Source organism: Paenibacillus endoradicis (assembly GCF_024721975.1).
In genome coordinates, this window is record NZ_JANQBB010000001.1 from 692056 (window position 1) to 749726 (window position 57671).

Here is a 57671-nt window from a genome sequence, read left to right on the forward strand (position 1 = left end):
GAAAGCCCATGCCGCAGCTTATGTTATTTCGGCAGTACGTACTGCATATTTCAAGATTTACTACCCTGTTGAATTTTATGCAACGTACTTCACAGTTCGTGCTGATGATTTTGATCTTGAGTTGTTATGTCAAGGTTATGATGCCATTTACAAGAAGATTGAAGAGATTGAAGGTAAAGGTTTCAGTGCAACGCCGAAAGAGAAGAGTATGCTTTCGCAACTAGAGATGTCTCTTGAAATGACTTCACGTGGTTTTACGTACAAGCCGATTGATATTTATCGTTCGGACGCTGAAAAATTCCAAATTGAAGGTAATTCACTAATTCCGCCTTTTGCGGCAGTTGGTGGAATTGGTATTAATGCTGCTCGTAATATTGCAGCGGCAAAAGCTGATGGTGAGTACCTATCTATAGAAGATTTCCAGATGAGAACAAAAGCTTCCAAAACGATCATCGAATTATTAACTACGATGGGTTGTTTTAGGGGGTTGCCAGAATCAAACCAACTTTCACTCTTCTAATTTTTAGAGGAAGTTCAAAAAGCGGACTTTGATAACGATGAATGGCTTCGAAGTATATTCGACATCGAAGATGAAGCGAACTTGGGAAGTCCGGTACGCATGTACCAAACACGTACATTTGCGTTTCCTCCTTCGCAAGTAGTGCTTCATCTTCTTGATTCTGAAAGCCCACTTTTTGAACCTTCATTTTATTAGGAAGTTCAAAAAGCGGACTTTGATAACGATGAATGGCTTCGAAGTATATTCGACATCGAATATGAAGCGAACTGGGGAAGTCCGGTACGCATGTACCAAACACGTACATTTGCGTTTCCTCCTTCGCAAGTAGCGCTTCATCTTCTTGATTCTGAAAGTCCGCTTTTTGAACCTTCATTTTATTAGGAAGTTCAAAAAGCGGACTTTGATAACGATGAATGGCTTCGAAGTATATTCGACATCGAAGATGAAGCGAACTGGGGAAGTCCAGTACGCATGTACCAAACACGTACATTTGCGTTTCCTCCTTCCGCAAGTAGCGCTTCATCTTCTTGATTCTGAAAGCCCACTTTTTGAACCTTTATTTTATTAGGAAGTTCAAAAAGTGGGCTTTGATAACGATGTGATTCACGCAAGTTATTCTTCATCGAGTAGAAAAGGACTTGAGAAGTTAAGGACTTTCGAGCTATACTACGTATACTAGAGTGTTCTAGTTAGATATGTAGTGTTCATCTACTAGGCTTTTGGAAGCCCACTTTTGCACTTGCACTGTAAGCAACTAGAAATCATTTCTTGTCACTAGTATACGATTATGATATAATTTTTGTGGCAATGATGTTGATAAGACATTTGTGATCAAAGAGTGGGGAAACCCACTCTTTATGTGTTGTTTAACCCAAAAAATCATTTATTCGAGTAATTGTGGTATAACTCCCAACATCATTTTGATGCAGGAAGTAATATTAGATTATAGATGAATAGTTTTAGATTTCACATTAGATATGAAAAGTTAAGTAATAACTTAGGAAGTACTTTTCATTGCAAAGATGCATTTAACATTAGATATGAGAAGTTTTAGGAGGAACAATATTTGAATACATCAGCGATCAACACCGCAATTGAGGCTATGGTATCACCTTTTCTCAATGAAAATGGATTTGAATTGGTCGATATTGAATACATAAAGGAAGGTAGCAATTGGTTTCTACGCATATTTGTAGATAAAGAAGGCGGCATCGACATCGATGAGTGCGTTCGTATTAGCGAATATGTGAGTGAGCAACTTGATACTCATGAACCAATAGCAGGCGCTTATTTCCTTGAAGTTTCCTCACCTGGTGTGGAGAGACCACTTAAAAAACCAAAAGATGTTCAAAAATCTATAGGTAAAAATGTCTTCGTCACCACTTATGAACCAGTAGATGGTATGAAGGAATTTGAAGGTCAACTTATTGCATTTGATGGTGAAGAGCTTACAGTTCGTGTAGGCAAGAAAGAGCATACAGTACCTTATGCGAAAGTTGCGAGCGCTCGCCTTGCAATTATTTTCTAAAGGTTTATTAGATGAAAGGGGGAACAAGGTTCCAATGAGTATGGATTTTATTGAGGCGCTACAAGAGATTGCGAAAGACAAAGGGATCTCCCAAGATGTGCTTTTAGATGCGATTGAAGCAGCACTTATTTCAAGTTATAAGCGAAACTTCAATACAGCACAGAACGTTAGAGTAGAGATTAACCGTCATAACGGAATCATTAAAGTATATGCGCGTAAAAATGTAGTAGAGGATGTACTTGATTCCAGATTAGAAATTGCAGTAGATGCAGCGCGTGAAGTTAATCCGCATTATCAATTAGATGATATTGCTGAAATAGAGGTTACACCTCGTGACTTTGGTCGTATTGCTGCACAAACAGCTAAACAAGTCGTTACACAACGTATACGTGAAGCTGAGCGTGGACTAATCTATAATGCGTTTATCGATAAAGAGGAAGACATCGTAACTGGCCTTGTACAGAGACAAGATACACGTAATTTATTTGTTGATTTAGGTAAAGTTGAGGCAGTATTGCCGCTGACAGAGTTAATGCCGACAGATAAATTCAAGCATCTTGATCGTGTGAAGGCTTTTATTACGAAGGTGGAAAATACGACTAAGGGTCCTCAAATTATTCTTTCTCGTACACATCCAGGTCTTTTGAAACGTTTATTCGAACTTGAAGTGCCTGAAATTTATGATGGCGTCGTTGAAATTCGTTCTGTTGCTCGTGAAGCAGGCTTCAGATCTAAAATTGCTGTATTCTCGCGTAACAGCGAAGTAGATCCAGTAGGATCTTGTGTAGGTCCCAAAGGTCTTCGTGTTCAAACGATCGTTAACGAGCTGAAAGGCGAGAAAATCGATATCGTACGTTGGTCAGATGATGTTGCGGAATATGTTGCTAATGCACTTAGTCCTTCAAAAGTCATTGAAGTGAACGTATTTGAACAAGAAAAAATGGCGCGTGTCATCGTTCCTGATTATCAATTGTCATTGGCAATCGGAATTAAAGGTCAAAACGCTCGTCTTGCTGCAAAACTTACTGGTTGGAAAATTGACATTAAGTCAGAGACTCAAGCAGAGCAAGAATATGGACGTCCAAAAACGACTCAAGATGTTATGCATCAAGATTCCATTTCTATCGACTAATTGAATCAGAATGAATGGAGGGTGTGCGATGAGACCAAGAAAAGTACCGCTTCGCAAATGCGTTGCTTGTCAAGAAATGATGTCGAAGAAGGAACTGATTCGGGTCGTACGGACACCGAATGATGAAGTTCTGATTGACCTAAGCGGAAAAAAATCTGGCAGAGGTGCTTATCTATGCGGAAAAGTAACTTGCTTCAAGTTAGCTAAAAAAAGTAAAGCGCTTGACCGTGCATTAAAGCAACCGGTTGGAGAAGAAATATACGATCAATTAGAGCAAGATTTTATTAAGCTAGAAGATGAGTTCATTGCGAATAAGGAGCTAACAATTGAATGAAAATAAATAAAGCCTTGTCTGCGCTAGGAATGGCGATGAGAGCCGGAAAGTTAGCGACTGGTGATGAAATTGTTCTGAAAGCTGTTCGTGCTGGAAAAGCAAAGCTAGTTATTGTTGCTGGAGATGCTTCAGAAAACACGAAAAAGAAATTTTCAGATAAATGTGGCAGTTACGGTGTGAAGCTGGTTGAAGCTTACGACAGAGAAAGCTTAGGCAGAGCAATCGGAAAGCCTGATCGTGTTATTATTGCTGTTACTGACGTGCAATTTGCTCAATTGATTGCAGGTCATTTAAGCCAAAAAACGGAGGTGGATCTTACTTGAGTAATAAACTAGAGGGTAAGGAAAATAAAGACAAGCTGCGAGTATACGAGTATGCAAAATCCGTAGATATGAGCAGTAAGGAAATTATCACCATTCTTAAAAGGCTAGATTTACCTGTAAACAACCACATGAGTGTCATGGAGAACCAAATGGTATCTAAAGTTGAAGGTTTTTTCCGTGAAATCAAAGAAAATGCAGCAGTGAAACGATCGAATGCTGAGTCATCAGCAGCGAAGGTAAAATCGGCAAATACAACTACAGAATCTACACAAGACAAAAAGGAATTCTCGCAAGAGAACAGACAGGGGACAATGAATTCTATTAATACTAACGATAATCAGAAACGTGAGGAAAAACCAGAAGTAACGAATACTCCTTCACGTCCAACACAATCAACAACTTCAAACAGTCAAGGGGCTAGAGAGTCTCAACCAAGAACTCAAAACTCTAGCCAAAGTAGACCGCAAAGCAGCCAAAGTGGAAGTCGTCCACAAAGTAGCGGTCAATCTCGTCCACAAGGACAAGGTAGCAGTTCAAGTCGTCCACAAGGACAATCTAGTAGTCGTCCACAAGGTAGCGGTCAATCCCGCCCTCAAGGACAAGGTAGCAGTCAAGGTCGTCCGCAAGGCCAATCAGGTGGCGGCAGTCGTCCACAAGGTAGCGGTCAAGGTGGTCAATCCCGTCCTTATAATAACAACGGTGGTCAATCCTCTGGTGGACGTCCTCAAAGTGGAGGTCAATCTTCATCAAACCGTCCTACTAGTGGTGGCCAAAATCGTTCAAATAGTTCGACTTCACCTGCACCATCTCGTGCATTTGAGTCTCGTTTTGATAGTGCTCGTACTACTACTGGTGATCGTAATTCGAATTCAAACGCGAATTCAAATTACAAAGGTAGAAATAGCAACAATCGTTTTGAAGATGGGAAATCAGGCTCTAACTTCAGAAATAATCGTAACAATAAAGGTCGCGGTGGTAGAAATGGTCATCAAAACCAACCTCCTCGTGAGAAAATTGACAACACACCTAAGAAAATTATCGTACGCGGTACATTAACAGTTGGTGAACTGGCAAAACTATTGCATAAGGATGCTTCAGAAGTTATTAAAAAACTTCTATTCTTGGGCGTAATGGCAACAATTAACCAAGAAGTTGATATGGATGCAATTATGTTGATTGCAACTGAGTATGGTGTAGAAGTAGAAGTGAAAATTCCAGTTGAGGAAGATAACTTCGAAACGGTTGAAGAAGTAGATGAAGATGCAGATCTAGTATCTCGTCCACCAGTTGTTACAATTATGGGTCACGTTGACCATGGTAAAACAACACTACTTGACTCTATCCGTAAAACGAATGTAACAACAGGCGAAGCAGGCGGTATTACGCAACACATCGGTGCTTACCAAGTTGAAATTAATAATAAAAAAATTACATTCCTAGATACACCTGGTCATGAAGCGTTCACATTGATGCGTGCTCGTGGAGCTCAAGTAACAGATATTACAATTATCGTTGTTGCAGCAGATGATGGCATTATGCCACAAACCATTGAAGCAATCAGCCATGCGAAAGCTGCTGGTGTTCCAATTATCGTTGCGGTTAACAAAATTGATAAACCAGATGCAAATGCAGATAAAATTAAACAAGAGATGACTGAATATGAACTAGTTCCAGAAGAATGGGGCGGAGATACAATCTTCGTAGAAGTTTCTGCGAAACAACGTATCGGTATTGAAAATCTTCTTGAGATGATTCTGCTAGTTGCAGAAATGAATGAATATAAAGCAAATCCTAATAAACGTTCTCGTGGTACTGTAATTGAGGCTGAACTTGATAAAGGTAAAGGTCCAGTTGCACGTATTCTAGTACAACATGGTACGTTAAAAGTTGGAGATGCTTTCGTTGCAGGTAACTGCTTCGGTCGTGTAAGAGCTATGGTGAATGATCGTGGCCGTAGATTAAAAGAAGCTGGTCCTTCTACTCCTGTTGAAATTACAGGTCTTACAGAAGTTCCTCTTGCTGGTGATCCGTTTATGGTGTTTGAAGATGAGCGTAAAGCACGTGCAATCGCTGATCGTCGTTCTATCAAACATCGTCAGTCTGAAATTGGTGCGCACACTCGTGTTACACTTGATGACTTGTACAACCAAATTAAAGATGGCGAGATGAAAGATCTTCACGTTATCATTAAATCCGATGTTCAAGGTTCAGCTGAAGCACTAAAAGGTTCTCTTGCGAAAATTGATGTTGAGGGCGTTCGCGTAAAAATCATTCATAGTGGTGCAGGTGCAATCACTGAGTCTGATATTAACTTGGCATCTGCTTCTAATGCTATCGTAATAGGCTTTAACGTTCGTCCAGAACCACAAGCTGAATATGCAATTGAACAAGAAAAAGTTGATGTTCGTCTTCACACAATTATCTATAAGATTATTGATGAAATCGAGCAAGCAATGAAGGGTCTTCTTGATCCAATCTACAAAGAAGTTATTACTGGTCACGCTGAAGTTCGTAATATCTTCAAAGTTACAAAAGTAGGATCAATTGCAGGTTGTATGGTTATTGATGGTAAAATGGTTCGTAACGGCGAAGCACGCGTTATCCGTGATGGAATCGTAGTCTATACAGGTAAAATTGAATCCTTGAAACGATATAAAGATGATGCTAAAGAAGTTACAACAGGTTTCGAATGCGGTATTACGCTTGATCGCTTTAACGACGTTAAAGAATCAGATATTATCGAGTCATTTGTTATGGAGACAGTTGAGAGGTGATTAAGCAATGGCTAAAATTCGTGTAGGTCGCGTAAGTGAGCAAATCAAAAAAGAAATTAGTCAATTAATACAGTCTGAATTAAAAGATCCTCGTATAGGCTTTATTACAGTAACTGGTGTTGAAACGACAAATGATCTTTCACAAGCTAAAGTCTACTTGAGTGTGCTTGGGAACGATGAACAGAAAGCAGAAACTCTAAAAGCACTTTCCAAAGCTACTGGCTATCTTCGCTCTGAGCTGGGTAAGCGAATTAAGTTCCGACATACTCCAGAACTTTTCTTTAAGTTTGATAGCAGCATTGAGTATGGAAGTCGTATAGAGAATCTTCTTACAGAAATCAATCAGGATTCAGGAGAGAGATGAGTACATCTCTTTCCTATCATGAGCAATTAGAGGGAGCTATAGCGTTTATACAGCGCTATGATTCCTTTCTAGTTGTTGCTCATGAACAACCAGATGGTGATGCGATTAGTTCTTGTTCAGCAATGACTTGGTTGCTTGAACAATATAACAAGCAGGTAATCATTATTAATGAGAGCGAATTACCTGGTCGCCTTAGCTATTTGTATCAATACGATAATATTAAGCGGTTCAATAGTGAAGCTACATTGCAATTTGATGCTGTTATTGCGCTTGACTGTGCTGATTATTCTCGACTTGGGGAAGTAAGAACTTTGTTTACTGCAGAAGTCACTCCGCTTCTCAATATCGATCATCATCCAACTAATAATGAATTTGGTACTTTGAACATTATTCGTTCACATGCCGCTGCAACTGTTGAAATTATATATGATCTTATTAAATACGCTAACCTAACTCCGAACTTACCTTGCGCTATTGCATTGTATACGGGGTTATTGACGGATACTGGCGGTTTTCGATATTCAAATACATCCCCTGAAGTAATGGCGATGGCTTCTGAGTTACTTGCCCTTGGTGTTTCTGCATATGAACTTGCAGATCATTTACTGGAAAAAATGACTTATGCAAGACTTAAATTACTTCAAACATTGTTAGCTCGTATTTCTTTCAGTGAAGATCAACGAATTGGCTGGGTGTCTGTTATGCATGATGACTTAGCTACTTGTGGTGCTGTTCCTGAAGATCTTGAAGGCATTGTAAACTATGTTTTGAATGTTGATAGTGTTGAAGTTGGCATTTTATTCAAAGAAACAGAGTCAGGACTTGTGAAAGCAAGTATTCGTTCAGCTGGTAAAGTGGATGTTGCTTCTGTGGCACATAGCTTTGGTGGTGGTGGTCATGTTAGAGCTGCCGGGTGTAAAATGAATGCTGATATGAACAGTAGTATTGAAACTTTAGTTGGAGCCATACGAAAGGCGTTGACATAAGATGGACGGCGTACTAGCCATTTGGAAGGCTGAAGGTTGGACATCTCATGATGTAGTGGCGAAAGCTCGCCGCCTACTCGGAATGAAACGAATTGGGCATGCAGGTACACTTGATCCTATGGTAACAGGTGTACTTCCGCTTTGTCTTGGCAGAAGCACTCGAGTTGTTGAATATATTCAAGAGCGTCCGAAAGCTTATGAAGCAACGATACGTTTGGGAGTAGCAACGGATACAGAAGATATTTCAGGAGAAGTTATTGAAACTTCAGAAGTATCTAATATTAAAGAACAACAAATACGTGAAGTGCTCCATAGTTTTATTGGTGAAATAGATCAAATCCCACCTATGTTTTCTGCTATTAAAATCGACGGCAAACGATTATATGAGCTTGCACGCGAAGGGAAAACAGTGGAACGTAAGTCACGTAAAGTGACGATCTATTCTATTGAGCTATTAGAACTTGATCTAGATGGGGAGCATCCACAATTTAGCTTCTCCGTACAATGCTCTAAAGGTACATATATTCGTACATTATGTGTTGATATTGGAAAAGCGTTAGGTGTACCTGCTACGATGGCATCATTAATTCGAACGATGTCAGGAGGCATAACGAAGTCGCAATGTTTAACACTAGAACAAGTAGAAGAACATATGAATAATGGTACTCTTGAGCAATTACTTGTTGCGCCAGAACTTGCTATTGATCATCTTCCCGCTACTACGGTGCAAAGCATTAAACGGAGATATGCAATCCAAGGTCAAAAGCTTTATTGGACGGATATAACAGGGCATCAGATGTTAGCGGATCATTCTTTGGTTCGTGTCTTTGATGAAGAAGATGTTTTTTTGGGTGTTTTCGAACTTGATAAACAAAATCATCTTGTGAAACCAATTAAAGTATTTTCTTGATCAAAAATGTTAATGATGAAATGTAGGTGTGTCAACTTTGAAAATCATAACTTTGACTTACCCTATATCACTTAGTGAGATAGAGTTGAATGATCAATCATTATCAATTGCAATCGGACATTTTGATGGTGTTCATAAAGGGCATCAACAAGTAATTTCCAAAGCAGTTTCAACTGCAAAAGCAAATGGACTGGCCTCTGCAGTCATGACATTTGATCCTCACCCAAAAGCGATTTTAGGTCAAGGCGAACAATATGTTCAATGTATTACTCCACTATCTACAAAAACTAGCTTATTTGAACAACTTGGTGTTGATTATGTGTTCATCGTCAAATTTGACAGTAATTTCTCCAAAATTACTCCAGATGAATTCGTGACTAATATTTTAAAAACACTTCATGTTGTCAATGTTGTTGTAGGTTTCGACTTCCGCTTTGGTGTAGGTGGTTCAGGTAATCCTGAAATAATGAGACAATTATGCGAACCATCTATTCAAGTAGATGTCATTGAAGCATTTATCATTGATGGGGTAAAAGTAAGTAGTACTGTCATAAGAGAATGTTTAGAAAGTGGAGATATCGAGAGAGCGAACCATCTATTGGGACGTAACTTTGAAGTAGAGGGAACAGTTGTCCAAGGCGATCAGCGTGGGCGTACGATCGGTTTTCCTACAGCAAATCTAAGGCTTCATGCTCCGTATATTACAGCTCGCCTAGGTGTATATGCGATTATCGCACATCTTGGTAATAAAAAGTACTATGGAGTTATGAATCACGGTATGAAGCCAACTTTCTATGAGAAAGATATTGCTCCAGTAATGGAAGCACATTTATTCGACTTCTCTAAAGATATCTATGGAGAAAAGATGACGATTGAAGTTGTCCAATTTTTACGTTCTGAACGTAAATTTGATGGGATTGCCGCATTGATTGAACAGTTACGTCTTGATGCAGATCAAGCCTTGAAATTGTTACAGCAAACATAATCTCGACAAACTTATTTCATCTATGCTATACTATGTACTGTTATTGCACTGTAGGTCTAGCATGTACAAGCAGCAATAACTGAACCTTGGCATGGTTATCGAGCTCACCGCCGATAACGAGGCTAATGGCGATTATGATAAGGAGGTGAAACCAAGATGGCAATTACACAAGAACGTAAAAATGAAATTATCGAGACACACAAAACTCACGCAAGTGATACAGGGTCTCCAGAAGTACAAGTAGCTATCCTAACGGAAAACATCGTGACTTTGACAGATCATCTTCGTACACACAAGAAAGATCATCATTCACGTCGTGGTTTGTTAAAAATGGTAGGTCAACGTCGTAAATTACTTGCTTACCTTAAAAACAAAGATGTTAGACGTTATAGCGCATTGATTGAAAAATTAGGCTTACGCCGTTAAGATCAGTGTAATGAAAAGCAACCTGACAGTCCTTTAGCGGGTCCTTTAATGGATCATGGAGGCTAAGGGTTGCTTTTTGTAATAGAAAAGGAGGGTTTGAATGCAACATCGTGTTGAAACGACGCTAGGTGGAAGAACACTTGTGTTAGAAACAGGTCGTTTGGCGAAGCAAGCTAATGCTGCCGTAATGGTAACTTACGGAGAAACTTCAGTACTATGTACTGTAACAGCTTCAACTGGACCAAAGGATTTGGATTTCTTCCCACTAACGGTAAACTATGAAGAACGTATGTACGCTGTAGGTAAAATCCCTGGAGGATTTATTAAACGTGAAGGTAGACCGAGCGAGAAAGCAATTCTATCTAGCCGTCTAACTGACCGTCCAATTCGTCCATTATTCCCAGAAGGTTTCCGTAATGATGTTCAAGTTGCTAACATCGTTATGTCAGTAGACCAAGATAATGCACCAGAAATCGCTGCTATGATAGGTACTTCAGCAGCATTAACAATTTCAGATGTACCATTTGATGGTCCAATTGGTGGAGTTATCGTAGGTAGAATCAATGGTGAATTCATTATTAACCCTACAATCGATCAAACAGAAGTATCTGATATCTATCTTGTAGTATCTGGTACAAAAGATGCTATTATGATGGTAGAAGCTGAAGCTAACGAAGTTTCTGAGCAAGTTGTACTTGAAGCGATTATGTTTGGTCATGATGCTATCAAGGAACTTATCAAAGCAATCGAAGAGCTTCGTGTGCTTGCAGGTAAAGAAAAAATGAAGGTTACTCTTCATGCTGTTGATGAAAAAGCTAATGAAGCAGTTCGCGCATACGCAAGTGCTCGTCTTGTTGAAGCAGTGAAAATTGCTGAAAAGCATGCTCGTCAAGAAGCAATCGATGTAGCTAATAGTGAAACTGTTGCTCATTTCGAAGAAGTATACGCTGAAACTCCTGAGTTAATTGCTGACGTGAAAGAAATTCTTTACGATATCGTGAAGGAAGAAGTTCGTCGTTTAATTACTCATGATAAAGTTCGTCCAGATGGCCGTGCTTTAGGCGAAATTCGTCCAATTGAGTGTGACGTTGCAATATTACCTCGTACTCACGGTACAGGACTATTTACTCGTGGACAAACTCAAGCGTTAAGTATTTGTACACTAGGTGCTATGGGTGACATTCAAATCTTAGATGGTATCTCATCTGAAACAACAAAACGTTTCATGCATCATTATAACTTCCCTCCATTCAGTGTTGGTGAAGCTAGACCCCTTCGTCCTCCAGGACGTCGCGAAATTGGTCACGGTGCATTAGGTGAGAGAGCATTATCTAAAGTTATCCCTTCTGAAGCTGATTTCCCTTACACAATTCGTCTTGTATCAGAAGTTCTTGAATCTAATGGTTCAACTTCACAAGCAAGTATTTGTGCTAGTACGTTAGCAATGATGGATGCTGGTGTTCCGATTAAAGCTCCAGTTGCAGGTATTGCGATGGGTCTTATCAAAGACGGAGATCACTTCTCAGTTCTTTCTGATATTCAAGGTATGGAAGATCATCTTGGAGATATGGACTTTAAAGTTGCTGGTACTGCTGAGGGAATTACGGCTATCCAAATGGATATCAAAATTTCTGGTATCGATCGTGATATCTTAACTCAAGCACTTGATCAAGCAAAAGAAGGTCGTTTACATATTTTAGGTAAAATGATGGAAGTTATGACTACATCTCGTCCTAAATTATCTAAATATGCACCGAAAATTGTTAGCATGAAAATCAACCCTGATAAAATTCGTGATGTTATTGGTGCTGGTGGTAAAATCATCAACAAAATCATTGAAGATACTGGCGTGAAAATCGATATTGAGCAAGATGGAACAGTATTCATCGCTTCATCTGATGAAGAAATGATCCAAAAAGCTAGAGAGATTATCGAAGGTATTGTTAAAGTCGTGGTTGTTGGTGAAATTTACTTAGGTACAGTAAAACGTATCGAGAAATTTGGTTGCTTCGTAGAAATTCTTCCTGGTAAAGATGGATTAGTTCATATTTCACAACTGTCATCTGATCGTGTAGCTAAATGCGAAGATGTTGTTGCTATCGGTGATCAAATCACTGTTAAAGTAACAGAAATCGATCAACAAGGTCGCATTAACCTATCTCGTAAAGCGGTACTCGTTGCTGAAGAAGCTCCAAAAGCTTAATGAATGATAATTGAATATCAATGCGATGAAGAGTCAGATTAGATCTGTCTCTTTTTTTGTGTTATGTACATATTTATAACATCTCACTCATAACATGTACTACAGATACGCTTGTACAGGTATATGCAGTAAACGGTGCAGGAGTGAGAAAAGTGAAAATTCATTGGTGGAAAAGAGCCTCTTTTATCGTCGCAAGTACGTTAGCACTTGTCGTATTTATAAAAATGAATGGAACGATGTCTAGCTTCATTAATCATGTTCAAGAACAAGATGCGGTTTATACATTCATGCAAGTAAATCGTTCAGAGGCAGAAAAGAAAGAACTCTATGCTCAGATCGAGGCAGAAGCAGGCAATCATAAGGTAGAACCGATCAATGCAAGAATTGATAGAGTATTTCATGCTATCCCTGGATATAATGGGGTTGAAGTAGATATTGAAAAAACATATGAGTATAATTTACAAATGGTACGTGGAGAAAAGTTAAGATTCATTTACAAAAATACGGAACCAAGTATTAAACTTGAAGATTTAGGAAATCATCAGATATACAAAGGGAATCCGAATAAGAAAATGATTGGATTTATGATCAATGTCGCATGGGGTAATGAATATTTAGATTCTATATTAAATTCATTAGAACAAGAGCAAATACATGCAACATTTTTTCTAGATGGAACATGGCTTCGCGACAACAAAGACCTTGCTATCAAGATTCAAAATGCAGGTCACGAGTTATCTAATCATGCGTATTCTCACCCAAATATGGCGAATCTTTCTCGATATGAGCAAGAGAAACAGATTACACGAACCGAACAATTATTGAAAGAATTGAATGTTAATAACAAATGGTTCGCTCCTCCATCAGGGTCTTTTAATCAAACAACGATACAAGTTGCGAGAGATCAAGGTTTATTAACAGTACTGTGGACGATTGACACTATTGATTGGAAGAAACCACCAGCTTCATTGGTTGTATCTCGTGTTACAACCAAATTAGAGCCTGGTGCATTAATATTAATGCATCCTACGATCTCAACTGCTAGTGCATTGCCTGAAATGATAAAGAAAATAAAGGCTCAAGGTTACACTATTGGTACAGTGAGTGATACGTTATCATCTGAACGACTGCAGGATACAGTTGAGGGAGTAGATATATTCTGATATAGTTGAATCATTGAATATTTTTGTATATGCTTACGAAGTAACTTTTCGTTACTTAAGAAGTCAAACAAGAAGAAACGAAAAGTTTAGATTATGCTTACGAAGTAACTTTTCGTTACTTAAGAAGTCAAACAAGAAGAAACGAAAAGTTTTAGGAGGTTGCTTGGTGGAAAAGTACAAGCTTAGCAATGGCATGCGTGTCGTTGTCGAAAAAATTCCTACAGTTAGATCCGTCTCAATTGGTATATGGGTAAAAAATGGCTCGCGTAATGAGACAGAACTTAATAATGGGATTTCACATTTTATCGAACATATGATGTTCAAAGGTACAGAGCAAAGAAGTGCGCGTGATATCGCTGATTTATTTGATGGTATTGGCGGTAACGTTAATGCGTTCACTTCACGAGAGTATACTTGCTATTTTGCAAAAGTATTAGATCAACATCTACCTTTAGCTGTAGATGCACTTTCAGATATGTTCTTTAATTCACAAATGGATGAAGAAGAGCTTGCGAAAGAACGCAATGTAATATTAGAAGAAATATCGATGTATGAAGATACACCAGATGATCGTGTCCATGATGAAGCGGCTAAAGCTGCCTATGGTAATGATCCGTTAGCTTATTCGATACTTGGTACTGAAAAAACTTTAGCAAGTATGAATTCAAAAACATTGCTAGACTTTATGAAGGATCGTTATACGATTGACAATATCGTCCTTAGTGTAGCGGGTAACGTAGAAGATAAATCTCTGTTAGATCTATTGGAAACTTACTTTGGTCATTACCAAAATAATGAACCGATCACTGATAGCATCGTAGTACCTACATTCGTGGGAGACTACTCTTTCTTCCAAAAGAAAACAGAACAGAATCATATTTGTATGTCATTCCCTGGTTGTGCATTAGGTGATCCTTTGCAAAATGCAATGATCCTACTTAACAATGCATTAGGCGGTGGAATGAGTTCGAGATTGTTCCAAGTTATTCGTGAGGAAAGAGGATTAGCGTACTCTGTCTATTCTTATCATAGCTCTGCTGCTGATTCTGGTCTATTCACAATCTATGCAGGAACTGCACCGAAGCAAACTAAAGATGTTCTTGATCTAACGATGGAACTTATGTATGAGGTTGGTCAAAAAGGATTAACTGATGCAGAAGTTGCTAGAGGTAAAGAACAATTAAAGGGTTCATTAATTTTGAATCTTGAGAGTACTAGTAGTCGAATGAACCGCAACGGAAAACATGAGCTGATGCTAGGTAAGCATAATTCTGTAGATACATTATTAACTCGCATTGATAATATTACAATGGATGAGATTAAAGAAGTAACTAAGATGATGTTGTCCACTCCATTTGCAGTATCAATGGTCGGTACTAATGATAAAGCAATTGATAAACTTAGGAGGGATCAGCTTGTTTCAAGTATTATTTAAGCGTCTAGAAGGTAATGAAGATTTGGCTATTCCAAAACGTATGACAGAAGGCTCTGCAGGCTTTGATCTTCAAGCTTCAGTGGCAGAACCAGTTGTGCTTGCTCCAGGAGAGCGTAAGCTTATTCCAACTGGCTTTGCGATGGCTATGCCGATTGAATTAGAAGCACAAATTCGTCCACGTAGTGGATTAGCTTATAAACATGGTATAACATGCTTGAATTCACCTGGTACAATCGATGCTGATTACCGCGGTGAGGTAAAAGTATTATTGATCAACCATGGACAAGCACCATTCACTATTGAACGTGGTGAGCGCATCGCTCAGATGTTATTCCAAATTGTCCCTAACGTAACGATCATTGAAGCAGATGAGCTTCCTGATACATTGCGCGGTGCGGGCGGTTTCGGACATACTGGCGTCTAAATCAATAATCGGACTTATTTTCTAAAGCATCTTAAGCGTCTCTTTGCTACTTAGCCAGTAGCGAGGAGATGCTTTTTTATGCTAGCTTATGAACGTGGATGCTTAGTTGTGGCTTCGCTATGAGAATAGCGTATGCTCGCTACAAAAAATTACTGTTCCAATCGCTTTTTATAGACCCATTTCTTTGATTGAGCCAAGGTGGAAATAGGTTTATAAGGGCGACAATATTCACTTTTTCACTAGTAATTATTTTCTCCGCTGTGTAGCGTGACGTTCGCCCTGTAAGCTGATTTTCTACAAAGAGATATATTCACAGTAAATCGGCGCGCGAAAGCGATCGGAACCTACATGGTAGCGCAGCCACAAGCTAGCTCAAGGCACGCTACCCGAATAGAATAGGAATCATCAAAGTGAAAAGAATACTTCCCAACAAAAAAGAGATCATTAAAATACGATAACTACGTTTCTTTGTAAATATAATAGTTAGAATTAGTAGGAGGAAAGGAATGCCCCACAAGAAATAATGCACAAATTCCATTCCGAAATTGGAGCTAAATAATGTTTGAAGATATGATAGTGAGTTTATATAAAAAATCGTTCCGATGAAGATCCAAATCAAGGAACATACAAGACCGATTGCTACGTATGAATAATTTACTCTAGTCATGAAATCACCCCCATAAGTGTGCTTGTTAACAATAAATAAGAAGTAACTCGTTTTTCTTCATTATCTTTTCATATGCTTATTAATAAACTGACTAAACTTAGTTTGATAATGTTACAAGCTTGTATTAATTATAATAATAGTAGGCAGATTAAGTGTTAGTAAGTTGTATTAACTTATTAAATACTGCGGACATCTATTTGTAAAGCAATCAATAACATGAGCAGTTAAAAGTGAATGTTTTATGAGTAATAGCCTAGTAACAAAGCATCGAATGGATACAAGGATCTCCCTCAATTTCTTCATTACAAATAGAAAGGACTACTTTTGGAATATGAATGAACATAATATTTATCTAAAACATCTTGAGTTAAACGATTCTACAGTTCTTCTTAAATTAATACTTAGAAACCGTGAGTTCTTTCAACCCTTTGAACCGATTAGGGATGAATCTCACTTTACGCTCGAAGGAAAAGTAAATGAAATAACAAATAGCATGCTATGGGCACAAACCGACCAATCATATATTTTTGGCATCTTTCTAGAAGAGACCAATGAACTTATTGGGAGGATAGCTTTAACTGGTATTGCTAGAGGTCCTTTTCAAAACGCATATTTGGGTTATTATATTGATCAAAAACATAATGGAAAGGGCTATGCAACGGCTGCTGTTTCACTATGTGTGAAATATGCATTTAACGAAATTGGCTTACATCGTATCCAAGCTGGGATCATGCCAAGGAACTTGTCGTCTATCCGAGTGATAGAAAAGGCAGGGTTTAGATATGAGGGATTAGCAAAAGCGTATCTAAAAATAAATAATATATGGGAAGACCATGTATTGTATGCTATTACTGCTGAATAACATATTGGGTTAATTTACATCAATTAAAACGATATAAAAACACTGCAGCGGCAGTCTAGGACTCTATTTTCTCGTCCTAGACTGCCGCTGTTTCTTTTATAAATAGTATTCAAAAATATGAGCAGCAAGAAAAACCATCAAGCATGGATATTCACCCATTAGCGAATTGAAGCATACAATACCTTATATTTTTGAGCCAGAAAGGAGTGTGCCTGATGTTAACAGGCGTAAAAGTACTTCTACTTGGCGGCGATGCAAGGCAACTTGAAGTTATTCATAAGCTTTGTGAGCTGAATGCTCAAGTCACCGTATGTGGGTTTGATCAGAAGAATGAGCTACATCCACGCGCAGTTGCTGTAGAATTAGAGGTTAGATCGTTAGAGGACCTTGATGCATTGATCTTGCCAGCAGTTGGCACTGATGATGATGGGTTTGTTCATACTGTTTTCAGCAGTGAAAGCTTGCAATTAACGAAAGAGTATTTGCTTGCCTTACCTAAGCATTGCACCATCTATACAGGTATTGCAAAATCGTATTTGAAGCAACTATGTAATGATGGTAATTACCGATTAGTCGAGTTGTTTGAACGTGATGATGTTGCAATCTACAACTCCATTCCTACAGCTGAAGGTGCTTTGATGATGGCGATTCAGCATACAGATATTACGATTCATCGATCCAACTCTATGGTGTTAGGATTTGGTCGTACAGGAATCACAATGGCAAGAACACTACAAGCATTAGGGTCAAATGTTTATTTGGGAGTTAGACGTTCTGAGCAATATGCAAGAGCGTATGAAATGGGCTTCAATCCTTTTTATACAAAGGATCTTGAGCAATTTGTAGGTAATATTGACTTGCTTTTTAATACAATTCCGACTATGATAATCACAGCGCAAATAATCGAAAAACTACAAAAAAGTACGGTTATTATTGATCTCGCAACTAAGCCAGGTGGAACAGACTTCCACTTTGCAGAGGAACGAGGCGTGAAAGCTATACTTGCTCCAGGCTTACCTGGCATCGTAGCCCCCAGAACTGCAGGTTTACTATTAGCAGATTGCTTAAGTCAATTGATTCACACTGAATTGACGATGCGGAGGGATTTACGATGAATTGGGATGGATTAACAGTAGGTTATGCTTTATCAGGTTCACATTGTACATTGGAAGAAATAATGCCCCAAATACAGCGTTTTATCGATGCTGGAGCTAATGTAATACCGATTGTTTCTAATACGTTATTAACAATTGATACACGTTTTGGTACAGCAGAAAAATGGCGTAGTGAATTAACTCGTATTACTGGCAATGAAATTATTTCAACTATTGTTCAAGCAGAACCTCTTGGACCATCGAAAAAAATCGATGTGTTAACCATTGCACCATGCACAGGAAATACAACAAGCCGCTTGGCAAATGCAATTACTGACAGTGCAGTGCTTATGGCAGCCAAATCGCAAATGCGTAATAGTCGTCCAATCGTAATTGCTATTTCTACTAATGATGGCCTTGGATTGAATGCTGCCAACATTGCGAAACTACTTGTTACGAAAAATATTTATTTTGTGCCGTTCGGTCAAGACGATCCTATCAATAAGCCTAATTCATTAGTTGCTAGAATGGATCTTATTATGGATGCCTGTGAGTCAGCCTTACAAGGTCAGCAATTACAACCAATGCTTATCGAACGGCATTAATATATTAGCCATAGTATAGAGGGGAGAAGACATCATATGTCAAACCAAAAATTGTATAATTTAGCAGTAGTCGGAGCAACAGGAGCAGTAGGGGAACAAATTATTAAGTTGTTAGAGACAAGAGACTTCCCTATTAATGAAATTAAATTTCTATCATCAGCTCGTTCCGCTGGTAAGAAACTAACTTTTAAAGGTGCTGAATATGTTATTGAAGAAGCAACGCCAGATAGTTTTGATGGTGTAGAAATTGCTTTGTTCAGTGCTGGTGGCGATGTATCTAAAGTATTAGCTCCAGAAGCTGCCAAACGTGGAGCTGTTTGTATCGATAATACGAGTGCATTCCGTATGGATCCTAATACGCCTCTTGTCGTTCCAGAGGTTAACCCTGAACATATCGCAGCACATAAAGGCATAATTGCAAATCCTAACTGTTCTACAATTCAAATGGTTGCTGCTTTAAAACCATTACATGATCGCTATAGCATTAAACGTGTCATTGTCTCTACTTACCAAGCGGTTTCAGGTGCAGGAGCAAGCGCGATTAGAGAAACACTTCGTCAAACAAGAGCAGTTCTTGACCAAGAAGAAGTGAATCCAGATGTACTACCAGTAGGCGGATTACCAGTGAAGCATCAAATTGCATTTAATGCAATTCCGCAAATTGATAAATTCACGGAAAATGGCTACACATACGAAGAAATGAAAATGACAAATGAAACGAAAAAAATTATGGGTGACGATTCAATCGAAGTGTCTGCTACATGCGTTCGTATCCCTGTTATTTACGGTCATTCAGAGTCTGTTTATGTAGAATTCAACAATCAATTTGAAGTTGAAGAAGTGAAGTCACTACTTGCTAATGCTCCTGGGATTACTCTAGTAGATGATCCAACGAATCAACTTTACCCACTTGCTACTGAAGCAGCAGGTAAACCAGATGTATTTGTAGGTCGTATCAGACGCGATATTACAAGTGAAAAAGGTCTAAATATGTGGATTGTTTCTGATAATCTATTAAAAGGTGCTGCATGGAATGCAGTGCAAATTGCAGAGTATATAGCAAAAGGTTAAGCTACATCTTTTATCATCTTAGTCAGGCTTGATGTAATACGGAGGCGAAGTTATGCGAATCTTAGTTCAAAAATTCGGCGGCACTTCATTAGCAACAACTGAAGCAACTGAACGTGTGATTCATCATATCAGGCGCGAACGAGACAACGGCTATGCCGTTGTCATCGTTGTATCTGCGATAGGTAGACGTGGTGAACCATATGCAACGGATACTTTGTTAGAACTATTAGACTCTCATCTAGGCGGCGTAGACGCTCGTGAGAAGGATTTATTAATAAGTTGTGGAGAAATAATCTCTGCTACATTGCTAGGCGCTCAGATTCGCGCTGCAGGTATCGAAGCGATAGTATATACTGGTGCAGAAGCGGGAATAGAGACGGATGAAGAATTTGGTTCAGCGAAGATTACATCGATCAAACCAGAAAAACTGATCCAAGCATTGAAACTGAATAAAGTGGTTGTAGTAACTGGTTTTCAAGGTAGAACTCGTAATAGCGATGTAACTACTTTAGGAAGAGGCGGTAGTGATACTACAGCAACTGCACTTGGTGCTGCACTACATGCTGAGTTCGTAGATATTTACACTGATGTTAATGGCGTCTTAACTGCTGATCCTAGATTTGTTGCTGATGCAAAACCGATTGCGAAATTGAGCTATGCTGAGATCTGTCATATGGCTAGAGAAGGTGCTAAAGTTGTACATCCTCGTGCAGTAGAGATCGCGCAACAAGCTCGCATTCCGGTTCGAGTGCGATCTACTTTTTCTGATGATGAAGGAACTCTTGTACAAGATGCGGCGTGGGATCATAACGAACATGCTGTTCTTGATAGACATGTAACGGGTATCGCTCATGTCACTGGAATTACTCAACTAACTGTACAAAGTGATTATGCGGATCATCGTGCTCCACAATTATTGTTTCAAACGTTAGCCCGCCATGGGATTAGTGTTGACTTTATTAATGTAACATTGAGTGGAGCAGTCTTTACTGTTCAGACAGTGCAAGCAGAACTAGCAAAACAATTACTTGAAGCTGAGAAATTATCTGTGAAGCTTGAACCAAGTTGCGCGAAAATTTCAATTATCGGTGGTGGCATGAATGGCCAACCTGGGGTAATGGCTAATATCATTACTGCATTATCTGATATTGATGTACCTATTCTTCAATCCGCGGACTCTAATGCAGCAATTTGGGTATTGGTGAAAGAACAACATATGGTTATTGCACTTATGGCGCTACATTCAACGTTTGACCTTAATCGTTAAACGCTTTACAATAATAAAGTATTTAATTATGTTTATGAATTTCATAATGTAACTATTGATTATGATTGAAATAGTAGGAGGAGTTTTACGATGGAGTTCGGAAGATTGATTACCGCGATGGTAACCCCTTTCGATGCAGAAGGCACTATTGATTGGGCTACTGCTGAGCAACTTATCGAATATTTAATTAATGACCAGCAAAGTGATAGCATTGTTATTGCGGGGACTACAGGGGAGTCACCAACTTTAACAGAGGACGAAAAAGTAGAATTGTTTACTTTTGCTGTTGAAAAAGCTGCAGGTAGAGTGCGTATTATCGCAGGAACTGGCAGTAACAATACGAAATCTTCAATTAGCTTATCACAGCGCGCTGAGCAATGCGGAGTAGATGGCTTATTGCTGGTTGTACCGTATTATAACAAACCAAGTCAAGAAGGTCTGTATTTGCATTTCAAAGCGATTGCAGAAAACACCTCACTTCCTGTGTTCTTATACAATGTTGAAGGTCGTACAGGTACAAATCTATCCGTAGATACAACACTTAGACTTGCACAAATCCCTAATATTATTGCAACAAAGGATTGTGCTAACCTAGATCAACTTACTTCAATTATTAGTGGTGCACCTGAAGGTTTCAAAGTGTACTCCGGTGATGATAGTGCTACACTTCCAGCACTTGCAGTGGGTGCTTACGGAATTATAAGTGTATCTGCTCATATCGTTGGACAAGAAATGAAATCAATGATTCAATCCTATATATCCGGTAACGTAACAAAAGCAGCTAAGCTTCATGGTGAATTACTACCGTTCTTTAAAGGTATGTTTGCTTGCCCTCATCCTATGTCAAATCCCGTTCCAGTGAAGTATGCACTTGAATTAATCGGTATTCCTGTTGGTTCAGTTCGTTTGCCATTAGCACCAATTACAGAATTAGAAGCAGAATTCGTACGGAATTTGAAACAAATTAAAAATCAAATTTCTTAATAGAAAACCTTAAAAAGCCGGTGCTGAAAGGCATCGGCTTTTGTCGTAATTACATATATTTTGAAATCGAAACGAAAATATTGCCTTTGACTTGTGTAATCGCTTTTTAATCATGTATAATGGAATTAAGTGAATGGGTGCGGCAATTAAATATTGAATTTGAACATTCCGTCAGAGCGGCATCTGACGTTTTTTGTTAATAGATTGTTTTAGTACAACAAATTAAATAAGGTATAACCTTTAGGAGGTATAGATTCACTTGTCTAAAAAGAATAACCAAGATAAGTTACTTGTCTTTGCATTAGGCGGAGTCGGCGAAATCGGTAAAAATATGTACGTCGTTCAATATAACGATGATATTGTAGTAGTAGATGCTGGATTAAAATTCCCTGAGGAGGACATGCTAGGTATTGACATCGTAATTCCAGATGTTGGATACTTAGTTGAACATCAGGATAAAGTACGCGGTATCATTATAACTCACGGACATGAAGACCACATTGGTGGTTTATCATATGTATTGAAGAGCTTAAATGTTCCTGTGTATGCAACAAAATTAACACTAGGATTAATCGAAGTGAAATTGAAAGAAGCTGGAATATTAGGAGATACAAAACGAATTCTAATTAGTGCAGATAGTGAGATCCAACTTGGAACGATCACTGCAAGCTTCTTCAAAACGAATCACAGTATTCCTGATTCTGTCGGAGTATGTTTAGATACACCAGAAGGTACGATTGTTCATACAGGTGATTTCAAATTCGATCACACTCCTGTTAATGATCAATTCGCTGATTTGCAACGTATTGCAGCAATCGGTAGCAAAGGCGTATTAGCTCTTCTATCTGATTCTACAAATGCTGAACGTCCAGGATATACACCGTCTGAAAGTAATGTTGGTAATGAACTAGAAGATATATTCCGTAAATCAACGCAACGTGTTGTTGTAGCTACTTTTGCTTCAAATGTACATCGCATTCAGCAAGTAATTAATGCTTCGATTGCAACACGCCGCAAAATTGCAGTCGTAGGTCGTAGTATGGTAAATGTCGTTACGATTGCAAGTGAGCTTGGCTACTTGAATATTCCTGAAGGAATGATCATAGAGCCAGAAGAAGTAAATCGTATGGCAGCTGATCGTGTTGTTATCTTGTGTACTGGTAGTCAAGGCGAACCAATGTCTGCACTTACTCGTATGGCACGTTCAACACATCGTAAAGTAGATATTTTACCTGGTGATACGGTGATCATTGCCGCGACGCCTATCCCTGGTAATGAACGTTATGTTGGTAGAACAGTAGATGAATTGTTCCGTCTTGGAGCACATGTAATCTACGGACCGGGATCTGTATCAGGCGTTCACGTATCTGGTCACGGTAGTCAAGAAGAATTGAAACTTATGCTTAATCTTGTTAAGCCTAAATACTTTATTCCTATTCACGGTGAATATCGTATGCTACGTCTTCATGCTGGTCTAGGTGAAGAAGTTGGTATTGCTCCAGAAAACATTTTTGTATTAGATAATGGTGAAACTGTAGAGTTCCAAGGTGGTCAAGCTGCTCGTGGACCTAAAGTTCAAGCAGGTAGAGTACTTATCGATGGATTAGGAGTAGGTGACGTAGGAAACATCGTATTACGTGATCGTAAACTACTATCTCAAGATGGAATTCTAGTCGTTGTAGTAACACTTAGTAAAGCGGATGGAACAATTCTATCTGGTCCAGATATTATCTCTCGTGGCTTTGTTTACGTACGTGAGTCCGAAGGACTTCTTGACGAAGCAAATCGTATCGTAACTTCTACACTTACTAAATTAATGAACGATAAAGTTAACGAATGGGCTTCGTTAAAAACAAACGTGAAAGATTCACTAGGTAGATTCCTATATGAACAAACACGTCGTCGCCCGATGATTTTACCAATTATTATGGAAGTATAATTTTATATTCCATTCACCTAAATTTACTAGCTAATATTACTCATTATTGAGTAGACATTAGCTAGTTTTTTTATGTCTTGAGACCCATTTGTTGCAAATTGAATTGAATAAGTGCTTGTATTGCATATAATAGAATTATAAACAGGCAGTATTATCCAAATGTTAGTTTATTAACTCAATATTATAACAATCGAGGTGGAGACAGTGAGAGGAAATAAACTGCTTACTATTTTTGTTGCAGTAATTGTTTTGTTCAGTGGTGTCATTCCAATAAACATGCAACATGTAAATGCAGCAACTAAAAGTAAGGCTGATACAATTTTTAAAGATCTGCCCAGTAATCATTGGGCTATAGATGCTATTCATTGGGGTTACAATGAAGGAATTGTTAAGGGCGATTCTAATGGTAATTTTAATCCGAATAACAATGTTACTGAACCAGAATTTCTCGCCATGATTGTGAGAGCCTACAGCAACGATTTCACGGTACGAAAAGTAGAGTCTGGAGAAAAGTGGTATATTCCTTACTTTGATCTTGCTACAGATAATTTTTGGCAGTTTAGTGGGCAAAATGCGTTGTATCAGCGCTACCAAGTTGCAAATATTGTTTATTCAATGCTACAAGGTAGTTATAAAAGTGATGCCGCATCAATTCAATTTTTACTAGATACCAAATTATCAACGGGTAAAGTTAGTGCTACAGTAGAAGGATACTTGCCGTATGAGAATTTGAATAGAGCGGAAGCTATTGTATTTATTAAACGTATGAAGCAACTGTATCCTTCAGTAAAAGAGTATATTGGTAGGAGTGTAACCTCTTCAACTGGATTACGTAATATATCGCTCGGTGATACTGAGGCAGCATTAGTTAGCAAGCTAGGCAAACCAAATCGTAAAGACTCATCTGAATTTAACTTTACATGGTATGCATATAATGATGACTATAATAGATTCGCAATGTATGGCGTTTCTAGTGAAAATAAAGTAGTAGCACTCTATTCAAACGTAAGAAATGTATGGGGTCAGAATAATGCTATATTAGTAGGTTCTAGTTTTCAAAAATTGAAAAAATATGTCGGTATTGAAGTTAAACTAAATTCATTTGGTTACTATCAAAATGAACAAAATGGAATCATAACGAATTATTACTTGGATAAGTTTTCAGATAATGTTATAGATGGAATATTGCAATATGATGCAACATATGGTCGAAAAGGTACGGCAACTCAAGAACTTATTGATAAAAGTTATGAGTTGCAAATATTAGATGTTACGAATGCTTTTCGTAACAAAAATAATATTAAAAACATGTTAATTTGGAATGAGAAAGCCGCAAAGGCAGCATACTTGCATAGTAAGGATATGTATACAAACAAATATCTTGATCATAAAAATTTAGCTGGATTAGATCCGCAAGGTCGTTTGGAAGCGGCAGGATTGACTAAATTTGGTGGTGGCGAGAATATCGCTTCTGGATATGAGAATGCATTTGCTGTTTATTCAGGATGGATTAATTCTTGGAATCATCGAGATAATCTATTATATCCAGAATACAAGGAACTTGGTGTAGGTGCATACCGAAATTATTATACTCAAGACTTTATCATGCCTTATTAATAGTAACTTATAGTAGTGTGATAGAGGATGAGAGTTTCTGTAGAGAGAGTAATTAAAGATTGAGTTAATCCCCTTACAATAGACAGTGAACAAAGAGTTCAAGATTTTATGAATTCAACACTGTTTATCGAAGGGGATTTTTTGGTGGTTACAAAAGGGGAAAAGGTTACAAAAATGATCTACTTAAGAAAAATGATGAGCTATATTATTCAAATATTCTTCTTCATCCGTATGTTCTTTCATATGAATGAGCATCTTTGCATCTTCTCCCACTACATATCGGAATTTACTTGTTCCATCTGTGGCAGCTTGATATATTGTTTCCGAAACAATTTCTGGGGGTGAAGCGTATGTTGGCTGTTTTTCCATTTCGCCTAATTTACCTAAAAATGCAGTAGTAAATTGCTTATAATCCGTTAAGGAATCATTAAAAAAGAACTCCATCGATCTTCCACCAAAGTCCGTATCAATTGCACCAGGCTCGATCAACTTTACTTTGATGTTTTGTGATGCTAATTCATAAGATACAGATTCAGAGAAACCTTCTACTGCAAATTTAGTTGAATGATACAGAGACATTGTCGGAAAGGTCACTCTACCACCCATTGAAGAGATATTGATCAATAAACCGTCTTGATTAGATCTAAAATGTGGCAATATGGCTTTAGTCATACTGATAAGACCAAAAACATTGACTTCAAACTGTCTTCTAATTTGCTCATCTGTGGCTACTTCTATAAGACCCATTGTTCCATACCCAGCATTATTGAGAAGAACGTCGATTTTACCGAACCGTTGAATAGCTGTAGATAACGCAGCTTGAATCGTATCTACTTTCTCAACATCAAGCCTCAGAACCAACACATTATCCAATGTAATGAATTCAGTTTCGTGTTCAGGCGAACGCATCGTAGCTACTACGTTCCATCCTCTTTCTACAAAATGTTTTACAGTAGTTCTCCCAATACCTGACGAAGCACCAGTGATGAAAATTGTCTTCATTAACAATTCCTCCTAAATTCTGTTCTTCTCTTGCGCTAATTGCTCAATGCTTACCAATCCTTGTGCAATGGTTGAAAGTTTAGCTTTATATTCTTCAATACCAATTTGGATGCATATGACTTGTGCAGCATGCATTTCATTCTTGTGTAAAGAATACTGCTCTAGCAATTGATCTAGCTTTTTTTGAGATTCCTTTTGTACTTGTTTCAGCCAAATAATTACCTTGTCATACCCAACAAATTCACCAAAATAAAGCCTCATCATAAAATCAGATTTCTTAATACTGTCACCTTCTAAAGGTGCTAGTAAATAGTCATTAAAACTATCTCGTCCTTTAGTCGTAATATTAAAAACATTCTTGTTTGGCTTCCCGTCCTGTAGGACAATTTCTTTAGTAATTAATTCTTCCTTCTCCAATCTGGAAAGTGTTGGATAAATTGTTCCATAACTTGAACTGTAGAAATTAGAGAATACATTCTCTAATAACTGTTTTATTTCATATCCAGTCAACGATTCTTTCATTAGCATGCCTAAAATAACATCCTGACTGTTCAAAATATAACCTCCTTATATTTTAGAAAAATTTGTATATCTCAAAAATAATATATCAGTTCGATATATATCGTGTCAATATATATATCGAACTGATATTTTAATTTTAATCAGAACTATCTTAAAAGAACTGCGGTAGTAGCGTAAAGATAACACGAAGAGCTCTAATTTTTCGCAATTGATATTATTCCGTCAAGGTTAACAGTGATCGAGCATAAATTGAGCATATTTCTCCATACTAAGTATATAAATAATAAAGTTATGCTTCTGAATTGACTTTTTGTAAACATAAGGAGTTGCAGCATGAAGCTACAAAAAGTTTAGCTTATGCTTTCGAAATGACTTTTTGTAAACATAAGGAGTTACACCACGAAGCTACAAAAAGTTTAGGAGGCAGATGATGTATTCTTTTCCGAATTTGACTGGAGACCAATTACCTGATGGACCGAACAAACCAGAAGAAACAAAGCCAACAGTGGATCAAACGATACAAGCTATACAACAATTAGGTGCCGTTAACGTACCAAGTGTGCAAGAAAGTAATATTCACTGTATAACGATTATTGGTCAAATCGAAGGTCATATGATATTACCGCCTCAAAATAAAACGACGAAGTATGAACATATCATTCCGCAACTCGTTGCCGCAGAGCAGAATAGTAAAATTGAAGGTTTGCTAATTATACTTAATACAGTAGGCGGAGATGTCGAGGCGGGGCTTGCCATTGCTGAGATGATAAGTACAATGTCAAAGCCGAAAGTCACATTGGTACTTGGCGGGGGGCATTCCATAGGTGTTCCAATTGCAGTTTCAGGAGATGTAAGTTTTATTGCTGAGACAGCTACGATGACGATTCATCCAATTCGGATGAATGGACTAGTTATTGGTGTTCCGCAGTCATTTGAATACTTAGATAAGATGCAAGAAAGAGTAACTCGTTTCGTCATTGCACACTCTCAAATTACTGAAGAAACATTCAAAGGATTAATGTTTAAGACGGGGGAATTGGCTAGAGATATTGGTACGACGGTCATCGGTGGTGATGCCGTCAGTAACGGTCTTATTGATAAAGTAGGTGGAATAGGGGATGCCCTTGCACAACTTCGGATTCTAATTAAAAATAATAAGGAGGAGCCAGTGTAATGTTATATTCTGTTGTTCCTGTTGAATACGTGTATGGAGAACAAAAACCGAATGATCATTGTCTCGATTATGTGTATCAAGGGATGTTAATGGAAGTTAAGCCTTTAACTTCAGGTAACGCTTTGATCGTTCGTCTAATTAATCCACCATTGGATTGTTACCTGGATGAGAGGTATGCCCCCGGGAGCATAATTCCGTATAGGTAGTTCCAAAAGCGGACGTTGATAGGCTTCGTCGCATATTCGACATCAAAATATTTACTGCAAAAGACTGAGAAAATATATTGCTCAGTCTTTTTGTGCTTCCTTTCTTACCTTATAGAATATGGCTAATTAGGCGCGACTCCTCTTTATTCGTAGATCACAATATTTTCATGTGATATAATGGAAATTGGAGGGGAGCTTATTGGCCAAGAAACGGAAAAAGAAGAGATCGTTTGGATCTCAATTGAAATATGAAGTATACGGTATTCTTATTATTACAATATCGATGATAGCTCTCTCAGGGGAAGCGACAGTTGGTCAAGCATTATCGAAATTGTTTGGTGTCTTTCTAGGGAAATTTTACTTCGCACTTGCTATCGCAGGCATTATCGTTGGATTAGCAGTAATGGTTAAGCGTGCATGGCCTAGTGGATGGAGTACAAGAAAAACAGGCGTAGTTATATTACTATTATCATTAACTTTAAGTAGCTCGATTTCTCATATTAATGCAAGGTATATGGGATTGGATAATAGTTCGATTACGGGATCGATCATTATGAAAACATTGGACCAAGAGATTCGTTCGCAGTTATTTGATACTGAAATGACTCAAGGTACTTCCATACGTGATCTTTCTATTAGTGGTGGTTATGTAGGGGCGATTCAATACTCGCTATTATTTATGTTATTTGGTTACTATGGCGCTCTAATTATTAATATTGTGATGTATCTTATCTCGATTCTACTAATAACTGGTAAATCATATGTGGAGATGCTTCGTTTCATTAGAGTAAAGTTAACTCGTCTTATTAAATTAGTAGTGGCAAAGATAGGTGTAGTTCGAGCTAGACAGAAAGCTTTAGCTAAAGTAAGTAAAGATGTGCACTACATAGACGATGATGAAGAGGAAGAAGAAGTGCAAGTTGAGATTACGAAACCAAAGCGCAAATCTTATTTCTTCCAGTGGAATCAAGAACAAACCGAAGTACATGACGATGAATGGGAATTGAATCATCAAGAGAAGCTTGCCGCGAATGATCATGTCCTTGAGCAATATGAAGAGATAGTCGAAGAACAAGAAGAAATTGTTACCCAGGAACCCAATTTAGTATTAGTTGATAGAGCCGCTAGTGAGTCTGTAGATCAACAAATAGATCAAGAGACTGAGTATGATGCAGATTGGCAAGTAACGGATCATTCCCAGCTGCAAGCCCCTGTTGAAGGATTGGCTCAAGCTGTTCATAGTTCCACAGTGGTAGGTGAACAAGATGAACTAGCAGAACAAGACGATGAAGATCATCATATAAATAGTGTTAATAATAGTAATACTATCGATAGAAGTGATGATTATGATTATCCGGAGGGACAAGCAGTTACCTCTGATGTATTTATAACGGAGCACAACAATGGGGATGAAGCAGGGAAAATAGAAGCAAATGTTCAACCTAAAGCTATCCCATATCAGATGCCACCATTCACGATACTTAATAAACCAGTTAATACGCAAAAGGGCTCAGACGGAGTAGAAATGTATGACTCGCGTCGTAAGCTAGAAGCGACATTAGAAAGCTTTGGTGTACGTGCAAAGGTGTTAGATGTCGTGAGAGGTCCTGCAGTTACTAGATATGAAGTCCAACCTGCTACCGGAGTGAAGGTTAGTCGCATTGTAGGCTTAACGGATGACATCGCACTTGCATTGGCTGCTAAAGACGTCAGAATGGAAGCTCCAATCCCAGGGAAGTCTGCCATCGGTATTGAAGTTCCTAATGGTGAGATCTCTGTTGTGACGATGCGTGAAGTTATGGAAACTCCAGTATTCATGAATGCTGCGTCTAAATTGTCGATAGCATTCGGTCGTGATATTTCTGGACAAAGTATCGTAGGTAATCTAGCAAAAATGCCCCATTTACTTGTTGCAGGCGCAACAGGTTCCGGTAAATCAGTATGTATTAATGGGATTATTGCAAGTATTCTTTACAAAGCTAATCCTGATGAAGTGAAGTTTCTGATGATTGATCCGAAAATGGTTGAATTAAATATGTACAACGGAATTCCGCATCTACTTGCACCTGTAGTAACGAATCCTAAGCGTGCTTCACTTGCGTTAAAGAAAATCGTTGTTGAAATGGAAAAGCGTTATGAGCTATTCTCCAAATCAGGTACTCGTAATATCGAAGGATACAATCAACATGTTAAAGATGATGCGTCATTATTTTTACCTTATATCGTCGTTATTGTCGATGAGTTAGCTGACTTGATGATGGTTGCTTCCAATGATGTAGAGGATGCTATTGCTCGACTTGCTCAGATGGCGCGCGCAGCGGGAATACACTTAATAATTGCAACACAGAGACCTTCTGTAGATGTCATTACAGGTGTCATTAAAGCTAATATTCCTTCAAGAATAGCTTTTGGTGTATCTTCACAAGTAGACTCACGTACTATCCTTGATGTAGCTGGTGCTGAAAAGTTACTCGGTCGTGGCGACATGCTCTTCTTGCCAATGGGTATGAACAAACCAATTCGTGTACAAGGAGCATTTTTGTCAGATGAAGAAGTGGAAGCTCTCGTTTCCTATGTAAGCAGTCAGGGTGAAGTGAAATATAACGATGAGATTGTGCCAGAGCTTGATGATGAATTAGATGATTACGATGAAGTATATGATGATCTGTTCGATGATGCTGCTAAGATTGTTATTGAGAGTGGACAAGCGTCAGTTTCGTTGTTGCAACGGCGTATGCGTATTGGATACACTCGTGCAGCGAGAATAATTGATCAGCTAGAAGCTAAGTCAATTGTAGGGCCATACGAAGGTAGCAAGCCACGTTCTGTGCTAGTCTCTCTAGAGCAATGGAATGCCAAGTAACCAAAAAAATGTTAAATGTGTATATTAATCAGCTCCTTTTCTCATACTATGTGCAAGTCAAAAATGACTATTGATTATGCTATAGGAGAAAGGCGCAATGAACATGAAATTACGTAAAATAACTGTTTTAGTTATTGTATCAATGCTTTTTACGACTCTATTCATGTATAACAAGTATAGCGAACAAAGTGCTGTACCGACTTTCAGTTCTGCAATTTTGAAGGTTGGATCATACGGTTCGGATGTGAGTGAATTACAGGGTAGATTGAAGTATTTGGGTTATTTTAACGGAGCAGTTGATGGTGCATTTGGTTCACAGACGAAAAATGCTGTGACATGGTTTCAATGGGAGTTCGGTCTAACATCCGATGGTGTAGTAGGTAAGGGTACGAAACAAAAGTTAGTCAAAGCAACTCCGAATTGGAATTCCTCAATGACTGCTGGATCAGGTTCCAATTCTGGTTCAAACTCAGGATCAAGTTCAGGTAGTGGTGGAAATTCTAGTTCAACAAGTACTGGTCAATCAAATCTATTAGGATTATCAGAAAATGATATTCAGCTTATGGCGAATGCTGTATATGGTGAAGCTCGTGGTGAATCTTATGAAGGTCAAGTGGCAGTAGCTGCTGTTATTTTGAACCGAGTGAAGCATCCCGATTTCCCAAATACGGTTTACGGTGTGATTTTCGAACCAAGAGCATTTACTGCAGTAGCTGATGGTCAGATCTATCTGACTCCTAATGAAACTGCGAAAAAGGCTGTTAGGGATGCCATTAATGGTAATGACCCTACATACGGCTGCATTTATTATTTTAACCCGGATACTGCAACTTCAGGTTGGATTTGGACTAGACAGCAGATTATGACGATCGGGAAACATATTTTTTGTAAATAATCATGCTGTAAAGAAGCAATCATTCAGAGCTTGTCTGGTGGTTGCTTCTTCCATTTCGCATAAGTTAGAATAATAAGGAAGGCTACTATAGAAAGGAGCCATAATAATTATGAATTTCCAAAAAGGAACTGTGCAAAGTTTAAATGTACATGTATTACCAACAAATCGTTTCAAAACATTTACCATTACATTATTCGCAGGAACACCATTGCAGGAGGAGACGGTTACTTCAACTGCTCTTATTCCATATGTATTACGTAGAGGTACAGCCAATAAACCTGAGACGATTGCCTTGCGTGAGCAGCTAGATGAACTATATGGCGCTGGATTTGGTTTCAATATTACGAAGCGTGGAAACACACAATTTGTACAATTTCGAATGGATGTTATTAATGACCGCTTTGTAAATAGTGAGGTTTCCTTGCTATCTGAAGCTATAAAGTATGTGGGACAAATGGTTACACAGCCATTGGTAGAAAACGGAGAATTCCGCCCAACTTATGTAGATGCCGAAAAGCAGACTCTGCAGAAACAATTAGAATCCGTTATTAACGATAAAATCCGCTATGCATCAGAACGTTGTATGGAAGAGATGTGTGCAAATGAGCCATATCGACTTAATGTAGCGGGTCGCTTAGAAGATTTACCTCATGTAGATGCAAGAACATTATTTGATCGTTATCAACAATGGTTAACTCAAGCTCAACTAGATATTTATGTCGTAGGTGATACGACACTAGAGGAAGTTATGGGCTATATTGAGCAGTATTTTACATTGCCAGATCGCTCACCTCAACCTTATGAGCGTGCAGATGTCCAACACAATGTTGACGAAGTAAAAACAATTGTTGAACAGCTAGATGTGAATCAAGGGAAATTGAATCTAGGACTTCGAATGAATACGGGCTATGCTTCACCTAATTATGCTGCTGCATTAGTATACAATGGTATTCTAGGTGGTTACCCTCATTCTAAGCTTTTTGTTAATGTTCGTGAGAAGGAAAGTTTGGCTTATTATTGTGCCTCTAGATTAGATGGACACAAAGGCATACTATCAATTCAATCAGGTATTGAATTTGCTAATTATGAAAAAGCATTAAAAATTATTGAGCAGCAAATTGCCGAGATGAAAACTGGTAATATTACGGAAGTTGAATTGTCACAAACGATCGCAATGTTATCTAATTCATTACGTGAAATGTTCGATAATGCGAATGATATGCTTGGTTTTGACTTTAATAATCGATATGCTAACACCAATCGTACGATTGATCAATTGCTAACAGAAGTTCAATCGATCTCGATTAGTGACGTGCAGGCTGTAGCGCAACAAGTTGAACTGGATACGATCTACTTCTTAAGAGATCGTCAGGAGGTATAAAGATGGATATTTTACAATATGATGCAGTTGAAGAGACATTATACCGTGAAGTTCTGCCTAATGGATTAGAAGTAGTTGTATTGCCTAAACCGGGATTTCAGAAAACATATGCGACTTTTGCGACGAAATATGGTTCTATTGACAATCATTTTTCAGTTGGTAACAATCCACCTGTTAAAGTGCCAGATGGGATTGCCCATTTCTTAGAGCACAAAATGTTTGAAGAACCAGAGGGTGATATTTTTGCTACCTTTGCTAAGCAAGGAGCTGCTGCTAATGCCTTTACTTCATTCGACAGAACGGTCTATTTGTTCTCAGCAACAGAGCAAATAAATGAAAACTTAACCACATTAATTGATTTCGTGCAAAATCCATATTTCACAGACCAAAATGTAGATAAAGAAAAAGGAATTATCGAGCAAGAAATTAATATGTATAGTGATAATGCGGATTGGCGTGTCTATTACGGATTATTTGAAGCAATGTATCAAAAACATCCGATTTCAATTGATATTGCTGGAACGGTTGAATCCATTTACAAAATTGATAAAGATACACTGTATCGTTGTTATAATACATTTTACCACCCATCTAATATGTTGTTATTTATAGTTGGTGGAGTAGATGCTAAGGAAATGATGGAATTAGTTCGATCTAATCAAGCAGGCAAAACTTATACTCCAATTGAAGAAATTAATCGTTTCTTTGAGCCTGAGCCAGGTCCAATCAAAGAACGCAAAAAGGTTATTCAATTGCCGGTTTCCTTACCTAAAGTAATGCTAGGGTTCAAAGAACCTGAAGTTACATTGTCAGGTGAAGAACTTGTAAAGCAAGAAGTTGTTAGTAAAGTCATGCTTGATGTACTATTTGGTAGCAGTTCAGCATTTTATCAGCGCCTATATGATCAACAGTTGATTTATGATTCTTTCGGTTATGAATATAATTGCTCAGAACAATACGCATTTTCTGTTATTGGCGGAGATACACCGCAGCCAGATACATTAATTGAAGAAATTTCACAATATGTGAAACAAACGTTGAAAACTGGTATCAATGAACAGAACTTTAATCGTATTAAACGTAAAAAAATTGGTAGCTATCTAAGAATGCTCAATTCCCCTGAAGCAATCGCAAGTGAATTTACTAAGTTCAGATTCCGTAATTGCGATATGTTTAATGTGCTTAAATATTATGAGGAGTGCACGTTGGCAGACGTTAATCAACGTTTAGTAGATCATTTTAATTTTGATCAACTTGCTATTTCAATCGTGGAGTCTCCAAAAGCATAATGAATCGATCGTTTCAAGAAATGACGGTACTGATAACTGGGGGAAGCCGTGGTATTGGCGCTGCAATTGCTAAGCGCTTTGCTAAGGAAGGTTATCAAATCGTTATTCATTATCTCAATTCACATGAGCAAGCAAATGAAACGGCTCGTGAATGTATGGCGTTTGGAGCGAAGGTTATAACGATTTCAGCTGATCTTAGCTCCAAAGAGCAGCTACACCGCATGAAAGAGAAATTAGATAGCATGAATGTCACACCTGATATTATTGTTAATAATGGCGGCATATCACATTATGGGATGCTGATGGATGTGACGGAAGAACAATGGGATTATGTAATGAATGTCAATTTGAAGGGAATGTTCCTTTGTACGCAACTCTTCATGCCACATATGATTTCACATAAGTATGGTCGTGTTATTAATGTCTCTTCCGTATGGGGCATGACTGGTGCTGCTTGTGAAGTACTCTATTCTACTACAAAAGGTGGAATGAATGCATTTACAAAAGCATTAGCAAAAGAACTCGCACCCTCAGGAATTACTGTAAATGCAGTTGCACCTGGAGTTGTACAAACGGAAATGATGAATGATTTCAATACTGAGGAAAAAGAAGCTTTGGAGCAAGAGATTCCAATCGGCCGTTTTGGCTCGACAGATGAAATTGCTTCACTTGTATACTTCCTTTCCTTGCCGGAATCTTCTTATATTACTGGTCAAATTATTAGTCCTAATGGTGGTTGGTTAACTTAGTTTCACAAAACTTCCTAAGTTGGCATTATTGTATCAGCATACTTATTGTTCATTTACACACAATAATGACTGTTGAGAACAATCAACAAATGAGCTTAGCGTTCATCTCCGATTCATGATTTGTTAGAAAATGATCGGGAAGCTAAGAAATATTTTAGGAGGCGATTTGAATGTCAACAGTACTAGATCAGTTTGAGTCTTGGAAAGATTTTTTGAAGGATCGCGTAGCGCAAGGGAAAACTTTAGGTCTCTCTGAAGAAACGATATCTAACCTCGCATATGAGATTGGTTCATTTCTAGATGAACGTGTAGATCCGAAAAATAATGAACAAGCCGTACTGAAGCAATTATGGGATGTCGGTGACGATTCTGATCGTCATGCCATCGCCAAATTGATGGTCAAATTGGCAGAAAAATCCTAATTGGAACTCATTCCTCACTTTCAAAATTAAGATATGCGGAAAGCCTCCTGAATTGGAGGCTTTTCTGTGATGTTTTACCACAATAGATTTTATTAATTTCAGAGCGTACCGATGGACAAATTCTATTTGGTGATAAAAACTACCTTATAAACGCGGTCGCTCATCCTTGAAAGGTCTAGATAAAGGTTTTCTCATAAAGTTTGCAGGAAAGTGTTGAATTTTGTAGAATAAATAATAGGTTATAAATACTTTTTTCTTAATGGCATAGGATGGTGACAGTTTTGGAACACAAACAATGGTATATGGAGTATACAATACATAAGAACAGACCAGGTCTTCTCGGTGATATTGCTTCTTTGTTAGGGATGCTCGAAGTAAATATTTTAACAATTAATGGTGTAGATCATCATACTCGTGGTTTACTTTTACAAACAGATGATGATGAAAAAATCGATCTTTTGGGTAAGCTATTAACTAAGGTCGATGACATTACTGTTAATAAATTAAGAACTCCAACCATTGTTGACATTTTGGCAGTTCGTCATGGTCGTTATATTGAACGTGACTCTGATGATCGTAAGACGTTCAGATTCACTCGGAATGAATTGGGTTTATTAGTAGATTTTCTAGGAGAAGTATTTAAGCGAGACGGTAATTATGTTATTGGACTTCGTGGTATGCCTCGAGTTGGGAAGACAGAATCAATTATTGCAGGAAGTGTATGCTCTAATAAACGTTGGACATTTGTATCATCTACATTATTAAGACAAACGGTTAGAAGCCAACTTTCTGATCAAGAAATGGATCCTAACAATATATTTATTATTGATGGTATCGTTAGTACAATTCGATCCAATGAACGTCACTACTCCTTAATTCAGGAAATTATGTCGTTGCCTTCAACGAAAGTGATTGAGCATCCAGACATTTTTATACGGGAATCAAATTATGATTATAGTCATTTCGATATTATTGTTGAACTGAGAAATACACCAGATGAAGAAATAACTTATGAAACGTTTACTACACATTATACTGAAGAATTCTAAAATTGAAAGGAGGATATAATGTGTCTGAATTAGGTGAAGTATTAAAAAAAGCTAGATTAGAAAAGAAAATGTCTTTGGAAGAAATACAAGATGTAACCAAAATTAGAAAGCGTTATTTAGAAGCATTAGAATCAGGTGATTATAATGTATTGCCTGGAAAGTTCTATATTCGCGCTTTTATTAAAAATTACGCCGAAGCAGTTGGGTTAGATTCTGAGGAAGTATTGAAATATTATCATGATGAAGTGCCTGCTGTTGAAACGGTGGTTAATGAACCGATTCCTGCTCGTAAGCCAAAAAGAATGCGTTCTGCTTCATCAGAGAAGTTCGGAAAAATAGGATTTACAGTGCTCATGTGGTGTTTTATTGGATTAATAGCTTTTGCTATATGGTATTATTTCGCTAATAAGGAAGCTGATCCTGTAGAAAATGGAAATGGAAATGGTAAACAAATTACAGACAATTCGGTTGCTCCAAAAGTAACACCAACACCGACTCCAGTAATTACACCAACACCGACTCCTACAGTTGGACCGGTATCCATTACTTTTGTTGAAAAAAATGGTCGAGATAATGTGTTTTTAGTTAGTCCTATGAAAGACACATACTCCTTAAAACTGACCGCATCCGGTGGTGCTAGCTGGATCGAAGTATATGAAGGTGGCAAAAATGGTACCCGACTTCATTATGCTACGATGAATGATGGAGAAGTTCTTAACTTTGATGTGACCAAAGATGTCTATATCTCAATGCGTTATGCGGGTTATATTGAAGCGACGCTAGATGGTGTCGTAATTGAAGATGAGGATATCGAAAAAGCACGTATACTATTAAAACTAGACACAGCTGATGTAGAAGATACGACGACAGCTGAATAGCTGTCGTTTTGTTTGTTAATGAGAGGGGATTATTATGAGTAACGAAAATTCATTTGATATTGTATCAAAAGTTGATTTACAAGAATTAAATAATGCAGTAACACAAGCAGAACGTGAAATTGGAACACGCTTTGATTTCAAAGGAAGTAAAACAAAAATTACGGTAGAAAAAGAAGAGTTAACTATTTTAAGCGATGATGATAACAGGCTTAAAAATACGATTGATATTCTAATCGATAAAATGGTGAAACGAAGTGTGCCTACGAAAAACCTTGACTACGGTAAAGTAGAAGGGGCATCTGGTGGAGCAGTTCGTCAAAAAATTAAGATTCGCCAAGGGATCGAACAAGATATCTCTAAAAAAATCAATAATCTAATTAAAGATTCTAAGCTAAAAGTGAAGAGTCAAATTCAGGGTGATCAATTACGGATCACTGGAAAAAGTAAAAACGATCTACAAGCCGTGATGAATTTATTACGAGGCGCTGAATTACCTATAGATTTGCAATTTACTAATTTTCGATAGATAATAAGCTTACATACATAGTACTCGTCATGGAGTCTGGCCTACGATAATAGAAATAAGTGGGGCTGATTGGAGGGGATTTTTTTGAATTTAGCTAATAAAATTACGATAGCTAGAATATTTTTAGTGCCTGTTGTTTTGTTTTTCTTACTTGTTAATGTTAACTTAGGATCGTTCACTTTATCTAATTTCACGATTACTTATACTCAAGTAATAGCAGTGCTAATCTTCATTATTGCAGCTAGTACGGATGGTGTGGACGGTTATATCGCCCGCAAAAATAACTTAGTTACCAATTTAGGTAAGTTACTTGATCCATTAGCCGATAAATTATTGGTTGCTTCTGTATTGATTGCATTAGTTGAAATGGATAAGTTAAGTGCTCTAATAGCTATCGTTATTATCAGTCGTGAATTTGCGGTTACTGGACTAAGACAAATTGCTTTACTTGAAGGTAAAGTTGTTGCTGCGAGTACTTGGGGCAAATGGAAAACAGCTATTCAAATAACGATGATTATCGCTATTCTTTTGAATAATTTCCCGTTTGTGTTTATAGACTTCCCATTTGATGTTATTTGTTCTTGGGTTGCAGCGGCGATTACTCTTTATTCAGGTATAGATTATTTTATTAAAAACAAATCATTAATTCCAGTGGAATAATGTAATGCACCTCTTCGGAATATAGAAGGGGTGCATTATTAGATTTTACTACTACTATCCGAACAAACAGATGATGAGGTGTATTGATGAAGGCTGAAATTATTGCAGTTGGAACTGAAATGTTAATGGGTCAAATTGTAAATACGAATGCACGCGACATTTCTTTGAAATTAGCGGAATTAGGAATAGATGTGTACTTTCAAACGGTTGTAGGTGATAATGCCGATAGAATTCAATCTGCTATCGAAATTGGACGTACACGTGCAGATCTTTTACTGTTTACTGGCGGCCTTGGTCCTACTCAGGATGATATTACGAAAGATGTTCTCGCACAATATTTGGGAAGAGAACTTGAAATCCATCAACCTTCAATGGCAACGATTGAACATCTATTTTCCTCACGAGGTTTAGAGATGGTACAAAGTAATGTGCGTCAAGCGCATTCAATTGTAGGGGCGACTCCACTCCATAACGCAGCGGGTCTTGCTGTCGGTAATGCTTTAATCGAAGATCATACGATGTATGTTCTATTACCGGGTCCACCTAAAGAAATGCGTACAATGTTAAATGGACCTGTCGTTGATTGGTTACGAACTGTTTTGACTGATGAAAAGCCATTATATAGTCGACTTCTTAAATTCGCAGGTATAGGTGAATCCAATCTCGAGGCAAAGTTACTACCATTAATCGAGATTCAAGATGATCCAACAATTGCTCCTTATGCGAAGGAAGGCGAAGTTTCTATTCGCGTCTCAACAAAAGCTAATAGTTTGGATGAAGCAAACCGTAAAATCGATGAGACCGTCGCTGAAATTGATAAGCTCGTAGGAGAGTATTTATACGCTCAAGAAGACATTCCAATGGAAGTCGAAATTGTACATCTGCTTCAATCTAAAAAACTGACAATTGCCTCAGCTGAAAGTTGCACCGGCGGATTATTCTCCTTATTGATGACGAAAGTCCCAACAAGCTCAGATTGTTTCGATGGCGGAATTGTAACGTATACGAATGATATGAAGCAGAAATTGTTAGGGATACCGATGGAACACTTAGAAGGTGAGTCTGCGCCTGGAGCCGTCAGCACTTCTACTGCGCAACTTATGGCGGAGCGTGTGCGTGAACTGCTAGATAGTGATTACGGAGTGTCTACAACCGGCGTAGCGGGTCCTGGAACTACGGAAGGTAAACCTGTCGGTATGGTCTTCATTGGAATAGCTGCACGTGGCAAAGAAACGAAAGTATTTCAATTATCTTTGAGTGGAGATCGAAGTTCCATTCAATTGAGAACAGTGAAAAATTTACAATATCGATTATGGCAAGCAATTAAGGAACATAGTTAATTATTGTAATAAAATAACTTGTTCCAAATACTGTAAACGTTTATAATAGAGATAGTTATGGAAGAACCGTAGCAAAGATCATTCTTTGCCACGGTTCTTTTTCGTTTTACGGAGCGTAAAAGAAGTGGCTCTGAGAAGCGAGGTGAAAAATACGAATGTGTGTTCGAAAAAAAGTGTTGGCAAGTGGGCGGAAAAAGGTTATCATGAAAATATAAATATTAAAGGATGTGACTCTAGTGAGTGATCGTCGTGCAGCATTAGATAACGCTTTACGTCAAATTGAAAAGCAATTTGGCAAAGGCTCTATTATGAAGTTAGGTGAATCTACACATATGCAAGTGGAAACCATATCAAGTGGTTCACTTGCTCTTGATATTGCATTAGGAATTGGTGGTTATCCACGTGGACGTGTTATTGAAGTCTACGGCCCAGAGTCTTCTGGTAAAACAACGGTAGCACTACATGCGATTGCAGAAGTTCAAAAAATTGGTGGACAAGCGGCATTTATTGATGCTGAGCATGCGCTTGATCCTTTATATGCTAGTAAACTTGGCGTTAATATTGATGAACTATTACTTTCTCAACCCGATACTGGTGAGCAAGCTTTAGAAATTGCTGAAGCACTAGTTCGTAGTGGCGCAGTTGATATTATCGTTATTGACTCCGTAGCAGCACTTGTACCGAAAGCGGAGATCGAAGGGGATATGGGTGATTCTCATATCGGCTTACAAGCTCGTCTTATGTCTCAAGCTCTTCGTAAACTTTCTGGTGCGATTTCCAAATCGAAGACCATTGCTATTTTCATTAACCAACTTCGTGAAAAAGTTGGCGTAATGTTCGGTAACCCAGAGACTACACCAGGTGGACGTGCTTTGAAATTCTATTCTAGTGTTCGTCTAGATGTTCGTCGTATTGAGTCGTTGAAACAAGGTAACGATATCGTTGGTAACCGTACTCGTATTAAAGTTGTTAAAAATAAAGTTGCTCCTCCATTCAAACAAGCGGAAATTGATATTATGTATGGTGAAGGTATTTCTAAAGTAGGAAGTATTATCGATATCGGCGTTGAAATGGATATCGTACAGAAGAGTGGAGCTTGGTTCTCATTCAGCGGAGAGCGTTTAGGACAAGGTCGTGAAAATGCGAAGCAGTATTTGAAGGATCATCCTGAAATCTCTAAAACAATTGAAACTCAAATTCGTTCAACTTATGATTTGAATGGAAATGCTGGAACAGACTTAACTCACACAGAAGATGATGACGACGATTTTGAAGAGCAATTTTAAGCATAATTGATGATATCGCCGTTCTATTGCAGAGCGGCGATTTTTGTATACTATGATCATTCGAAGTAACATTTCATTAGCAAGATAGTTAAAACAAGTCGTTAATGAAAAGTTTTAGTATATGCTTACGAAGTAACATTTCATTAGCAAGATAGTTAAAACAAGTAGTTAATGAAAAGTTTTAGGAGGATTTGTTATATATGAGCGAATTACATTCTGCTCACAATCAATTGGAGCATTGTATAACGGCTGTAAAAGTTGATCGAAAGAACAATAAAGAATACATTCTGTCCGTCGAACATATCGAGGAACCAATTGTAGTGCACGAAGATATGTTCATTAAGTATCGATTAATGAAGGGTGAATGTTTAACTTCTTCATTAATTGCCGAGATTATAGAAGTGAATGGCAAATATATGGCATATATTAAAGCTATTCGTTATCTCGGTACAAAAGCTAGATCAAGTAGACAAATTGCAGATTATTTGAAAAGACATGAATTTAACGCTGAGCATATTTCGCATGCAATAGAACGTTTGCAAAGTGATGGCTATGTGAATGATGAGCAATATGCGATTGCTTTTGTACAATCGAAAACTAGAATTCAAGGCAAAGGAAGAGTAAGAATTGCCCAGGATTTGAAAAATAGAGGTATTTCACAAAATGCTATCGATATGGCATTGTTACAGCTTGATGAGGAAGATGAGTTTGACGCTGCATGTCGCGAGGCAATGAAAAAACTTCGAAGTTTGTCGGGTGAAGATCGCGAAATAAGAAGAAAGTTGCAACTTTTTCTTCTACGCAAAGGATATACGAGTGGATTAATAAGAAAAGTCATGCATTTTGTAGAAAATGAGCGTAAAAGTAATATAGATGAGTAGATTAATAGGGAATTGCTTGACAATTGAATTTGTGAACAGATAAAATGAAATAGTATTCCTTCAAATTTTGTTTCAATCTAACTTCCAAGAATTGATACAAAATGTTTATTTATTCGTCAAATGACGTAATTGAGACGGTATGGAACCGGTTTAAAACACAATAACATCCCAAGCAATGCCTTGGTGTATGCAACAAGGAGGTGAACAAGATGGATTATATTTATGTGATCTTGATTTGTATCCTTGTTGGCGCAATTTTCTTTGGGATTGGTTACAAGTTACGAAAGTCGATTGCTGAGGCTAAAATTTCTAGTGCAGAGCAAGCCGCAGTTCAAATCGTTGAACAAGCTAAAAAAGACGCGGAAGCTGTTAAAAAAGAAACGGTGTTAGAAGCAAAAGACGAAGTCCATAAAGTGCGTACAGAGGCTGATAAGGACATTCGTGAGCGTCGTAACGAAACACAACGTTTAGAAAGAAGATTACTTCAAAAAGAAGAATCTCTTGATAAAAAGTTAGAAGCACTTGAACGCAAAGAAGAGACTGTAGCCAGCAAGGAGAAACGAATTGAGGAAACACAGGAACAGATCGATTCGCTTTACAAGCAACAGCTCAGTGAATTAGAACGTATTTCCAACTTAACGATGGAAGATGCAAAAGCAATTATTCTATCTAATGTTGAACAAGAGGTACGACATGAAACAGCACAAATGATTAAGGATATTGAACAACAAGCCAAAGAAGAGGCAGATAAGAAAGCTCGTAATATCATTTCTCTTGCTATTCAACGTTGTGCTGCGGATCATGTCGCTGAAACGACAGTATCAGTAGTAACACTTCCGAATGAGGAAATGAAAGGGCGTATTATCGGTCGTGAGGGCCGTAATATCCGTGCTTTAGAAACATTGACTGGTATCGATCTAATTATTGACGATACACCGGAAGCGGTCATTTTGTCTGGCTTTGACCCTATCAGACGTGAAATTGCTCGCACATCACTTGAAAAACTTGTCGCTGATGGTCGTATCCATCCTGCTCGTATCGAAGAAATGGTCGAAAAATCTCGTAAAGAAATCGACGATCGTGTTCGCGAATATGGTGAACAAGCTACATTTGAAGTTGGTGTACACGGTTTACACCCTGATTTGATCAAAATTCTTGGTCGCTTAAAATATCGTACAAGCTATGGTCAAAACGTATTGAAACATTCAATGGAAGTCGCTTATTTAGCTGGCTTAATGGCTGCTGAATTAGGTGAAGACATTACTCTTGCGAAACGTTCTGGACTATTACATGATATCGGTAAAGCACTTGACCATGAAGTAGAAGGCTCACACGTTGAAATCGGTGTTGAGTTAGCTAAGAAATACAAAGAACATCCAGTAGTAATTAACAGTATTGCTTCGCATCATGGTGATACAGAAGCAACTTCAGTAATTGCAATGTTAGTCGGCGCTGCTGATGCTTTATCAGCTGCAAGACCAGGTGCACGACGTGAAACGTTAGAAACGTACATTAAACGTTTGGAAAAACTAGAAGATATTACTGAATCCTTTGAAGGTGTTGAGAAATCTTATGCCATTCAAGCTGGACGTGAAGTTCGCGTCATGGTACAGCCTGAGAAGATTGATGACACAGAAGCATTCCGTCTTGCTCGCGATATAACGAAAAAAATCGAGAGTGAGCTAGACTATCCAGGACATATTAAAGTAACGGTTATTCGTGAGACACGTGCCGTAGAATATGCAAAATAACGATGAATTGTAATAGAGAAGTGGCTGATTTCAGCCACTTCTCTATTTTTCAGCTTATAGTGAAAGTTCAAAAAAGTTGCTTCATATTTGATGCAGACTAAGCTTCAATAGCCTACTCATCGTTATCAATGTCTTTTTTTGAACTAGCTAATTAAAATGAAAGTTCAAAAAGCGGGCTTTCAGGACCGAGAAGATGGAGCGCTACTTGAGTAAGGCGGAAACGCAAGTGTACGTTATTAGTACACGCGTACCGGACTTGCCAAGTTCGATTCATCTTCGATGCCGTATATGCTACAACGCGACACATCGTCATCAAAGTCCGCTTTTTGCACTACTTCTATATAAAGGACGGTACACAATGAAAGTTTTATTTATTGGTGATATAGTAGGCAGTGTAGGCAGAGAAGCAGTACGACAAGTATTACCAGCGCTTAGAGACAAGTACAATCCTCATATTATTATTGCAAATGGTGAAAATGCAGCAGCAGGTAGAGGGATTACTCGCCCTATTGCAAATGATTTCTTTAATTGGGGAATTCATGGCATTACGATGGGTAATCACACTTGGGATAATAAAAATATTTTTGAGTGGATTGATGATGAACCTCGAATCGTACGACCTGCCAACTTCTCAGAAGTAGCTCCAGGTAGAGGTATGGCTATTATAAATGTACATGGCAAAAAGCTTGCTATTATCAATATTCAAGGACGTACGTTCTTACCTCCGATCGATTGCCCGTTCCGTACAGCAGAAGCATTGATTGAAGAAGCCAAACAAATTACGCCACATATCCTCGTTGATTTTCATGCAGAAGTAACATCTGAAAAAATTGCAATGGGATGGTACTTAGATGGTCAAGCTTCCATCGTCGTTGGTACGCACACTCATGTTCAAACGAACGATGATACAATCTTACCTCAAGGAACAGCATATTTAACTGATGTTGGTATGGTAGGATCCAAAGAAGGGGTACTAGGTATGGAGAAGGAAGCTGTCTTGCATCGTTTCTTAACTCAAATGCCTACTCGCTTTGTGGTAGATGAGGGAAAGTGGCATCTTCACGGGATCATCGCTGAGCTAGATGATCAAACAGGTAGAGCTACAAAGATCGAGAAGATTCGCTTAACAGAAGAATCATGGCTACTTATGCAATAAGTAGCTTTTTCTTCAAAATAAAAAGACTGAACATTTAGAATATTTAAAATACATTTTGAAGGAATTATTCGTCTTAACTCGAATAGTATTAGTAAAGTAGAGTCTATCAAACATTCTAGGGGAGGTACTTATCATGGATGTATTAAAAGTATCAGCGAAATCTAATCCTAATTCAGTAGCAGGTGCACTTGCTGGTGTTTTAAGAGAACGTGGTGCAGCCGAGTTACAAGCGATTGGTGCTGGTGCGTTGAACCAAGCCGTAAAGGCTGTTGCTATTGCAAGAGGGTTTGTAGCTCCAAGTGGAGTAGACTTAATTTGCATACCTGCTTTTACAGATATTGTAATTGATGGTGAAGACCGTACCGCTATTAAACTAATTGTTGAGCCGAGATAGTCTGCTTCTAACGGTCCATACGAAAAATACTTATGAGCTATTATTGGACCTGTTTACTACGTAAACAGGTTATTTGCTATTATAGATGCAACAGCCATATATGAAAAGTTTGGCATATGCTTACGAAGTAACTTTTCATAACCTAGAAGCTCAAGCAAGAAGTATATGTAAAGTTTTTAGGAGGGTGCGATGTGAGGAAGATTGATTTTCATTGTGATGTGCTTAGTAAAATGTTGGTAGATCATACGATTGCGTTTGATGCTGATGACTTTTCAGCGAGAATAGATGTAACGTTGAACAGACTACTGAAATCAGACTATATGATCCAAGTATTCGCAATCTATATCCCATCTGAACGTAATAAAGATATTCTAACTATACTTAAATGTGTTGAAATATTTTATGAGAAAATAATAAGTCATCCTAATGTTATATTTGTTGATTCAGCAATTGATGTAGAAAGATGTAAGGCAACGAACAAAGTAGGCGCTATACTGTCGATAGAGGGAGTAGATGGCTTGCAAGGGCATGTATATCTAGCTTCTATTCTACATCGTCTTGGTGTGCGCTTTGCAGGTCTTACATGGAATGCTATGAATTGGGCAGCTGATGGTGTATTGGAGCCACAAGGATCGGGTCTTTCAAGTTTAGGTCATGATTTTGTTCGTAAATGTAATCAGTTGGGGATTACGATAGATGTTTCACATCTATCTGAGAAAAGTTTCTGGGATGTTTATCACACGAGTACTGAACCAATCATTGCATCGCATTCTAATGTTAGAGCAATATGTGATCATCCGCGTAATCTGACAGATGAACAAATAAAGGCAATTATTGAAAGGGACGGACTTATAGGGCTAACATTTGTTCCATGGTTTGTCATTGAAGAAGAGATGGCTACTATTGACGATCTAATTCCACATATTGATCATATATTAAATCTCGGTGGTGAAAATCATATTATGTTTGGCTCTGATTTCGATGGAATTGATAAATATATAGATGGGCTAACGAATCCATCACATTTAGTTCATCTCGAAGAAATTCTTCATCAGCATTACGATCATGAATTAGTTGAGAAAATAATGTGGAGAAATGCATATCAATTTCTAATGAAGCAGTGGTAAATAATTATTAACTATATATTTACAAATTTATAACAGATTCCTTCTATAGCTTGTTCCCTTAAAGCGATAAGTGTTATGATAAAGACATGCGATAATAGTCGTATGTCTTTCTTCATGTTTCAAACATGAGAGAGAAAAACATAATATTGGAGTGTGCAAGAGAAATGGAAAAAAAAGTACCTGTAGGCGTATCAGCAAGACATATTCATCTATCCCAAGAACACGTAGAGGTGTTATTCGGTAAAGGTTATCAACTAACTGAGTTTAAGCCATTATCTCAACCTGGACAATTTGCTGCGAATGAAACTGTAGCAGTAGTTGGAGCAAAAGGATCATTTCCAAAAGTAAGAATTTTAGGACCTGCTCGTAAAGCAACTCAATTGGAAGTATCTCGTACAGATTCTTTCGCACTTGGAGTTAAAGCTCCATTACGTGAATCAGGAGATACTGCTGGTTCTGCAGGAATTACAATTCAAGGACCTGCTGGTGAAGTAACTATTGAAGAAGGCGTGATTATTGCAGCACGTCATATTCACTTCCATACATCAGATGCCGACAAATGGGGCATTGCTGACAAACAAAAATTACGTGTTCGCGTTGGTGGAGATCGTGGCGTTGTATTTGAAAACGTCATTGCTCGTGTATCACCAGACTTTGCACTAGATATGCATATTGATACAGATGAAGCAAATGCAGCAGCTGTTAATAATGGCGATATTGCTGAGATTATTGACTAGTACTGGTCATACTTAAATAACGGACTCACTTTAACTGTACTAAATTAATACTGACTTGCAAAAAGGCGTACAAATTGATCATCAATTTGTACGCCTTTTTTGTTGAACAAACAAAATAGATTACTCCATCCTAAAGTGATATAATTGTATAATTAAGGATATATATCCATTTATATTTCTGGTGCAGAAGAGGGAGTGATTGTTAATGTCTAACGAACCGAAAGATTACTCGCAATATTTCAACTTTTCTAATGCTAAACTCATCAGTGAAAAAGACGGTACACAAACCATTCGTATGAATGGACGTAATATTCAACTACATGCAGCTCCAATTTATACAGATGGAAAAAAACGAGGTAAAGAAGAAATTGAAGTTCATTATGACTTTTCCATTCCAGAAGAATTGCAGACAATAGGTATTGGTAGGCATTATCTCATTTATACATATGGATGCCAAATGAATGAACATGATACAGAAGTAATGAAGGGTATATTTGAGCAAATGGGGTATACTGCTACTGAAAGTCGCTCAGAAGCGGATGTAATTCTACTTAATACATGTGCCATTCGAGAGAATGCAGAGGATAAAGTTTTCGGTGAACTTGGTCATTTGAAAACGTTAAAATCTAAAAATCCAAATCTAATTTTAGGTGTCTGTGGCTGTATGTCGCAAGAAGAATCTGTTGTTAATCGTATATTACAAAAGCACTCATTTGTTGATCTCGTATTTGGCACTCATAATATTCATCGCTTACCTCAATTATTGCAAGAAGCCTATTTCAGCAAAGAGTTAGTCGTAGAAGTATGGTCCAAAGAAGGCGATATAATAGAGAATATGCCTAAAAAACGAGATGGATTGCGAGCTTGGGTGAACATTATGTATGGATGTGATAAATTCTGTACGTATTGCATCGTACCATTTACAAGAGGCAAAGAACGTAGTAGGCGTCCGGAGGATGTTATAGCTGAAGTTCGTCAACTTGCTGCTGAAGGGTATAAGGAAGTTACGTTATTAGGACAAAATGTAAACGCTTATGGTAAAGATTTTGACGATCTAGATTATCGTTTTGGCAACTTGATGGAGAATATAGCACTAATAGATATTCCAAGAATTCGATTTACTACTAGTCATCCGAGAGATTTTGATGATCATCTGATATCTGTTCTCTCCAAAGGTGGAAATCTCGTAGAGCATATTCATCTCCCAGTGCAATCCGGTAGTACCGCTATGTTGAAACGTATGAGCCGTAAATATAGTAGAGAACATTACTTAGCATTAGTCCACAAAATTAAACAAGCGATACCTAATGTCGTATTAACGACCGATATTATTGTTGGTTTCCCCGGTGAAACAGAAGAACAATTTCAAGATACATATTCACTAGTGAAAGAAGTAGGATTTGATTTCGCTTATAGTTTTATCTATTCTCCGAGAGTAGGAACTCCTGCTGCTGTAATGGAAGATAATGTTGCTATAGAAGTGAAAAAGCGTCGATTATATGAGTTGAATGAGCTATTGGGATTGATCTCACGGGAACGCCATGAGCAATTATTAGGACAAGAAATTGAAGTTTTAATCGAAGGTGTTAGTAAAAATAATGAAAATGTCTTGTCTGGTCGAACAAGATCGAATAAGCTAGTACATATAGAAGGTCCTAAGGAATGGATTGGATCACTTCTTAATGCGAAAGTTACAGTAGCTCAAACGTATTATATTAAGGCAGAACCAATATTTGAATCGCAATTAACACAATAACCGATAGGAGAGAATTAACACAATGATACTTGATAAACAGTTAGATGCTAAAATGTTCCAACATGGCGGAGATGCAGGCGGATCATGTAGCCATACAGGAATTAAGGCAGATATTCCGTCTCACACAATTACCGAATTACGTGTGAAAGAAGATATTCAAGCGAAGGCTAGAGAACTTGCAGATTTATTAGCTCAATCTGAAGAGGTTACGCAATATCGTCAAGCAGAGGCAAAAATTCAGAACCACGAGCGTGTACAACAATTAATTACTACAGTTAAGAAAAAGCAAAAAGAAGCGGTTGCGTTTGAGTCGTTCAATAATTCAGAAATGGTCACGAAAATTGAAGCAGAAATAGCTAGTATACAAGATGAATTGGATGGCATACCAGTAGTGAATACATTCCAACAAAGCCAATCGGACATCAATTACTTGCTTCAACTTGTTATTTCTATTGTAAGAGATACATTAACGGACAAGATCAATATGGAAGATGCCAAACCAGCAGAAGATTCTGACGACTGCATGGATTAATATACATTAGATTCAAGCACATAAAGCGCTGACTTTAAAAGTCAACTTTATGTGCTTTTTTGTTGTAATGTAAACATTTTTTTCATCTGTTTGGGGGAACAATAGAAAAAGCATAAGCATATTTCACATTAGTGAGGAGGCGGTAGGATGGATATTTTCAGTGAGGCAATCAATCGTGAGCAATATGAGAAATGCTATGATGAGAGTTTAAAGCTTTTTGGTATACCTGCAAATTCGTTCAATATTGAGACGACATATGGACAAACACATGTGTTGCAATTCGGAGATCCGAAGCTACCTCCACTAGTTCTTATTCATGGCTATGCAATGAGCTCTGCGATATGGTACCCCAATGTACCTGCCTTTGCAAAGCAATATGCTGTATATGCGATTGATATAATCGGAGATATTGGAAAAAGCATCGCCAATCAAGTAATATTGCAATCGGAGCAAATCGTGGAATGGCTACATGAAGTGCTGGATCAATTAGAACTCGATAAAGTGTACTTAGCAGGACATTCTATTGGTGGTTATATTTCACTAAGGTATTCACTAACACATCAGTCTCGAATTATTAAATTAGTCCTTTATGCCCCAGCTGCATCCTTTCATCGACTAAGCTTGAAGTTTTTTTATTATGCATTTCCTGGATTTCTGTTTCATACAGAAAAATGGATTGATCGAGCCTTTGGTTCACTATCCTCGCACAATAAACCCCTCAACGAGGTATTTCGTGAGCAACTTATTGCTGGATTTCAACATTCCATGCCGTTATTTCGTTTGTATCCTGTGAAAATAGACGAGGAGCAGTTTGCATCACTTAAGCTTCCAGTGTTAATTATGATCGGGGAAGAAGAGCTTCTATATCCTGCTGTTAAAGCGATGGATTATGCACGTAAGGTATTGCCACATGCACAGCTTCTTCTAGTTGCAGGAGCAAACCACTCCTTTATATTTGAGCAACCTAATGTCGTTAATAAAGCAACATTGACCTTTCTGGGCTACTCGTAGTATTTATGTGTAAAATGCACCATGAAAGAGGTAACGGGTTTACTTCCGTGGTCACAATTTTCATAACATAACAAGCAAATTCTACCTACTCAATAAAATTTAAGATCGTCCATATGTAATTTGTAAGCTGAAGGAGCAGTCATATAATGATGATTGCTCTTTCAGCTTTTTTACAAAATGTTTAATGCCAGATAATCTGTAGTCATTTACAACATAGTACAATCCATATACTATTAATTGTAACATTATACCAATAATCGTATATGGAGGGGATTGCTAGATGTCATCTTTTTTGGATTGGGAAGTTGATTTGCTGCAAAGCCTTATGGAACTACGAGTAAGTTTCGTAGATACTATTGTGAAAATCATTAATTTTACTGGTGAAGTGACGTTCTTCACTATACTACTACCGATCATTTATTGGCTAGTATCCAAAAGAGTTGGTTTCCAGTTAGCGATTGTTCTTTTTGTTAGTTATTATGTCAATGTGTTTTTGAAAGATTTATTTGAATGGTCGCGTCCGTTTATTATGCATGCGGACCGTATTAAGCCTTTAGTCGATCAAGGTGGATATACTTTTCCAAGTGGTCATTCACAGCATAGTTTTGCGGTATGGGCTTTTCTAGCATCCGTTATTCGCAGAAGATCATTTACTATTTTTGCAATCCTCATGATCATTGCGGTAGGTTTTTCAAGACTTTATTCTGGTGTGCACTTTCCAAAAGATGTCTTGTTCGGATGGTTTCTTGGAGCTGTTATCGTACTAATTACGTCGCTTATCATCCGTAATCAACTGCTTAGCACATTGTCGAATCGGATTTGTTTAGCGATAGCTATTATCATTCCTATTGTTTTGCTACCACTGTATCACGGAGTAACAAACGGCAGATTAGATCAAGAAGGAGCATATCAAGCAAGTGGATTATTAGCATTCTCGATACTTGGATATGTATGGGAAAGAGAGAAAGTTAATTTCAGCATATCAAAGTCATGGGTACAAAAAGTAATAGCTTGCGTTATCGGTTTAATAGGTATAATCCTAATTAAAGAAGGATTTAAGTTGTTTTTACCGGAGGAAGCTATTGCTGATTTTTTTAGATACGGAATGATTGGGTTATGGACAATAGCAATAGCACCGAGGGTATTCGTGAAATTACGCTTAGCAGCTACAAATCGGTAGGTTCACACTTTCCTTGGAGAAACTTAATATGAAGAACGATGAAATCGTTCGTTTAGTAATGGCTAGGTGGAACAGCCATTGTACTAAACGGCGATTTTTTTTGTAAATTACAACCTCTCTTAAAAATGGTTGACGCCCCCATATGTACCCGTTATGTTATTAAAGGATATAGTTTGCAAAGATTGACAAGGGGGCACTCATTGTGAAATTGATCAGAAATCCGTGGAAGAAGACCGCTCTCAATCGGTTAATTCTGTCGTTTATTTGTATTTTATTGCCGCTGTATACGTTGGCAATTGTCATCTATAACTGGGGAATCGGTACTTTGCAGACCGAAATATCCAATTCGATGACCTCGCAAGTATCGCAATATTTCGTTGGATTGGAGAATGAGTTCAGTCGCATACAATCTCTGCAACTCGATTATTTAAGTGACACCAATTTGAATGCGCTTGCAGCTATTCCGGAATCCTTGAACTCTATTGAGAAGATGCAAAAAATATTAAGCCTACAGCAGCGTCTCAACGCCATACGTAACAGTAGCGCGTATATCAAGGAAGTCTATACCTACATTCCCGCTATTCAGAAAACGATATCCGCGTTAAGCGTATCCGATTTTGACAGCGAAATTTATGGTGAGCTCATGAACCTTCAAAGTTTGGACGAGGTTCAGGTCGTTAATTTCCGCGGTAACATGTATATGGTTGTAGCTTTTCCATATCTGCTGCCGACGAGCAATCGGGAGCCGATCTATATCGTTGCCATCGAGTTGTCAATGGATAAGCTGCAACAGGCGCTGCAAGGCATGCGCAATATACCGGAAGAAGGGTTGATCTTCAGCAGTCCGCAATTTACTGAGGTCACTAATCCGGATGCCGAACTGAATGACAAAATCGTACAACAATTGATCGAAGGGCGGGGCACGGGACAAGATGAAGCTGCTCGGATCCTTAACATTGACAGCCAGCGGTATTTGACGGTCCACACGACATCACGTTTTTTTGGCGCCTTATTGATCAAGTATGTGCCGGAAAGCGCTGTATTCCAGCCGCTTGAGAAGTTTAGAAACTGGTTTCTTTGGTTTGCGGCGGTCTCTTTGACTATTACGCTAATATATTCGTTATATTTATATCAATATATTCATAAACCACTTAACCGGCTGGTCAGGGCATTCCGAAAAGTAGAGCTGGGTGATGTCAGCGTTCAGATCCATCATGAAAGCAGAGATGAATTCCAGTATATTTATACAAGATTTAATGCGATGCTCGATAATTTGAAATCTTTAATCGATCAAGTATACAAGCAGCAAATACTGACCCAAAGGGCGGAGCTGAAGCAGCTGCAATCCCAGATTAATCCCCATTTCCTGTATAACAGTTTCTTTATTCTGAATACGATGACCCGTCTCCGAGATTATGATCAGGTAGAGCGATTCGCGAATCAGCTGGGGGAATATTTTCAATTCGTAACTCGCAATCAGTCGGACGAGGTACCATTGGCCAAAGAAATGCAGCACGCGAAAGTCTATGCGGAGATACAAGAGATGCGCTTCGTCAATCGAGTGTCCGTCTCATTCGATGAATTACCGGAAAACGGAGGGCATGTGATGGTGCCGAGGCTGATATTGCAGCCACTCATAGAGAATGCCTTTGAACATGGTCTCGAGAAGAAATCCAAGGATGGCCAATTGGACGTTCGATTCGAACTAGAAGGACGTATTCTTCGTCTTATAGTGGAAGATAATGGCGAGTGGATTGACGACGAAGGGATCGCTAGAATGAATGAAAGTTTGAAGACATTGGAAAACGAGGAAAAAACCGCATTAATTAATATTCACCACCGGATACGACTGAAATTCGGAAACGACAGCGGGTTAGCTTTGACCCGTAGCGAATGGGGTGGAGTACAGGCTACGATCACAATCGAAATACAAGAAGGAGGATGAATTATTTGTATCGACTACTAGTTGTAGATGACGAAGCGATTATTGCAGACGGATTGGCGGAAGTGATGCAGGGAGTGTCGGAGTTGGAGCTAGACGTGTATAAAGCTTATTCGGGGGTAGATGCACTCAAACTATTCGATCACACAAGATTTGACATTGTACTCACCGATATTCGGATGCCAGAAATGGACGGCTTGCAATTATTGGAGGAAATTAGGACATTGTGGCCAAGATGCCGCGTAATCTTCCTGACGGGCTACAATGAGTTCTCGTATGTCTATACCGCGATTCAGCACGAGTATGTCAACTATCTACTGAAAACCGAAGGTTATGATAAAGTTATTCAGACCGTCTCTCAATCAGTAGCGGATATTGAGGCTGAATGGCACGCCGAGGCATTGCTTGAGCAAGCCAAGGAACAGTCTGAGAAAGCGAAGGAGTTAATGCGTAAGGAGTTTTTATACGGGGTGTTGAGAGGGCGCATCAATTCCGGGGAGGTCAACTCCGAACAGTTCACTGTGCTGGACGTTCCGTTACGTGCGGAAGAAAGCGTGCTGCTTCTGCTCGGCAGAGTTAACCGGTCAAACGATGGCGCTACCTATTCCGATAAGGTCAATCAGCTCATCCGCATTCGAACCGTCGCTTGTTCTTATTTGGCCTCTCATGCGGAGATCGTAGATTTTGTCCTGGAACAAGATGAAGTTGTTTGGCTGCTTCAACCGCTGAAGGCATCTGAAGAGCGATCATCTGAGAACGGGCAGCATGCCTGGTCCAAGCTGTTAAAGTTCCTTAAAGGTAGTCTGGAGCTGGTACAAGCAGCATGTAAGGAGTCGGCGGATGCGGAGTTATCACTGGTGTTGGACGACAGTCCGATGGCATGGTCGGACGCGGCGGAAAGGTTCGCTCAAGTCCATATGCTGATGAACTATCGGATCGGCCGCTCGCATGGATTACTTTTAGACAAACAGGCGGCTAGAGGTGATCAAGATACGGAAAGTCAGAAACTAAACCGACTGAGAGTTCGGCCCGCTATGCTCGACTTGCTTGCCGAAAGGTTAGAGCATGGCCAAAAGGACGAGTTTTTCAAAATATTGAGCGAGGCCACGGCTGCACTACGTGATCTAAATACGATGCACCAAGTACAAGCCCAAGAAGTATACTACGCCATTGCACTAATTATGTTTTCATATACGAATCGTTGGCAGCTATCAAGTGAAGCGAATGCCACCATCGGTCTACACAAGTTGATGCGGCCGGATGAACATGAATCTTGGCCGGCAGCGATTGATTATCTGAACAAAGTCGGTAACGTGCTGTTTCAATTGCAAGACCAAGAGGAAGAACGGAAAGCGAGCGGAGTCGTCTCATTGATTCAGAAGCATATTCAGACTCATCTGAATAATCCCGATGAAATTACGCTTGTCAGGTTGGCGAATTTGGTATATTTCAATCCTTCTTATTTGTCGAGGCTCTTCAAGCAGGTGGCTGGCATGAATTTGTCTGAGTACGTTGCAGAAGCACGATTGACGAGGGCAAAACGATTGTTAGAGGATCCGAATTTGAAAATTCAGGAGGTTGCTGATCGTCTCGGGTACGGTACAGCAACAAATTTTACGCGCTCGTTCCGAAAAGCGGTAAATATGACCCCGCAAGAATATCGGCTTTGGCTAGCTAACCGATAAAACCTTGATTGGAGTTCGAAAAAATGAATGCGCTTGCAATTGGGTCAACTCATGATCAGAATGTCAAGTATTGAATATTGTCGCTCCCTGTGGTGAAGCGCTATCATTTGTAATAGGGAACATGTTTAACTCATTAAAGGGAGGGGCAACAAATATGAAAAAAAGAACAAAGGCAACGGCTTTACTTACCATGGTTGGAATGCTTGTCTTATCGGCGTGCGGTTCCAATAATACCGGAAACAACAATACTCCGGCTCCGGAAAATCAGCCAGGTGCTTCCGCTGCACCGTCGGTCGATATAGCGGCCAAGTACGATCCGCCGCTAGACATTACGGCATGGCGCTATACAGAATCTACTTACAAGTATGAGAATGGAGACAGCATTGAGGATAATATTTACACCAAGGCGTACTTGAACGATTTGGGCATCAATTTGAAATATACATGGACGGTTCCGATCGAGCAATTCGAACAGAAAATGAATGTAACGATTGCTTCTGGCGACTTGCCGGACGTAATGTGGCTGACGAATAAGCAACTGACAGATTTGGCTGACAACGACATGTTATATGATTTGACAGACGTTTATGAGCAATACGCAAGCCCGCTTGCTAAGGAAATACTGCAGCAGGATCAGAAGGCATTCGATACAGCGAAAATCAACGATCGTTTGATGGCCATTCCGAAAACGGCATCTGCGGTAGACGGTTTGCAAATTCTCCATATTCGAACAGATTGGCTAGAGAAGTTGAAGCTGCCTGAACCTAAGACAATGCAAGATTTGGTGGACATCGCCAGAGCATTTGTCACGCAAGATCCTGATGGCAACAACAAAGCAGATACGATTGGTATCGGCTTCACGAAATCGTTTTTGACGGATAATCATTTTGGTGCAGCAGGCTACTTCGCAGGCTTCCATGCTTATACTCAAAAGTGGGTGAAGGATGATTCTGGAAATCTGGTATATGGCAGCGTTCAACCACAAGTTAGAGAAGGCTTACAATTGCTGCAAGATATGTATAAGGAAGGTCTGTTGGATCAGGAATTCGGCGTTAAGGATCGCGCCAAAGTGACCGAGTCTGTCGTTAGCGGTAAGCTTGGTATGTTTTATGGCGGAATGTCCTCTCCGGGAGCTGTTATTCAGGACAACGCAACGAACGATCCGAATGCGGAGTGGAAGGCATTCACGATCGTATCCGCAGATGAAGTGAAAGCGACACCGATGGGTAAAGTGCCAGTACAGCTTTACTACGCGGTTAGCAAGAAGAGTAAGAATCCAGAAGCGATTATCAAAATGCTCAATTTCAGTATGGAAGGCTTCGCTCCTGATGCGCCAGCCGATACGGGCTTTGGCATAAGTGCAAGCGGCATTCCGGTATATCTTTATAACTTCATTGGACCAGAGCCGGCGATGAAGAACCTGAACGCTCACCGCAACGTCTTGAAAGCTTTAGAAGCGAATGATTCGTCGAGCTTGACGACGGAAGAGAAATCTTACTACGACAGAATCGTAGATCATCGCTCCGGCAATCGCGCGGAGTGGGGACAAGAGCGCATCTTCGGAACGCCGAGTAGTTTCGACGTCATCGATCAGTATGTACTAGAAGATAATTACTTACTCGATGGTTATTATGGTGGTTCGACGCCTACGATGGTTGAGAAGA

Annotated in this window: 53 protein-coding genes (2 of these 53 only partly in view); 50 read left to right on the forward strand and 3 right to left on the reverse strand. The window is 38.6% G+C overall.

Translation table 11 applies throughout. The features are described from left to right. Nucleotides 1-520, forward strand: the end of a protein-coding gene (locus NV377_RS03100) for a PolC-type DNA polymerase III (RefSeq protein ID WP_258200350.1). 3806 nt of this gene lie to the left of the window's left edge; only the last 520 of its 4326 coding nucleotides appear in the window; its start codon lies off the left edge, out of view; its stop codon occupies nt 518-520. On the opposite strand, the gene NV377_RS03105 is transcribed toward NV377_RS03100, so the two are convergent. Then, nucleotides 480-1010: a hypothetical protein gene (locus NV377_RS03105; RefSeq protein WP_258199700.1), complete on the reverse strand. Its 531-nt coding sequence runs from the start codon at nt 1008-1010 to the stop codon at nt 480-482. The two genes, NV377_RS03100 and NV377_RS03105, sit on opposite strands and share 41 nt — an antisense overlap. A gap of 576 nt (nt 1011-1586) precedes the next feature. Here NV377_RS03105 and rimP point away from each other — a divergent pair. The 22 genes from rimP (at nt 1587) to NV377_RS03215 (ending at nt 25613) form a co-directional block, all read left to right on the forward strand. Further along, a complete protein-coding gene (gene rimP / locus NV377_RS03110) occupies nt 1587-2048 on the forward strand; it encodes a ribosome maturation factor RimP (RefSeq protein ID WP_258199701.1) in 462 nt (153 codons plus the stop codon). Nucleotides 2049-2082: 34 nt separating this feature from the next. Further along, a complete protein-coding gene (nusA, locus tag NV377_RS03115) occupies nt 2083-3180 on the forward strand; it encodes a transcription termination factor NusA (protein WP_258199702.1) in 1098 nt (365 codons plus the stop codon). A gap of 28 nt (nt 3181-3208) precedes the next feature. Next, complete coding sequence (rnpM, locus tag NV377_RS03120) at nt 3209-3514, forward strand: RNase P modulator RnpM (protein ID WP_258199703.1); 306 nt, start codon at nt 3209-3211, stop codon at nt 3512-3514. Beyond that, entirely contained in the window at nt 3511-3837 is a 327-nt protein-coding gene (locus tag NV377_RS03125) for a L7Ae/L30e/S12e/Gadd45 family ribosomal protein (protein ID WP_258199704.1), read from the forward strand. The genes rnpM and NV377_RS03125 overlap by 4 nt, the downstream gene beginning before the upstream one ends. A gap of 68 nt (nt 3838-3905) precedes the next feature. Next, nucleotides 3906-6611, forward strand: a complete 2706-nt coding sequence (infB, locus tag NV377_RS03130) for a translation initiation factor IF-2 (RefSeq protein WP_373425800.1) — start codon at nt 3906-3908, stop codon at nt 6609-6611. 7 nt (nt 6612-6618) lie between these two features. Continuing rightward, nucleotides 6619-6975 carry a 30S ribosome-binding factor RbfA gene (rbfA, locus tag NV377_RS03135; RefSeq protein WP_258199706.1) on the forward strand — a complete coding sequence of 119 codons (357 nt, stop codon included), beginning with the start codon at nt 6619-6621 and terminating at the stop codon, nt 6973-6975. Beyond that, nucleotides 6972-7961: a DHH family phosphoesterase gene (locus tag NV377_RS03140; protein ID WP_258199707.1), complete on the forward strand. Its 990-nt coding sequence runs from the start codon at nt 6972-6974 to the stop codon at nt 7959-7961. Before rbfA ends, NV377_RS03140 begins: the two co-directional genes overlap by 4 nt. A 1-nt stretch (nt 7962) precedes the next feature. Beyond that, nucleotides 7963-8871 (forward strand): tRNA pseudouridine(55) synthase TruB, encoded by a 909-nt coding sequence (gene truB, locus NV377_RS03145; protein WP_258199708.1) that lies wholly within the window; start codon nt 7963-7965, stop codon nt 8869-8871. 37 nt (nt 8872-8908) lie between these two features. After that, complete coding sequence (locus NV377_RS03150) at nt 8909-9856, forward strand: bifunctional riboflavin kinase/FAD synthetase (protein ID WP_258199709.1); 948 nt, start codon at nt 8909-8911, stop codon at nt 9854-9856. A gap of 156 nt (nt 9857-10012) precedes the next feature. Next, the gene (gene rpsO, locus NV377_RS03155) at nt 10013-10282 is read left to right on the forward strand and encodes a 30S ribosomal protein S15 (RefSeq protein WP_258199710.1); all 270 of its coding nucleotides are present in this window, start codon (nt 10013-10015) and stop codon (nt 10280-10282) included. Nucleotides 10283-10382: 100 nt separating this feature from the next. Next, entirely contained in the window at nt 10383-12485 is a 2103-nt protein-coding gene (gene pnp / locus NV377_RS03160) for a polyribonucleotide nucleotidyltransferase (RefSeq protein WP_258199711.1), read from the forward strand. A gap of 152 nt (nt 12486-12637) precedes the next feature. Then, the gene (locus NV377_RS03165; protein ID WP_258199712.1) at nt 12638-13648 is read left to right on the forward strand and encodes a polysaccharide deacetylase family protein; all 1011 of its coding nucleotides are present in this window, start codon (nt 12638-12640) and stop codon (nt 13646-13648) included. A 166-nt stretch (nt 13649-13814) separates the two neighbouring features. Further along, nucleotides 13815-15083, forward strand: a complete 1269-nt coding sequence (locus NV377_RS03170; RefSeq protein WP_258199713.1) for a M16 family metallopeptidase — start codon at nt 13815-13817, stop codon at nt 15081-15083. Continuing rightward, nucleotides 15028-15507, forward strand: a complete 480-nt coding sequence (gene dut, locus NV377_RS03175) for a dUTP diphosphatase (RefSeq protein WP_258199714.1) — start codon at nt 15028-15030, stop codon at nt 15505-15507. Before NV377_RS03170 ends, dut begins: the two co-directional genes overlap by 56 nt. 998 nt (nt 15508-16505) lie before the next feature. Next, complete coding sequence (locus tag NV377_RS03180; RefSeq protein WP_258199715.1) at nt 16506-17036, forward strand: GNAT family N-acetyltransferase; 531 nt, start codon at nt 16506-16508, stop codon at nt 17034-17036. Nucleotides 17037-17251: 215 nt separating this feature from the next. Beyond that, entirely contained in the window at nt 17252-18151 is a 900-nt protein-coding gene (dpsA, locus tag NV377_RS03185; RefSeq protein WP_258199716.1) for a dipicolinate synthase subunit DpsA, read from the forward strand. Then, nucleotides 18148-18735, forward strand: a complete 588-nt coding sequence (locus NV377_RS03190) for a dipicolinate synthase subunit B (RefSeq protein ID WP_258199717.1) — start codon at nt 18148-18150, stop codon at nt 18733-18735. Before dpsA ends, NV377_RS03190 begins: the two co-directional genes overlap by 4 nt. Before the next feature lie 36 nt (nt 18736-18771). After that, the gene (locus NV377_RS03195) at nt 18772-19806 is read left to right on the forward strand and encodes an aspartate-semialdehyde dehydrogenase (protein WP_258199718.1); all 1035 of its coding nucleotides are present in this window, start codon (nt 18772-18774) and stop codon (nt 19804-19806) included. A gap of 52 nt (nt 19807-19858) precedes the next feature. Further along, on the forward strand, nt 19859-21073 hold the full coding sequence (gene dapG, locus NV377_RS03200) for an aspartate kinase (RefSeq protein WP_258199719.1): 1215 nt from the start codon (nt 19859-19861) through the stop codon (nt 21071-21073). Nucleotides 21074-21163: 90 nt separating this feature from the next. Beyond that, nucleotides 21164-22057: a 4-hydroxy-tetrahydrodipicolinate synthase gene (gene dapA / locus NV377_RS03205; RefSeq protein WP_258199720.1), complete on the forward strand. Its 894-nt coding sequence runs from the start codon at nt 21164-21166 to the stop codon at nt 22055-22057. Nucleotides 22058-22316: 259 nt separating this feature from the next. Beyond that, nucleotides 22317-23996 carry a ribonuclease J gene (locus NV377_RS03210; RefSeq protein WP_258199721.1) on the forward strand — a complete coding sequence of 560 codons (1680 nt, stop codon included), beginning with the start codon at nt 22317-22319 and terminating at the stop codon, nt 23994-23996. A gap of 204 nt (nt 23997-24200) precedes the next feature. Beyond that, nucleotides 24201-25613 carry a CAP domain-containing protein gene (locus NV377_RS03215; RefSeq protein WP_258199722.1) on the forward strand — a complete coding sequence of 471 codons (1413 nt, stop codon included), beginning with the start codon at nt 24201-24203 and terminating at the stop codon, nt 25611-25613. Between the two features lie 183 nt (nt 25614-25796). Here NV377_RS03215 and NV377_RS03220 read toward each other — a convergent pair whose 3' ends face one another. Then, the gene (locus NV377_RS03220; protein WP_258199723.1) at nt 25797-26615 is read right to left on the reverse strand and encodes an SDR family oxidoreductase; all 819 of its coding nucleotides are present in this window, start codon (nt 26613-26615) and stop codon (nt 25797-25799) included. Nucleotides 26616-26627: 12 nt separating this feature from the next. Then, the gene (locus tag NV377_RS03225; protein WP_258199724.1) at nt 26628-27170 is read right to left on the reverse strand and encodes a PadR family transcriptional regulator; all 543 of its coding nucleotides are present in this window, start codon (nt 27168-27170) and stop codon (nt 26628-26630) included. 397 nt (nt 27171-27567) lie between these two features. Between NV377_RS03225 and NV377_RS03230 the strand changes: the two genes are divergently transcribed. The 27 genes from NV377_RS03230 to NV377_RS03360 all read left to right on the forward strand — a co-directional run. Further along, entirely contained in the window at nt 27568-28311 is a 744-nt protein-coding gene (locus NV377_RS03230) for a ClpP family protease (protein WP_258200351.1), read from the forward strand. Next, nucleotides 28311-28517, forward strand: coding sequence for a YlzJ-like family protein (locus NV377_RS03235; protein ID WP_258199725.1), 207 nt, complete (start codon nt 28311-28313; stop codon nt 28515-28517). The genes NV377_RS03230 and NV377_RS03235 overlap by 1 nt, the downstream gene beginning before the upstream one ends. A 199-nt stretch (nt 28518-28716) precedes the next feature. Further along, nucleotides 28717-31380 (forward strand): FtsK/SpoIIIE family DNA translocase, encoded by a 2664-nt coding sequence (locus NV377_RS03240; RefSeq protein WP_258199726.1) that lies wholly within the window; start codon nt 28717-28719, stop codon nt 31378-31380. Nucleotides 31381-31483: 103 nt separating this feature from the next. Beyond that, nucleotides 31484-32275: a spore cortex-lytic enzyme gene (gene sleB / locus NV377_RS03245; protein ID WP_373425801.1), complete on the forward strand. Its 792-nt coding sequence runs from the start codon at nt 31484-31486 to the stop codon at nt 32273-32275. Nucleotides 32276-32384: 109 nt separating this feature from the next. Then, a complete protein-coding gene (gene yfmF, locus NV377_RS03250; protein WP_258199727.1) occupies nt 32385-33656 on the forward strand; it encodes an EF-P 5-aminopentanol modification-associated protein YfmF in 1272 nt (423 codons plus the stop codon). A 2-nt stretch (nt 33657-33658) separates the two neighbouring features. Beyond that, nucleotides 33659-34945: an EF-P 5-aminopentanol modification-associated protein YfmH gene (gene yfmH, locus NV377_RS03255; RefSeq protein ID WP_258199728.1), complete on the forward strand. Its 1287-nt coding sequence runs from the start codon at nt 33659-33661 to the stop codon at nt 34943-34945. Then, nucleotides 34945-35694: an elongation factor P 5-aminopentanone reductase gene (gene ymfI, locus NV377_RS03260; RefSeq protein WP_258199729.1), complete on the forward strand. Its 750-nt coding sequence runs from the start codon at nt 34945-34947 to the stop codon at nt 35692-35694. Before yfmH ends, ymfI begins: the two co-directional genes overlap by 1 nt. A 170-nt stretch (nt 35695-35864) precedes the next feature. After that, the gene (locus tag NV377_RS03265) at nt 35865-36116 is read left to right on the forward strand and encodes a DUF3243 domain-containing protein (protein ID WP_258199730.1); all 252 of its coding nucleotides are present in this window, start codon (nt 35865-35867) and stop codon (nt 36114-36116) included. 281 nt (nt 36117-36397) lie between these two features. Continuing rightward, nucleotides 36398-37165, forward strand: a complete 768-nt coding sequence (locus NV377_RS03270) for a DUF3388 domain-containing protein (protein WP_258199731.1) — start codon at nt 36398-36400, stop codon at nt 37163-37165. Between the two features lie 20 nt (nt 37166-37185). Next, nucleotides 37186-38043: a helix-turn-helix domain-containing protein gene (locus NV377_RS03275; RefSeq protein ID WP_258199732.1), complete on the forward strand. Its 858-nt coding sequence runs from the start codon at nt 37186-37188 to the stop codon at nt 38041-38043. Between the two features lie 34 nt (nt 38044-38077). Next, nucleotides 38078-38569 carry a YajQ family cyclic di-GMP-binding protein gene (locus tag NV377_RS03280; protein ID WP_258199733.1) on the forward strand — a complete coding sequence of 164 codons (492 nt, stop codon included), beginning with the start codon at nt 38078-38080 and terminating at the stop codon, nt 38567-38569. 84 nt (nt 38570-38653) lie between these two features. Further along, the gene (gene pgsA / locus NV377_RS03285; protein WP_258199734.1) at nt 38654-39229 is read left to right on the forward strand and encodes a CDP-diacylglycerol--glycerol-3-phosphate 3-phosphatidyltransferase; all 576 of its coding nucleotides are present in this window, start codon (nt 38654-38656) and stop codon (nt 39227-39229) included. A gap of 86 nt (nt 39230-39315) precedes the next feature. Beyond that, nucleotides 39316-40569 (forward strand): competence/damage-inducible protein A, encoded by a 1254-nt coding sequence (locus tag NV377_RS03290; protein ID WP_258199735.1) that lies wholly within the window; start codon nt 39316-39318, stop codon nt 40567-40569. A gap of 236 nt (nt 40570-40805) precedes the next feature. Then, entirely contained in the window at nt 40806-41855 is a 1050-nt protein-coding gene (gene recA / locus NV377_RS03295) for a recombinase RecA (RefSeq protein ID WP_308860051.1), read from the forward strand. Between the two features lie 200 nt (nt 41856-42055). Then, on the forward strand, nt 42056-42736 hold the full coding sequence (locus NV377_RS03300; protein WP_258199737.1) for a regulatory protein RecX: 681 nt from the start codon (nt 42056-42058) through the stop codon (nt 42734-42736). Between the two features lie 209 nt (nt 42737-42945). After that, nucleotides 42946-44487 carry a ribonuclease Y gene (gene rny, locus NV377_RS03305; protein WP_258199738.1) on the forward strand — a complete coding sequence of 514 codons (1542 nt, stop codon included), beginning with the start codon at nt 42946-42948 and terminating at the stop codon, nt 44485-44487. Between the two features lie 358 nt (nt 44488-44845). Next, the gene (locus tag NV377_RS03310) at nt 44846-45643 is read left to right on the forward strand and encodes a TIGR00282 family metallophosphoesterase (RefSeq protein ID WP_258199739.1); all 798 of its coding nucleotides are present in this window, start codon (nt 44846-44848) and stop codon (nt 45641-45643) included. A gap of 133 nt (nt 45644-45776) precedes the next feature. Next, nucleotides 45777-46037, forward strand: a complete 261-nt coding sequence (locus tag NV377_RS03315; RefSeq protein WP_028597363.1) for a stage V sporulation protein S — start codon at nt 45777-45779, stop codon at nt 46035-46037. A gap of 191 nt (nt 46038-46228) precedes the next feature. Next, nucleotides 46229-47164 carry a dipeptidase gene (locus tag NV377_RS03320; RefSeq protein WP_258199740.1) on the forward strand — a complete coding sequence of 312 codons (936 nt, stop codon included), beginning with the start codon at nt 46229-46231 and terminating at the stop codon, nt 47162-47164. Nucleotides 47165-47328: 164 nt separating this feature from the next. Then, nucleotides 47329-47901 carry a phosphate propanoyltransferase gene (gene pduL / locus NV377_RS03325; RefSeq protein WP_258199741.1) on the forward strand — a complete coding sequence of 191 codons (573 nt, stop codon included), beginning with the start codon at nt 47329-47331 and terminating at the stop codon, nt 47899-47901. A gap of 205 nt (nt 47902-48106) precedes the next feature. After that, entirely contained in the window at nt 48107-49657 is a 1551-nt protein-coding gene (gene miaB / locus NV377_RS03330; RefSeq protein ID WP_258199742.1) for a tRNA (N6-isopentenyl adenosine(37)-C2)-methylthiotransferase MiaB, read from the forward strand. A gap of 22 nt (nt 49658-49679) precedes the next feature. Beyond that, nucleotides 49680-50189 (forward strand): YlbF/YmcA family competence regulator, encoded by a 510-nt coding sequence (locus tag NV377_RS03335; RefSeq protein WP_258199743.1) that lies wholly within the window; start codon nt 49680-49682, stop codon nt 50187-50189. A 147-nt stretch (nt 50190-50336) separates the two neighbouring features. After that, entirely contained in the window at nt 50337-51200 is an 864-nt protein-coding gene (locus tag NV377_RS03340) for an alpha/beta fold hydrolase (protein ID WP_258199744.1), read from the forward strand. A 280-nt stretch (nt 51201-51480) separates the two neighbouring features. Beyond that, a complete protein-coding gene (locus NV377_RS03345; protein WP_258199745.1) occupies nt 51481-52380 on the forward strand; it encodes a phosphatase PAP2 family protein in 900 nt (299 codons plus the stop codon). A gap of 202 nt (nt 52381-52582) precedes the next feature. Then, nucleotides 52583-54325 carry a sensor histidine kinase gene (locus tag NV377_RS03350; protein WP_258199746.1) on the forward strand — a complete coding sequence of 581 codons (1743 nt, stop codon included), beginning with the start codon at nt 52583-52585 and terminating at the stop codon, nt 54323-54325. Then, a complete protein-coding gene (locus NV377_RS03355; RefSeq protein WP_258199747.1) occupies nt 54322-56007 on the forward strand; it encodes a response regulator transcription factor in 1686 nt (561 codons plus the stop codon). Before NV377_RS03350 ends, NV377_RS03355 begins: the two co-directional genes overlap by 4 nt. Before the next feature lie 433 nt (nt 56008-56440). Then, nucleotides 56441-57671 carry the 5' portion of an extracellular solute-binding protein gene (locus NV377_RS03360; protein ID WP_373425789.1) on the forward strand. 152 nt of this gene lie beyond the right edge of the window, so the window shows 1231 of its 1383 coding nt (coding positions 1-1231); its start codon is at nt 56441-56443; its stop codon lies off the right edge, out of view.

Coding starts and splice junctions, on each gene's coding strand:
- miaB (WP_258199742.1), top strand. CDS start 48,107: ATGTCTAACGAACCGAAAGATTACTCGCAATATTTCAACTTTTCTAAT.
- rbfA (WP_258199706.1), top strand. CDS start 6,619: ATGGCTAAAATTCGTGTAGGTCGCGTAAGTGAGCAAATCAAAAAAGAA.
- NV377_RS03355 (WP_258199747.1), top strand. CDS start 54,322: ATGAATTATTTGTATCGACTACTAGTTGTAGATGACGAAGCGATTATT.
- NV377_RS03345 (WP_258199745.1), top strand. CDS start 51,481: ATGTCATCTTTTTTGGATTGGGAAGTTGATTTGCTGCAAAGCCTTATG.
- NV377_RS03190 (WP_258199717.1), top strand. CDS start 18,148: ATGAATTGGGATGGATTAACAGTAGGTTATGCTTTATCAGGTTCACAT.
- NV377_RS03290 (WP_258199735.1), top strand. CDS start 39,316: ATGAAGGCTGAAATTATTGCAGTTGGAACTGAAATGTTAATGGGTCAA.
- dapA (WP_258199720.1), top strand. CDS start 21,164: ATGGAGTTCGGAAGATTGATTACCGCGATGGTAACCCCTTTCGATGCA.
- pduL (WP_258199741.1), top strand. CDS start 47,329: ATGGAAAAAAAAGTACCTGTAGGCGTATCAGCAAGACATATTCATCTA.
- pnp (WP_258199711.1), top strand. CDS start 10,383: ATGCAACATCGTGTTGAAACGACGCTAGGTGGAAGAACACTTGTGTTA.
- NV377_RS03335 (WP_258199743.1), top strand. CDS start 49,680: ATGATACTTGATAAACAGTTAGATGCTAAAATGTTCCAACATGGCGGA.
- dapG (WP_258199719.1), top strand. CDS start 19,859: ATGCGAATCTTAGTTCAAAAATTCGGCGGCACTTCATTAGCAACAACT.
- NV377_RS03310 (WP_258199739.1), top strand. CDS start 44,846: ATGAAAGTTTTATTTATTGGTGATATAGTAGGCAGTGTAGGCAGAGAA.
- ymfI (WP_258199729.1), top strand. CDS start 34,945: ATGAATCGATCGTTTCAAGAAATGACGGTACTGATAACTGGGGGAAGC.
- yfmF (WP_258199727.1), top strand. CDS start 32,385: ATGAATTTCCAAAAAGGAACTGTGCAAAGTTTAAATGTACATGTATTA.
- NV377_RS03105 (WP_258199700.1), bottom strand. CDS start 1,010: ATGTACGTGTTTGGTACATGCGTACTGGACTTCCCCAGTTCGCTTCAT.
- NV377_RS03300 (WP_258199737.1), top strand. CDS start 42,056: ATGAGCGAATTACATTCTGCTCACAATCAATTGGAGCATTGTATAACG.
- infB (WP_373425800.1), top strand. CDS start 3,906: ATGAGCAGTAAGGAAATTATCACCATTCTTAAAAGGCTAGATTTACCT.
- nusA (WP_258199702.1), top strand. CDS start 2,083: ATGAGTATGGATTTTATTGAGGCGCTACAAGAGATTGCGAAAGACAAA.
- NV377_RS03230 (WP_258200351.1), top strand. CDS start 27,568: ATGTATTCTTTTCCGAATTTGACTGGAGACCAATTACCTGATGGACCG.
- NV377_RS03180 (WP_258199715.1), top strand. CDS start 16,506: ATGAATGAACATAATATTTATCTAAAACATCTTGAGTTAAACGATTCT.
- NV377_RS03140 (WP_258199707.1), top strand. CDS start 6,972: ATGAGTACATCTCTTTCCTATCATGAGCAATTAGAGGGAGCTATAGCG.
- NV377_RS03195 (WP_258199718.1), top strand. CDS start 18,772: ATGTCAAACCAAAAATTGTATAATTTAGCAGTAGTCGGAGCAACAGGA.
- NV377_RS03280 (WP_258199733.1), top strand. CDS start 38,078: ATGAGTAACGAAAATTCATTTGATATTGTATCAAAAGTTGATTTACAA.
- rnpM (WP_258199703.1), top strand. CDS start 3,209: ATGAGACCAAGAAAAGTACCGCTTCGCAAATGCGTTGCTTGTCAAGAA.
- yfmH (WP_258199728.1), top strand. CDS start 33,659: ATGGATATTTTACAATATGATGCAGTTGAAGAGACATTATACCGTGAA.
- NV377_RS03125 (WP_258199704.1), top strand. CDS start 3,511: ATGAAAATAAATAAAGCCTTGTCTGCGCTAGGAATGGCGATGAGAGCC.
- NV377_RS03315 (WP_028597363.1), top strand. CDS start 45,777: ATGGATGTATTAAAAGTATCAGCGAAATCTAATCCTAATTCAGTAGCA.
- NV377_RS03220 (WP_258199723.1), bottom strand. CDS start 26,615: ATGAAGACAATTTTCATCACTGGTGCTTCGTCAGGTATTGGGAGAACT.
- rpsO (WP_258199710.1), top strand. CDS start 10,013: ATGGCAATTACACAAGAACGTAAAAATGAAATTATCGAGACACACAAA.
- NV377_RS03235 (WP_258199725.1), top strand. CDS start 28,311: ATGTTATATTCTGTTGTTCCTGTTGAATACGTGTATGGAGAACAAAAA.
- rny (WP_258199738.1), top strand. CDS start 42,946: ATGGATTATATTTATGTGATCTTGATTTGTATCCTTGTTGGCGCAATT.
- truB (WP_258199708.1), top strand. CDS start 7,963: ATGGACGGCGTACTAGCCATTTGGAAGGCTGAAGGTTGGACATCTCAT.
- NV377_RS03265 (WP_258199730.1), top strand. CDS start 35,865: ATGTCAACAGTACTAGATCAGTTTGAGTCTTGGAAAGATTTTTTGAAG.
- sleB (WP_373425801.1), top strand. CDS start 31,484: ATGAAATTACGTAAAATAACTGTTTTAGTTATTGTATCAATGCTTTTT.
- dut (WP_258199714.1), top strand. CDS start 15,028: ATGATAAAGCAATTGATAAACTTAGGAGGGATCAGCTTGTTTCAAGTA.
- dpsA (WP_258199716.1), top strand. CDS start 17,252: ATGTTAACAGGCGTAAAAGTACTTCTACTTGGCGGCGATGCAAGGCAA.
- NV377_RS03340 (WP_258199744.1), top strand. CDS start 50,337: ATGGATATTTTCAGTGAGGCAATCAATCGTGAGCAATATGAGAAATGC.